We start from the raw sequence: 53,091 nt of genomic DNA, 5'->3' as shown, positions 1-53,091 counted from the left end.
GAGTAGCAGAAGCAGCAGCTAGAACTTGCTATGACTCATTTGAAAATAGTGAAAATGAAGCTATTCAATATATTGAAAAAAATATGCCAGATAATTCAGTATGTCAAATAAAGATGATCTCTTCTTTTATATGAAGTTTTTTAATGGTTATGGTGAGAGCTTAATCGACTATGATAACCATGTCAAAAAAGTAGGAATAGGCTTTAGCATATCAAGATAGAGGCTTATTAGTAAGCTTTTTATAGTAAAATAATACTTAGCATAAGTGAGGATTGGTGTATGGAAAGTGTTTATGGCATAAAATATTCAAAACCTGAAGTTGTCTTAATACAAGAGACGGGGATAGGAGTAGCAGAAGCAGCAGCTAGAACTTGCTATGACTCATTTGAAAATAGTGAAAATGAAGCTATTCAATATATTGAAAAAAATATGCCAGATAATTCAGTATGTCAAAAAATAAATGCTATTGAGGAGTCAAATCTTTTAGATGATTTGGCTTGGACCTATTTTCATCACTCTATTTTAGAACATGCAAATTTGAGCTTTTTAGTAAGAGGAACAAGTAGAGGCGTACTTCAAGAGCATGCACGCCACCGTATGCAAGCTATTAGTGTAAGAAGTACACGCTATACTATGAGTTCTGTGATAAATGCTTTTGTAGCTTCACAGAGTGCAAATGATAGAGATTTTTTTATAAACAAAGTTTTGAGTTTTGATATGCTCGTTACATGTGATGAGGAGTATAACAAAATTGAGATTGGCGCGATGTATGATAAGCTCCTTTATCAGTCAAAAATAGTAGAAGATTTTAATGAAATTGCAGTGGCTAAAAGCTCACTTGGTGCTCTAGAAGAGTTTAGAGGTAATCCTAGGATGCTCTTTGATGCGCTGGAGAGTGGAAAAAAGAAGCGTAATGTAGGCGATGCTTTTAAGCATATAATTAGTGATAATGTAAAGGTTGATATGGTTGTTACCTTTAATCTTAGAAGTTTAAAAAACTACTTTACATTAAGAGACAGCGGTGCTGCTTATTTTCAGATAAGATGGCTAGCACAAGAGATGATGAAAAAAACACCATCAAAATATTTAGATTTAATCATTAAAAAAAGGTAATTACATGTGGAAATATATTGCGATAAGCTCATTGTTATTTAGTGGATGCTCATATTTTGAGGTTAACTTTGCTATGTGTGAAAATGTAGGTCCAAATAGTGACCCAAGCATGATAGAGAAGTGTAGAAACTACAACGAAGAAGAGGCACAAAAAGCCTTTGATGGAACAAAACATAAATCTACAACCGTACCAGAAGATGCGATTGAGTTTAAAAAATATTAGGAGAAGTTATGAGTGTTGAAGAAGAGTTAAAGAGTAGAAGTGAATCTAAGTGTGAACTTTGTCAAAGTAGTGAGAATCTTAGTGTGTTTGAAGTCGCACCATCAGATGGTAGCGCAGAGCAGTCAGTGTATATCTGCGCTACATGCAAAGAGCAGATAGAAAATCCAGATAAAATAGATGAGGTACACTTTAACTGTCTAAATGATAGTATGTGGAGCGAAGTACCAGCTGTTGTAGTTATGTCATATAGATTGTTAAAGCTTCTTGGAAGAGAAGATTTAGTCGATTCAATCTATATGGAAGATGATGTAAGAGCTTGGGCAGATGCAGGGATAAAAAGTTCAAATAGCGTAGTTGTAAAGGACTCCAATGGAACTATTTTAAACGCAGGTGACAGCGTTGTAATCATAAAAGATTTAGAGGTTAAAGGTGCTGGCTTTACTGCAAAAAGAGGCACAACTGTTAGAAATATCTCAATACCACAAGATGTAGAAGGACATATTGAGGGCAGAGTAAATGGAACAAAAATTTATTTAAAAACAGAGTTCCTAAAAAAAGCGTAGCTTAACAAAGAAGGTATATGAACCCATTAAAATTAATAGCAATAAATATATCTATACCTCTTTTTATATCTCTAACTCTTGGGTCACTCATTTTTTATGAGAAGAAGATACCAGAAGTTATATTTAGCATAATCCCGTATCTGTTTTATGCTATAACAGTAGCTATTTTATGGATTTCATGGCATTTTAACAGAAACAGATTTATATTTATAATTCTCCCTCTTCTTTTGATATATATAGCCTTTGAGCATCTAGGAGCTAAAAGAGCAACTGATCTTTTTCTTTACGTCTCAATGCTCTACCCGCTACATATTCTTCTCTTTTTGTCACTTAAAGAGCGAGGCCTTTTCTCAATCTGGGGAGTGCTAAAAATAGCCTTTTTTATAGTTGAGATAGCAGTTGTTCTATATTTTGTCTTTTATCCAAATAGTGATATTATTACACTTTTAAAGACAAAACTCTTTACAACTTCTTTTTATCCAATCGAAGATATAGCACTAGCTATCGCTATTTTTGTTATAACTGTGATAGCAATATTATTGATATTTAACAGATCTATTCTTTACAATAGCTCGTTTTTGATTATAGTTTTAACATTTTATACGGGCTTTTATTTTATAAAAACTCCACATGCAAAAGAGTTGTTACTTTTATCAATAAGTATAATTATATTTATTTTACTCATCAGAGAGTCTTATCGCTTGGCTTTTTATGATGAGCTAACATCACTTCCAGGAAGAAGAGCTTTGATGGAAGATATGGCAAAGCTAGGTATGAAATACTCTTTTGCAATGATAGACATAGACCATTTTAAAAAATTTAATGATACTTATGGGCATGATACTGGTGATGAAGTTTTAAAAATGGTTGCTGCAAAATTGGCAGAGGTTGGTGGTGGCGGAAAAGCTTATCGGTATGGAGGAGAGGAGTTTGTTTTGCTCTTTCCTTCGCGAGAGTTAGATGAGTCATATACAAGTACAGATACCTTAAGAGAGGTAATTGCTAAGACACCTTTTGTAGTTAGAAATAAACAAAACTCAAAAAAGATATATATAAATATCTCTTGTGGAGTTGTGCAAAAAAACTCTCAAGACAAAGACCCATTTGCGGTTATGAAAAGAGCTGATAATGCTCTATATAAGGCGAAAAAAGCTGGAAGAAACCAAGTGATAAAAGCATAAAGGAGGATTGATAATGCAAGCATATGATAGATTTTACACAATAGATAAAGATTTTAGAAATCCTTACGCAAGAGATAGAGACAGAATTATTCACTCTGGAAGTTTTAGAAAACTTGAGTATAAAACACAAGTCTTTTTAAATCAAGAGGGAGACTTTTTTCGTACACGCCTTACCCACTCAATAGAAGTTTCACAAATTGCCCGCTCAATTACCTCTCACCTAGGATTAAATGAATCATTAGCTGAGGCGATAGCACTTGCACATGACTTAGGACACACCCCTTTTGGCCATATAGGTGGAGATACGCTTGATGAGTGTCTGAAGAGTGATGGTTTTAAAAATGGGTTTGAGCATAACTTTCAAAGTTTTAGGGTTGTATCATCACTAGAGAAGCGTTATAAAGGGTTTGATGGGCTCAATCTTACTTTTGCAACGTTAGAGGGGATACTAAAACACTCATACCCTTATAAAAAGAGTTTCTTACCCTCTTTTATTGATGAGAAATTCAATCTTGAAACACATCCAAGTATTGAGGCTATGGTGGTTGATAGAGCTGATGAGATTGCGTATATAACTCACGATATCGATGATGGTGTAAACTCAGGTCTGATACGCTTTGATGATCTAAGAGAGAGTCTATTAATCAAAGAGATTTTACAAAAGGTTAAAGATGAGGGGATTAGTGAAGATGAAGATGAGATGTTTAGGTATCGTTTTGTCTCACACCTAATCAATCATCTTGTATACTCCCTCATAGATTTCTCAAAAGATAAAATTGATAATAGTAAAATATATAGTGCCTCACTCCCGAGTAAGAGTGAATTACCAATAGGTTTTGAGCCAAAACTTGAGACTGAGATAAAAAAACTAAAAAAACTTCTCTTTAGTAAGCTATATCAACATAAAGATATTATGATAAAAATGTATGCGGGCAAACAGGCTATAAAAGGGCTCTATGTAGGCTTAAACGAAGAGCCTAAGATGATGCCTAAATTTTACCTAGAGCAGTTGCAAAGTAGGAATAAGCATAGAGTAATAGCTGATTATATAGCTTCTATGAGCGATAGACATGCTTTATCATTTTACAATGATATGTATGGGAGATTGTAGTTAAGAATATGAAAGAGAAATATTTTGTACTGATTTTTATTATAGCTACCTCTATTGTTGCGTCTGTTTTTATCTATACGCTCAAAACAATAGAGAAAAAAGAGCCTCAAACAAAAAGCAGAAGCTATAATAAAATAAATGGTGCAAAAAATATTTATAAAACTGATGAAAATGGGACTGAGGCAGGTTTATTAAATCTATCTCAAGAAGATATAAACAGTTCAATTGTTGATATAAATGAAACTCTTTTGTCAAATGTTGATGTAAATGTCATGAAAGAAAGTGCCGCCTCAAGCGAGGATTACGCCCTTGTTGTAGAGGAAGATGCAGCGCAAACTACGGTATTTAATAAAAATTTTACTTTGGATGAAATAGAAAAAAGAAAAAATAAAGATAAGAATGTTGAGGATTCTTCTTCTGGTGATGATGTTTCTGCACAGCTTGAAGAGATAATTAGCGATAGAGATAGGCTGCTTAACAATGAAAACATCCCAGAGTGGATAAAAGAGGGCATCAGAGGGCTAAATGTTTTAAAGTATGAGTATAACTTGGATATTGGTATATCTTATAGAGGGGTTGCTCAGTATGAGAGCGTTAGTGATACTTTTGGAAGTGGTGGTAATCTTGATATTTTTGGAATATATAAATCAACTCCAAATTCGAGTTTTGGCTTTAACCTCAGAAGTAGAAACAATTATGGTGGATACTCAAGTAAAGAGTATAGCGATAAGATAGGCTCTCTTTATCCCGTTTCGCCATCTCATGAGAACTTATCTCCATATGTTACGGAGTTTTGGTATCAATATATCTTTGATGATTTAAGAGTTCGTTTTGGATTTTTAAATCGTAACTCTTTTATTGACAACTCATTTTATAAAAATCAAAATAGATATTTTTTAAGCCATACTTTCTCACACTCTCCATACAATTCACTCCCTGAAAATGGGCCAGGAGTAGTTTTAAAGTATAAAAAACCAAGTTATTATACCCTTGCTTATTTTGCAGATGCTGACGTAAAAAAAGGGGAATCTTTAGGAAATATAATAGATAGAGATTTCAAGCTCTACTCTGCACTGGAGTTTGGTTTAACACCAGAAGATGGTCTATACTATATCACCTTATGGGACAAGGACTCTAAAGATAATAAAAAAGAGAAAAACCAAGGCGCTATCTTCTCTTTTAACCACATACTTGAAAATGAGTATAAAGTATTTGCAAAGTATGCAGTCTCTACTGATGCGCTAGAAGAAGAGCATATCTCACTAGGTATTGGGCGAAAAGATTTATATAAGACAAATGATTTGCTCTCAGTTGCAGTTGGCTATGCAAAGCCAAATGAAGACTATAGAGCTCAAAGCACAACAGAGATATTTTATAGATATGAAATATATTATGGGGTACAGTTTACAACTAGTATGCAGTTTATTTATCATCCATCAAAATCAGATGAAACTTGGGCAGTTTTGCCTGGAGTAAGAGTTAGAGTAGCTTTTTAAGAGAGTTTATTTTGTATGTAGAGGAAAAAACACAGCCCGAAGGCTTATGTTCTATAGGCGTGATTCGTAACGTCTCATCATATAAAGACGTTTCAGCATTTTTTTACGAGAAGCAATTAAGAATTTCTTACGCTTATCAGTTTTCGTTTCATGGAAACGGCGAGCACGAGCTTCAGTAACGATTAAGTTACGATCAGTCTGCTTTTTAAAACGACGATAAGATGCATCAAAATTGTCATCACTACGTAGTACAATACCTGGCATATCACATCACCCACTTTCTTTAAAATTTGAACCGCAATTGTATCATAAATAACTTCGCATAAAATTATTTAATAAAATTTATAGGGATTTGTATATAAATTGATATAAATCAATAATAGGTTTCTTTAAATCGGATAAAATTACTCTGATTTAAAATTCTAGAGCGTAATGCGTTCTTACCAAAGGAAATGAAATGAAAAAATTCATTTTAGCAATCACAATAATGTTAGGTGCCCTCCAAGCTGATAGTATTGTACATTACGATGTACAAGAAACAAATACACCGATTAGTAAACCTAATCACCCGACTACAGATATTTATTAATATCTAGATTTTTTTTCTCCTTCTAAAATAGGTCCTAAAATGACCTATTTTAGTAAATGTCACCAGACTTCAAAAACCTCCCTTTAACTAACATTTTTGTATAATTCATACATGATTACACAAGACTCCATAGAAGCCCTAAAAGCACGCCTTGATATTGTTGATGTTGTAGGTTCTTATGTAGAGTTAAAAAAAGCTGGTGCAAATTATAAAGTTCCATGCCCTTTTCATGATGAGAAAAGCGCCTCTTTTGTGGTTAGCCCCGCAAAACAGATATATCACTGTTTTGGATGTGGTGCTGGCGGCGATAGCATAAAGTTTGTTATGGAGTATGAAAAACTAAACTACCCAGAAGCACTTGAAAAACTTGCTTCAACGTATAACTTCTCTCTATCTTACAGCGATAGCAAAAGCCCTAAAGTTCGTTCAGGGATTATGGAGAAGATAGACGCGTGGTATCGCTATCTTTTTACAAAAAATCCTCAAGTTATCTCTTATATAAAAGAGCGTGGCATCTATGAAAATAGTATAGAGAAGTTTGGCATAGGATACGCACCAGACTCAAATGCAACTATCTCATATATAAAATCACAGTTATTTAACATGAATGAAGCCATAGAGATGGGAATTGTAGGAAGCGAGAACTCAAGAACGTTTGCAAGGTTTATAGAACGCATTACCTTTCCTATCCACTCTGCAAATGGAACCATTGTTGGTTTTGGTGGCAGAACTATAACGGGGCACCAAGCAAAATATGTAAACTCTCCAGAGACCCCATACTTTAATAAATCTCGTCTTTTATATGCTTATCATCATGCTAAACAAAGTATCCATAAAACAAAAGAGGTAATTATAACAGAGGGCTATCTCGATGTTATAATGCTTCATCAAGCAGGGTTTACCAATGCTGTTGCAACACTTGGAACAGCTCTAACGCCAGAGCATTTGCCTCTTTTACGTAAGGGTGAGCCAAAAATTATAATGGCTTATGATGGAGATAAAGCAGGGCGAGCAGCTGCTCTTAAAGCCTCAAAGCTACTTAGTGCAGGTGGATTTAATGGTGGAGTTGTAATCTTTTTGGATGGTATGGATCCAGCGGATATGGTAAAAAATGGTGCTGTTGAAGAGCTGTCAACTATGTTTAGAGAACCACAACCTTTTATAGAGTTTGTGTTAGATGAGATTTTATCGCTCTATAACCTAAGTGATCCAAAAGCAAGAGAGCTCTGTATGCAAGATGCAATAGCTTATCTTAAAACTCTCTCACCAATGCTTCAAGAGGAGTATAAATCATACTTGGCCTCAAGATTTGGAGTGAGCCCTTCTCTTATCAAGATAACAAATCAGATAAACACTAACCAAAATACTCATTTCATAGATAAAAATCGTCATAAAGATATGTGGGAGTTAAGCCTTATAAAAACAGTTTTAGAGTCTCCTGAGTTTATAGATCAGATTTTAGATGTGCTAGATCCATCACTTTTAAAGTTTCACTCATTAGAATTTTCTTTGGCATTAAGTGGAGAGTTTTCTCATCCAGAGCTTATGGCCATAGCTGTTGATGAACAGATAAAAGCGCTCAAAGATGAAGAGGCACTAAAGGCTGAGTTAATTTCATTTTTGATGAAACATTATGAGAGAGAGTACAAGAAAGTAAATGTTCGCTCAGATATTTCGTTTGAGCAAAAAGCTTTTTATATTCGTAAGTTTAAAGGAAAGATTGCACTCTTAAAAAGAGGCGAACTTGTAACTTTTAAGAGCTAGGCTCATCTTTTGGTTTACGCTCTTTTATAGTTATCTTTCTTCCTACATTTTTTGGCGCTTCAATATTTTCTCTAGGCTTTCCGTCATATTTATGATTTCTCTCACCACTTTTACCAGAGAATTTAGCTTTACCGCTATCATCTTTGCCTAAAAATTTATTTGGTTTTTTACCTGATTTATCATACTTTTTTTCACCATCATATTTTGGCTTATCCCACTTAGGTTTGTCAAATGGCTTACGCTCAGAACTCTCACCATCACTTTTTGGTTTATCCCATTTAGGTTTATCGAATGGTTTGCGCTCGGAGTTTTCACCATCTCTCTTAGGCTTATCATATTTTGGTTTGTCGTATTTGGGCTTATCAAACTTTGGTTTATCAAATGCTTTACGCTCAGAGCCTTCAGCATCTCTTTTTGGCTTATCCCATTTAGGTTTATCAAACCTTGGCTTGTCAAATGATTTTTTATATTCTGTTTGTGTTTTCTCATAAGAAGGCTTATCAGAAGCATCGGGGTCAAATTTATAGACGCTTTTCTCTTTTTGAAGAGATTTTTGAGCAATTTTCATCTTTTCTTGAGGTTCATATTCATAACCAACAATGATATCTTGTCTAATAACTCTTTTAAGAATCGTCTCAATTGGGTAGAGGTTTTGTTGCTCACTTATGTCAAGGAGTATAATAGCGCCCTCTTTTGCTCTTGATAATCTTGACATGTAAATATCAGCTGATGGTAAATCATAACTAATTAAAAGGTCACACATCAGATCTGGCTGATTTACTAACTCATCATCATTAACAACAGTAGCGTTTTTTGCCTCTGTTATCTCTTTAGTAAGCTCAATATCTTGTGAAGAAGCAACTAGAATATTTAACATACTGTTTTGCTCTAGTAGGAGTGTAAGAAGAGAGAGTTTTTTATCATTAGGACAAGGATGAATACGGTGTTTATTGTGTTTTATGATGATTTTAGCACTTGACATAAGGTGTCCTAAGAGGGTATCTTGAATATTTATCCGGCATTATATCTGAACATTAGCACAAATTATGCTATTCTATGGTTATATTAAGCTTTAAAGCTTAACAAATCTTCCACAAAAACAATTAAAAATCAGGAAAATAATGTCATTTACAACACTAGGTTTATCTGCTCCTATATTAAAAGCTATAAAAGAACAAGGCTATACAGAGCCAACACCAATCCAAAAACAAGCCATCCCAGTTATCCTTAGTAAAAAAGACATTTTAGCAGGTGCACAAACAGGAACAGGCAAGACAGCAGGTTTTACACTTCCACTTCTTGAGCTTCTAAGCAGAGATAAATCATCAACTAAAAAGAGAGTACGAGCACTTATTTTAACACCAACAAGAGAGTTAGCAGCGCAAGTTGGAGAGAGTGTTGGTCTTTATGGAAAATACCTCCCTTTTACTTCAACAATTATCTATGGCGGAGTGAGTATAAACCCACAATTAGCAGCTCTTCGCAGAGGTGTTGATATAGTTATAGCAACACCGGGAAGATTGCTTGACCATCTCTCTCAAAAAAGCATAGATTTAAAAGAAGTTGAGTTTTTAATACTTGATGAAGCTGATAGAATGCTTGATATGGGTTTTATAAATGATATAAAGAAAGTCTTAGCAGTTCTTCCTAAAAACAAACAAACTCTACTCTTCTCTGCGACTTATTCGGATGAGATTAAAAAGCTCTCCAATGCTTTGTTAAACTCACCAACTCTCATAGAAGTTGAGCGTCCAAACAGAACTGCGCAAAGCATAAAACAGGTAGTTTATCCAGTAGATAAAGAGCGTAAACGTGAGCTTTTAGTGCATCTTATAAAAGAGGGTCAATGGCAACAAGTTCTTGTCTTTACAAGAACAAAGCATGGAGCAAACAAGTTAAGTGCACAGCTTGAAAAAGATGGCATAAGCTCAAGTGCTATTCATGGAAATAAAAGTCAAAACGCTAGAATGAAGGCCTTACAAGAGTTTAAAGATGGCGATATAAGAGTGCTTGTTGCAACAGATATTGCAGCAAGAGGAATAGATATAGACCAACTCCCACATGTTATAAATTATGAGCTTCCAAATATAGCAGAAGATTATGTTCATAGAATTGGAAGAACAGGGCGCGCTGGAAGCACAGGTGACGCTATATCACTTGTTTGTATAGATGAGCATGAGTACCTCGCAGGAATAGAGAAGCTTATAAAGAGTGATATCCAAAAGGTTTGGTTAAAAGATTTTAAACCAGACCCTACTATTAAAGCCGAGCCTATAAATCAAGGTGGGCAAAGAGGCTCTCATAAGAAAAGAAGATAAGTAGTGTATAATTTTATAATTTAAATTATCAATTTTACAAGGAGAGTAATGAAAGCAATCGCACTATTTAGCGGCGGACTAGACTCAACTTTGGCGTTAAAACTAATAATCGATCAAGGTATTGAGGTTTTAGCGGTGAATATTAACACAGGTTTTGGAAGCACTAAAGACAGGTTAGAACATATGCAAAATATGTGCGCTCAAGTTGGAGCAGAGTTAAAAATAATAGATATCGAGAGTGAATATCTGCAAGATGTTCTTTTTGATCCAAAACATGGTTATGGCAAAAACTTCAACCCATGTATTGATTGTCATGCAAAGATGTTCGCAGTTGCAAAAAGAGTCATGGAGAGTGAGGGAGCATCATTTCTTATAAGTGGTGAGGTTTTAGGACAACGCCCAATGAGCCAAAACAAAGATGCTATGCAGACAGTTTTAAATGAGAGCAATTGTGATGGACTACTTCTTCGTCCACTCTCAGCTAAAGCTCTAGCTCCTACACTTGCAGAGATAAATGGCTGGGTTGATAGAGAGAAGTTAGAAGGTATCGTAGGAAGAAGTCGTGACAGACAGCTCGAGCTCGTAGCAGAGATAGGTTTAGAAGATTTTGAAAGCCCTGGTGGAGGATGTCTTTTAACGGATGAGAATTTTGCAAAAAAAATGCTTGATTTTATAAAATATGATAAGTTTGAAGTAAAAGATATTCCAGTTATGAAATTTGGTCGTCATCTAAGACTCCCAGATGGTGCAAAGCTTGTTGTTGGAAGAAACAAAGATGAAAATTTACACTTGCAAAATATAGATAGCCAAAAATACAATCATGTAAAAACAGTAGCGCTACCAGGCCCTCATTCACTACTTAGTAAAAATGCGACTAAAGCAGATAGAGAGTTAGCAGCAAAGATAATTCTTACATACTGTAAAACAAAAGAGGATACTGAGTACACTATTTTGTATGACAATGCAGATGAGATTCAAGCAGCTCCATTTGATTCAAGGGATGAGCTAAAACCATATACGGTTATGTAGTTTTTAAAGAGTTTTAATTGCTAGAAGGGTTCTTATTTTTAGCTTTTTTGTAAAACTCTATCGCATCTGAGATTTTTTGCTCTTTATAAACCTTTTTATCACACACCAATCTACAAGTTACTTTTACATTTTTAGAAGCTTGTAGATTTTGCTCGCCTTTTTTTGTCTCATACGCAGATAGATCCATATCTCTCATATCTAGAGTTTCAAATGGGCTCTTAGCAAATAACAGTAGCGGTAAAAGTAGTAGTAAATGTTTCATGGTTAAAATTATAACTTAATAGTGGAATACAATGTGCTACTGATTCTAAAATCTTTATATTAAAGACAAAGGAGAGTCAGTGGTTTTACTAGATATGAAAAACACTAATGGATCATCTTCACCTTCGCCGCTAAATTTAGCTGCTCCAAAAGAGAAGCCTACTATCTCATTTTCAGAACTCCTTCGAGGAGCTAGTGATGCAAAAGATAAAAAAGTTGTCCAAAATGGCTCACTTGTTTTAGCGCTCTCTAACGAAGAGAAGAGTATCAAAACGCCAAAGGCAACGTCATCAAAGGTAACTACACTTACCTCTCTTATGCAGACACAAGAAGTAAAAGTTGAAAAAAAAGAAAAAGAGCCTTTAGAGTTAAATCCAAAGTTGGTAGCTACACTAAGTAGTGCCGAGATAAAAACTCTTATAAGTGATGCAAAAAGCTATCTTAAATCAAAAATTCAAGAGAGTGATGGTTATAAAAAAGCTGAGATTAAAGAGCTTCCTACTACGCTAAAGGGATTAGCTGAGATGGCTAAGAAGTTTGATATAGATGTAAGTAAGATAACTCTTCAAGAAGTTAAAGAACACTCTCTAGGCAAAGTTGATACATTAAAACAGGATAATGTTTTAAAAGCAGAGCCCCCAAAAGAACCAAAAACAGAGGTTACAAAAGAGGCCCTAAAAACTCCAAAAGATTTGCCACCAGAGAACAAAGAGATAAAAACAGAGAGTCCAAAAGAGGTTATACAAGATAAAAAGCCTCAACTACAAGAGATGACCAAGCAACAAACTGTGCAAAATACGCCTTTAAAAACTGAGCATACAGAGATGCGAGCTGATGAGAAGCAGAGTGAAGTTCTAAAAGAGATAAAAGCAACACCTCTTTTTAAAGCTCAAAGTGTAACTGAGCATGCAACAACAGAGCAGATTGTTCAGGCAAAAGTAAATAGCACATCTTTAAAAGCAGAGCAAAAAACACCAAAAGAGAAAGCAGATGAGACATTAAAACTTCTGCTTCATGGTGAGAGATCATCACGAGACTCATCATCTCTAACGGCTGATTTTTCAGTAAATAGTGCCAAAGTGGTTGCTCCAAGCTTAACTCAAGAGAATACAAAATCACTTGAGAAGCTTCTTCAAGGGGAGTCTTTTGTATCAGAAGCACCTTCTCAAAGCAAAGTGGACTCTTTAGGTGTAAGTAAAGCAGATAGCTTTGAAGTTAAGATAAATGAAGCAAAACAGATGATTAAGTATCTCTCAAATGATATAAAAAATGCAATTGATGAGTATAAATCTCCATTTACAAGGGTAAAAGTTCAGTTAAATCCACAACATTTGGGGGAAGTTGATTTAACCGTAGTTCAAAGAGGTAAAAATTTACATGTGAGTATCAGCTCAAACAATACGGCTATAAATACACTCTCAATGAATATAAACGAGCTAAAGACGCAGTTAAACAATAGTGGAATAAATAGTGCTACATTTAACTTCAATAGTAGTTCACAAAATGGTGATAATTCATCTGGGGCATTTCAGCAACAGAGACAAAATGAGCAAAAGGCTCAGACAGAGTACAACCATTTTGAAAATGAAGAGGCACATGAAGAGATAATTAGCTCTTTAGAGATTATCGTTCCACGGTACATATAATTGTTACACACTAAAACGAACTCGTCCGTTTTAGAGGCAGGGACTAAAGTCCCTACAACCCCCTTGTCATGGAGTATGCCATTGGTTAGCATACCTAAAAGCTACGAAAAACATAGTTTTTCGAGAAAAGAAAGATACTTACGTCTTTTTTATAAAAGTACGTAAAATCACTATATAAATAAAAAAGGAAGTGTTATGGCAATCACATCAACAGGATTAAATGCAGCAACAAATGCAGAGTATGCAGCGGCAAACACATCAACAGACAAATCAGTTTTAGGTAAAGATGACTTTATGAAGTTGCTACTAGTAGAGCTTCAGTATCAAGATCCAACTGAGCCTATGGATACCGAGAAGATTTTAACTCAAACTTCACAGCTTGCAACTCTAGAAGCATCTGAAAATACTAATAAGGCATTGTCTGATTTAGCAGCTTCTATGGGCTCTTCTCAGCAGTTTAGTACAATTTCTGCAATAGGTAAAACAGCAGATTTGGGCAGTAATGCTATTGTGCTTGATAAGGGAACAAATTCTACATTTGAGATGTACTTCCCAGATGACGTAGAGCAAGGGAGTGTTCAAATCCTTGATGTAAATGGAAATACTATAAAAACAATAGATGTTGGAACAAACCCTAGAGGTGTATATGAATTCACATGGGATGGAACAAATGCAGGTGGCCAAGGCGTAGAGAGTGGATACTACTATGTAACAGCCTCTTATACAAACCCAGATGGAGCACAGCTAAATACGAGAATGGGTGCTTATCCTATAGAGTCTGTTAAATTTGATAAAGGTGAGACTTACTTTAAACTTGGTTCTAATTATGTTCCACTAGCTAACGTTAAAGAAGTTTACTAAAGGATTCTCTTATGATGATTCAAGCTTTTTATACAGGGATTAGCGGAGTTAAAGCACATCAGACTGCTATTGATGTGGTTGCCGATAATTTAGCAAACACAAGCACTCTAGGCTTTCGTGGCTATAGTAGTGAATTTTCATCTCTTTTTGAAAAATCAGTTGTAGGCCCTTCTGATAGAAATGCGGGAGTTGGTTTAGGTACAAGTGTAAATGCCATAACGATGGATAATAATAGTGGTGTTATTCAGCTTAGTGAGAGAAATACAGATCTAGCTATCATGGGAGATGGTTGGTTTGGTATTCAAGGTGAAGGTGCTCCTATATATACCCGCGATGGAAGCTTTACATTTGATAGAGAGAGAGACTTAGTAACTGCTGATGGATATTATGTTCTAGGAACAATGGGTAAAAATATTAACAATGGTGTCTTAACTCAGCAGCTAAGTGAAGTAGGGCTAGGAAATGTAGCAACGCAGGAAAAACTTCGTTTTCCAAACGAGCTAACTTATCCAGTTTCACCCACAACTGAAGCTAAATTTTTTGGAAATTTAGGTCTTGATGATACAACAAGGGTTATAAGTTCTAAAGCAATTGACGCACAAAGCAATACAAACAATATAAGATTAGAGTTTAACAAAGTCGTTCCACAAGTCTCTCCTGGTACACAGTGGAATGTTGTAGCGACAGCTCAAAGTGCAGGAGTTCAAACGTTTTATAATGAACAGACTGGGGAAACTACTTATCTTCCGGATGAAATTTATGATACACAAAGTGGCGTAGTCTCTTTTGATGATAGCGGTGTTATCGTATCAAATACACTCTCAACTATAAACAATAATGGCACACCCGTAAATATAAATTTAGGCACTGGCTATGAGGGCCTTATATCAATGAACAACCCTTTTAGTGGTTCAAGTACTTCTGATGGAGTTAAATCAGGTGAGCTTTATGGGTATGAGATAAATAAAAATGGACAGATTATTGCAACTTTTTCTAATGGTATGCAAAGTTCAATAGGTTCTGTTGCTGTTTATCATTTTCAAAATGATAAAGGGCTAGAGAGAATAAACGGCTCAAGATTTAGTGAATCAACAAACAGTGGCAGACCTATATTTTTTCAAGATGCAAATGGAAATAATATATTGGGTACAGATTTGAGTAACTTTAAATTAGAGGGCTCAAACGTACGTATGGAAGTTGCGCTTACCGAGATTATTATTATGCAAAGATCATATGATGCAAATTCAAAGTGTATAACAACAGCAGATCAGATGTTACAAAAAGCCCTTAATATGAGCGCTAAATAGAGTTGGAACACTAAATGCTAATTAATCATACAAGTAAAAAATAACTTAGCCTCTCTACATAAGAGAAGCAATAGTGCCAAAAATGGCTGATATATCGGAGCGAAAGTCGCTCTTAGTGTTTAAAAAACTTAATATATAAGGGGTTTAAAATGTTAAAATCACTTTTTGCTGGAGTTTCAGGACTTCAGTCGCACCAAGTTGCAATGGACGTAGAATCAAACAATATTGCAAACGTAAATACAGTTGGATATAAATATTCTCGTGCAAACTTTTCAGATCTTTTAGCACAAACTAGAGCAATTGCGACAGCACCTCAAGGAGAACTTGGTGGTAAAAACCCAGTTCAAGTTGGTCTTGGTACAACTGTTAGCTCAATGACACGTATCTTCTCACAAGGTTCAGTACAAAACTCAGATAAAAATACAGACGTTGCTATTCAAGGTGATGGCTTTTTTATTATCTCTCCAGATGGCGGAAATACATACAAGTATACTCGTGCGGGAGACTTTAAGTTTGATGCTGGTGGAAACTTTGTTGATAACAACGGATTTATTGTTCAAGGATGGCTCAGAGATAGAGAGACCGGTTTTGTTGATGCAACAGCGCCCATTACAAACATAAATATCCCTCCAGGGCTTACAACACCGGCATCTCCTACACAAAATGTAGTTATTAAAGCGAACCTAAACTCAGGTCCATTGGTAAAGACATATTCACCAGCTTATGAGGTAAAGAGTTATCCAGCAGGAGCAACATTACCAACCCTTAGAGCGGTAGATGGTAACGGTAATGCTATAGACTCTGGAAATATGGGTGTACTCTTTAATGACTCCGGAGAAGCATTTAACTTGCAAAAAAATCAAGGTATTTGGGCATCATTTACTCCTACAACAACAACGGCTGCAGGAGTGGTTGAAGACTCTACAACTATAACATACAGTAGACCTCCAGTAGCGGGTGATACTATAAGTGTAACTATTAATGGTACTTCATATTCTGCAGCTTTTAATACAGATGCAGCAACAACTTATGCTGATTTGGGAACAGCGGTAGCTGCTGTTGCAACAATTACTGCAGCTGGTGATACTCTTACGTTCAATCCAGCCACAGCGACGCCTATCGCGGTAACAAACCTTTCAAACGATAATGGAAGTGCAACTACAGCAGTAACTACAACATATACGGCTAATGAACTTAGTTTAACACTAGAACTTGATAATGGAACTACAAAGACAATATCGACAAGTGGTGGTACTGGAGCAGAGACTCAGGCGGAAAATGCGGCACGTTACGTTTCAGCAATTAATGCTCAATCATCAGTAACTGGTGTAGTTGCAACATACAATACAACTACTCATCTAATATCTCTTTCAAATAGCAATACAGATATGAACGCTTCTCATAATATTAGAATTACGGCAGTAGGAAACGCAAATAGTGGTTTCGCTACTACGGACTCTAGAACTACTGCATATAGATATCAGTATGATCCAACGGGTAAGTCAGTGGTATCTGGTATTGATAAGAAATTTACAACTATTGCAGATTTACGTGAAGCTCTGGAAAATCAAGCTCGTGCTGTAGGCGATGGGGATTTAGATGGTACTCCAAATGAGAATAATATTGAGATAAGAATAAACGCTCAAGGTAAGTTTGAGATGACAAACCCAGGTGGCTCTCAAGATGGCGATTATGATATTAATCTAGCTATTACTGGAATGAATGCTAGTAGTATAGCTGGTGGCGGAATAACTGAAAATACAAAGTTCACTAGAAACATGGAAGCTCTAAATGCTACACTACCAGCAGGAAGTGCTGGAAAAGCATTTTCACAAAGCTTTAACGCAGCAACACACTCTACAAGTATAGATGTTTTTGACTCACTTGGATCAAAGCATACACTAAGAACAGAGTTTAGAAAGGTTGCTGTTGATGCTTCAACCGGAAGTTCATGGAATATGAAGATTAGTGTTCCTGAGCCTGCTACCATCGACTCAGTAATGCCTTATAATGAAAAAACAGGTTTTGTACGTTTTAATAGTGATGGTTCACTTGCAACTTACAATCCACCAAACGTATCTTTTACAGCAAACAACGGCTCTGCTTCAAATCAGCAAGTCGCTATAAAGCTTGGAACTTCAAATAGTTTTGATGGAATGACGAGTTTTGACTCTCCTTCATCAACATCAGGAATCTCTCAAGATGGATTTACTGGTGGAGATTTAGTTGGTATCAGAATCGATCAAAGTGGAACGTTAATTGGCTCATTTAGTAATGGTAGAAGTTTTGGTCTTGCACAAATTGCAATGGCAAAGTTTACAAATAACGAGGGATTAACAACTGAGGGTGGAAACGTTTATGTACAAACTGCAAACTCAGGAGACCCAATCATTGGAACAGCTGCAACAGCTGGACGTGGATTTATGCAATCAGCTGCGCTAGAAGCTTCTAACGTTGACTTGTCTTTAGCATTAACACAGTTAATTATTATACAAAGAGGTTATCAGGCAAATGGTAAAACAATTACTACATCTGATCAACTTCTCCAAACGCTAATCGGATTAAAACAATAAGTTTAACTCTGTTTTAAAGTAACTCCTTCGCCCCTAGAAGGAGTTATCATGCGTTTTTGCCTCACTTAAAAAAATACCCATACATTGATTAAGGACAAAGAGTTGAATATTATAATTTTAGATGCACTTACCTTTGGAGATAGTGATTTAAGTGCTTTTTCATCTCTTGGAAATGTTCAGATATTTCAAACAACTTCACCTCTTCAAACCAGCGAGCGTATAAAAGATAGCGATGTTATAGTTACTAACAAAGTTGTTATAACATCTGAACATATGCAAAACACTCCATCTTTAAAGCTCATTTGTGTTGCCGCAACTGGTATGAATAACATTGATTTGCAGAGTGCAAAAAAAAGAGACATCGAGGTACGAAATGTATCTGGATACTCTAGTGATTCTGTTATACAGCACACCTTTTCTATGCTCTTTTATCTAATAGGGCACTCAAAGTATTATGACAACTATGTAAAAGATGGCTTATATGCAAAGAGTGAAATTTTCACAGATGTATCACGTCCATTTTTTGAGATAAAAGGTAAGAAATGGGGCATTATAGGGCTTGGTGAGATAGGCAGAGGTGTTGCAAATATCGCAAAAACTTTTGGTGCAGAGATTTGCTACTACTCAACAAGTGGAAATAATACAAATCAAGAGTACCCATCTCTTGCTCTTGATGAACTTTTAGTGAGTTGTGATATCATCTCCATACATGCACCGCTAAATGAAAATACACTCAATCTTTTAGATTATAAAGAGTTGCAGAAGTGCAGAGATGGTGCGGTTGTATTAAATCTTGGTCGTGGCGGGATTATCAACGAAGAAGCGGTTGCGCGCATTGTTGATGAGAGAGATATGCTCTTTGCTTTGGATGTTTTAAGCCGTGAGCCAATAGAGAAAAGCAACCCACTACTGCATGTTAAAAACAGAGATAATCTATACATAACACCACATATCGCTTGGACTAGCATAGAGGCACGAAAAGCCCTTATAGAGGGCGTTATAGATAATATAAAACTATTTTTAAAGCAAAAAGCATAGCAGAGATAGCACTGTTTTTATCCGCTTTTTTAGCGGCTACAATCCTTCCATTTAGCTCAGAGATAAGCTTTGTTGCGGCATTAGAGAGTGGCATGAGTGTAATAAACGCTATGTTTTTTGCGTCAAGTGGAAACATCCTTGCCATCATCCTAAACTACTCTTTGGGTTATCTTCTTTATGAGAAGACAAAAACAAAACTTTTTAACTCAAAAATCGGCAGAGCTTCATACGATTATGGACACCGTTATGGATATGCTGCACTTCTTCTTTCATGGCTACCTATAATTGGCGATCCACTAACGTTAGTCGCTGGTGTTTTAAGACTCAATTTTATATATTTTATCCTTATAAGTGCCACGCTTAGGGTGCTTAGATACTACTTTTTAACTCTTATGCTATAATTTAATAAATTAAAACAAGAGGAGAGGTTGTTATGAGATATATGCTTATTCTCCTCTTGTGCATCTCCCTTTATGCTTCACAAAAACCATTAGAAAAAGTCTCTTTACAGCTTCAATGGTTTGATCAGTTTCAGTTTGCAGGTTACCTTATGGCGCAAGAAAAAGGCTTTTATAAAGAAGCTGGCCTTGATGTTGAGGTAAAAAAGTATAGTGCTGAGGTAGATGCTGTTGAAGATGTACTAAGTCAAAGGACTACTTACGCAATTGGGCGCTCAAGTCTAATTTGGTACCGCTCAAAACGTAAGAAGATAACGCTTGTTAGTGCGATTTTCCAATCCTCTCCTATGATTTTAATAGCGTTAAAATCTTCAAATATAAATAACATAAAAGAGTTTGCAAATAAAAAAATCATGATAACTCCGAATGCTCTTGAGAGCGTACCAATATATGCCATGATAAAATCTGCTCAAGTTGATGAACAGAGTATTGAGTTTGTTCAACACACATTAAATCTTAATGAACTGATTGATAAAAAGATAGATTTGTATACTGGGTATAGCTCAAATGAGCCTTTTTTACTTAAAGAAAAAAAAATAGATTTTGAGGTTTTTTCTCCATCAAACAGTGGCTTTGATTTTTATAGTGATATTCTCTTTACATCAGAAGAAGAAGCATCCCAAAACCCAGAGCGAGTAAAGAGTTTTAGAGATGCGTCTGTTCGTGGATGGGAGTACGCATTTAACAATATTGATGAAGCTGTTTCTATTATGTATGAGAAGTATAATCCTCTAAAAAAATCAAAAGACGCTCTAAAATTTGAAGCACAAGAACTCAAAAAATTAGCCTATAAGAATGGACTTGCTCTTGGAACAATTGACAAAGAGAATATAAGAAGAGCTTTAGATATATATAGATTAATGGGTGTGGTTGACTCAGAGGTAGATATGGATAGACTAATCTTTAACTCAGAGAATAAGTTTTACACACAAAAAGAAGAAGAGTTTTTAAAAGAGAAAAAAGAACTCAAAATCTGTGCTCTCTCAAAACTTCTACCATTTAGTGATATAAGAGAGAGTTCATTTGTAGGAATCTGTTCAGATGTTTTAGATTTAACTAAAGAGCATATAAAAATTCCATACAAAGAGATATACGCTTCTTCTTGGGAAGAGAATTTAGCAAATCTTAAAAATAAGAGATGTGATATTTTACCAATGGCTACACAGAGACTTAAAAAAGAGAATCTCTTAGTTGCTGATCCCTACTATAAAGAGCAACCAGCTGTAGTTACTAAAAAGTCGCAAAACTATATAGTTGATATAAAAAATATCTCTGATAAAAAATTTGTAGCAATAAGAGCAAACCCATTTATCATAGAACTTAAAATCAAGTATCCAATGCTTAATATCTCCTATGTTAATTCGCTTCAAGAAGGGTTTGAGAGCGTTGAGAGTGGTGAATATTATGGATATATAGATACTTTAGTTGCAACTGCGTATGCTTTTAAAAATATATCTAACGGTAATTTGAAAATTGCTGGATTGTTTGATGACAAAATAGGTGTCGGATTTGGATTTAGGCAAGAGGATAAAGAGCTATATGAAATTTTTAAAAAGGTATCAAAAGAGATAAAACCTTCTGATGTAGATAAAATTATAAGTAAGTGGATATCAGTCAACTACATCAAAAGTATAAATTTTGAGTATATAAAAGAGATACTTTTTTTACTTTTTTCTCTTACTATATTCTTTTTTTATAGACAGCATCTCTTAAAGAAAAAAAACAAAGAGCTTGAAGCCTTAAAGGATGAGTTACAACAAAGAGTTGAAGAGGCAGTAGTTGATATACAAAAAAAGGATACCTACATGCTTCACAAATCAAGACAAGCACAGATGGGCGAGATGATAAGTATGGTAGCGCATCAGTGGAAGCAGCCTCTTAGCTCTATCTCAGCACTTCAAATATCGGTTTTGATGGCGTTAGAGCTTGAAGAGTATGACCTCACAGATCAGAGGCAAAGAGAGAGTTTTTTATTCTATTTGCACGAGAGATTAAAGAAGATAGGTGAGCAGACACAAGCACTTAGTATGATTATCTCTGATTTTAGTGATTTTTATAAGCCAAACAAGCTTCAACAAAAGGTGCCATTAAATTCTCTTGTATTAAAAGCGTATAAGTTTTTGGAAGATAATTTAAAATCTGAAGAGATAGATTTATACTTAGAGCTTAATTCCAAAAAGAGTGTTATGGTATATAAAAATGAGTTTATTCAACTCCTCTTAAATATCATAAACAACGCAAGAGATCAGCTCAAACAAACAAACAAACAAGATGCACAGATTTGTATAAAGAGTTATGATACAGATGATATCTGCGTTATAGAGATAAGTGATAACGGAGGCGGAGTTGATGAGAATATAAAAGATAACATCTTTGACCCATACTTCTCAACAAAGTTTGACAAAAATGGTACAGGGCTTGGTCTTCACATGTCTAGAAGTATTATAGAACAGCATTATGGAGGCAAAATTTATCTGCAAAATATAGAAAATGGTGCAAAATTTATTATAGAGTTAGCAATAGATAAGGAAATAGATGAAAAATAGAGTAATAGTTATAGGCTCTGGTGGAGCAGGTCTTGTTGCTGCACTTAGTGCGCATGAGAGTGGTGCAAAAGTAACAATAATAACAAAAGAGTATCCAACAAGAAGTCAAACATGTATGGCTCAAGGTGGCATAAATGCAGCACTCTCAAATGTAGATGAAGATAGCGCTGAGTTACATATTCAAAATACACTAAAATCAGCACGTTCTTTGGCTAATGAAGATGCGGTTAGATTTTTATGTAATAGTGCCAAAGGTGCAATAGAGTGGTTAGATAGTATAGGAGTTCCTTTTAGTAGAACAAAAGATGGCAAGATAGCCCAAAGAAAATTAGGTGGCGCATCTGCTACGAGGGCTTGTTATGCACAAGACTATACAGGTCTGAAGATACTCCATACACTTTATGACAGATGCACAGCTTTAGGGATAGAGTTTTTAAACGAGAGATATCTTTTAGAATTTATAACAGATGAGAGTTCTAACAAAAAAAGTATTTGTGGTGTTAGTGTTTTAAACAAAAGAAGTGGTGAGGTTGAGCTGATACAAAGTAACAGTGTTATAGTTGCCACGGGTGGTTATAGCAGAGTTTTTCATAACTACTCTACAAACTCTATCTCCTCAAGCGGGGATGGGATTGCAGCAGCACTTCGTGCTGGAGCAGTGGCGAGTGATTTGGAGTTTATACAGTTTCATCCAACATCTCTAAGGGGCTCTTCTATATTGATATCTGAGAGTGCAAGAGGTGCTGGAGGATATCTTCTTAACTCTAAGGGTGAGAGGTTTATAAATGAGTTAGCCCCTCGCGATGAGGTCTCACGCGCAATACATGATGAGATACTAAAGGGAGAGAGTATCTTTTTAGATATCCGTCATTTAGGCTCTGAGTTTATTGAAAAAGAGTTGCCACAAGAGGCAAAACTTGCAAAACTTTATGAGAACATTGATCCCTCTCTCGAGCTTATTCCTATAAAGCCAGCAGCACACTATACGATGGGTGGTTTAGATGTAGATGAGAAAACATCTACCAATATCCAAGGACTTTTTGCAGTTGGAGAGTGTGCAAATCATAGAGTTCATGGAGCAAACAGACTTGGCGGAAATTCACTCCTTGAGCTTGTTGTATTTGGCCGAGTTGCTGGAGAGAGTGCTGCAAAGTTTGCTTGTGAGCAAGATTTGGATATAGATATAAAAAGATATAAAAATCTACATGAAGAGAATTTAGAGCAGATAAAATCTTATACAAATGAGATAAATTTTTATGAGAAATACTCAGAGTTAGGTGAGATGTTCTATAAAGATGTGGGAATTAAAAGAGATAAAAAAACTCTGCTCTGTACACTTGAGAATGTTAAAGAGATGAAGAAAGCTCTTAAAAATATGGGAGTGAGCGATAAAGGAAATATATATAACTCAAATCTTATAGAGTTTTTGGAGTTTAAAAATATGCTCTTTTTAAGTGAGCTTATTCTTCTTTGCGCCATCCAAAGAGATGAGAGCAGAGGTGCACACTTTAGAGTTGATACACAAGAGAGCAAGACGGCATTTGATGCACATACCATAATAGATAAAGATGGAGTAATCAGCTATGAAAATTAGTATAAAAAGAGAAGACTCACATGAGATTTATGATGTGCCTTTGCAAGATGTGACACTCTTAGAGATTTTAAATGAGATAAAGAACAAAATTGATGCAACCTTAGCATATAGCAGCGGATGCAGAAGCAGTGTTTGTGGAAGTTGTGCTGTGCGGGTAAACGGCAAAGAAGTTTTAGCATGTTCATATAAAGCAGAAGATGGCGATGTAGTAGAGCCGCTTTTAAATGTCCCTATCGAGCGAGATTTAGTTGTAAACATGGACAAAGCGTACGGATTTAACTCAAAAGCAAAAGCGTATCAGAGCACAATAGTGCAAAACATCAAACTAAGTGATGAAGATGAGAAGAGAAATGCGCTTCAAAGCGATTGTATATTATGTAGTGCATGTTATAGTGCATGTCCAGTGTATGCTGTAAATAAGGAGTTTTTAGGGCCTTTTTCACTAACAAGAGTGTGGCGTTATGTGAGTGATAAAAGAGAAGAAAACCCAAAAGATAAGATTGATAACATCCAAATGGATGGAGTTTGGGATTGTACCTTGTGTAACGCATGCACGCTTGTTTGCCCACAAGGAATCTCTAGTAAAGCAGATATAGAAAAATTAAGAGCCAGAAGTGTTATGTTTGGTTATAGTGACCCATCGTTTGGGAGCTTTGATGGCGGGTTTGGCTTTGATGGGAGCCCAAGTTTTTGATTAGTTTTACATATTTTTAAGTTATCTTAGATTGTGTTTGTTATATAATCAAAAACCGTTAGTTTTAAATAAATATGGAGTGACAAAAATGGCAAAAGAGTACTCATTTGATATAAGTGCAAAGATAGATATGCAAAGTTTTAAAAACGCTATAAATCTTGTAGATAAAGAAGTAGCAAACCGTTATGACTTTAAAGGTACAACTTATGAAGTTGACTATAAAGAAAAAGACAAACTATTGGTGCTAATCGCATCAAGTGATAACAAACTTGACGCTCTAAAAGATATTGTTATAACAAAACTCTTAAGACAAGACCTCTCATCAAAAGTGCTAGATGAGCAAAAAACTGAAAACTCAAGTGGGAATAACAGAAAGGTAACTTTTAAAATTGTTGATTATATTGACTCAAAAGAGGCAAAGAAAATAACAGCAGAGATCAAAAATCTAAAACTAAAAGTTACCGCTCAAATAGAGGGAGATTCCATAAGAGTAAAGGGCGCTAAGCTTGATGACTTGCAAAAAGTTATAGCAACTATCAGAGGTATGGAGTGGGAAGCACCTTTAGTTTTTGAAAATATGAGATAGGGGATAAAAGATGTCAAAGTTAACTATTTCTGATGCAGCGCAGTTTTTAGGTGTATCTAAAGAGGCGATTCATAACCGCATAAGAAGAGGAACACTTCAGAGTGTGGTTGAAAATGATGTAAAGCTCGTGGTAATTAATGAAGAGGAAAGTACTAACAATACAGCGAAAAAATCTTCTAATCAAAAACACTCAATCCATGGTAATGATAAATATTATAAATTTTTAGAAGAGCAAAATACAAAGCTTCAATGCAGAGTTGATACGCTAGAGGGTGAGACAAGAAGCCTAAGAGATCAAAAAGAGCAGATGCTCATCGATGAGAGAATCAAGATAGAAAATATCTATAAAGAAAAAGATGAACAGTTAAAAAATATCATAAACGCAATATCTTCAAAACTAATGCTCTCTACCTCGCAAGAGACGATAGAAGGTGAGATAGATGAAGCGCAAGAGATACAAGAAACGCAAGATGCAGAGTTTGCTAAGAGTAGATTGGTTTCTCTAAACAAATATCTAAAGAGCCAAGATTTTTCAAAGAAGAAAATTTCCAAAATAAAGATAAAGTTTAAACTAAAAGCCAAAGAAGACTCAAGAGTAGTAACTATCGGTAAGAAATACTATATAGATTTACAAAAATACGATTATAGTGATTTCTCTATTTAAGCCACTTAGAGATAAAATTCGCACTCCAAAGAAGGACAGTTGGGAGAGTTGGTTTAATCCAGTCGCCTGGAACGCGGCCGTAGGGAAACTTACCGAGGGTTCGAATCCCTCACTGTCCACCATATATCAAACAAAAATCACTAAAACAAATCGTTTTTAATCAAGCAAAGCCGATATATATATGTACATAAGATATAATACATAAAAAAGTGATATTTAATGGAAACTGAGTTAATTGTAAAGTTTATTATAGGGCTTGTAGCACTTTTATCACTTTTAGTTTTTCTGCTTTTTTTAGAGCCAAATAAAGATAAAAAAAAGCCTGATGACGCCCCTAAAGTCAGTAAAGATACGAACAAAGTTGATAAGGAAGATACAAGCTTAGATGCCTTAGTCTCTATTATAAAAAATAAGAGATCTGACGCTTCAAGACTCTCTTATGCACTTGATATGATTTTAAAATACCATGGGATGGTTCATAGAAAAATGGGCTTAAGAGCACATAGAGATTTTGAGACTTATGAAGAAGTTCTCTTTATACTATGCAGACACCCTAATGCTAATAAAGATTTGATAATAAACTTTGATAGAGAGTTGGCGCGTTTAAATCCTGATTATAAACAAGAGATAAATGACGCTGTAACAAAAGGTTTAAATTCAAGAGGCATCTAAATCTAGCTCCTCAGTTACTTTTCCTTGAATAACATAGATACCTCTACTCTGTAGCTTCTCTAAAGTCTGAATATCCATAACTCCAACGGCAATCAGCGACATACCTACAGTGTCTGTTATAAGTCTTAGAGCAGAGAGTGATTGATCACTTTGAGTTAAAAAGTAGCTACTCTCTCCTTTTATATAAATAGGTCTTAAATCTTGGAGATACTGATAGTCATCGCTCTCTCCAATAAACTCAAATATGCCTATGTTAATACCAAATTTTCGAAATAGAGCTACATACTCTCTGATTAGCTTTGAGTCTTGGCGTATAAGTTTATCTGGAAGCTCTATAATTATTTTAAAGTTAAGCGTAGCAGCGTTTGCGCGTAGAAGATCACTTAATTCATTATATGTATCATTTGCCTCAAGATATTCATATGGAAGTCTTAGGGAGTAAGTTGAGGTGCTAAGAAGCATAGATGAGTGTCTAAGTAGCATAGAGAGTACTTTTTTATAGATATTTACACTAAGTCCAGTTTGTATAGCTGGAGCCATAAATTGAGCATAAGAGTAAGATGTGTTTTTATCTAGCGTTAGTTGAATGCTAAGAACATGATGGAATAGTTTTTTAGCTTTTGTATCAATAACGCTCCAAGATACAAAAGTAAATCTATCTTTTTTTATAGCTTTGTTTATAAGTAGTTTCCACGCCTCTTTTCCCATAACCTCTATAGCGCAATCGGCTTTTTCTATATGTATATGTTGTAGGTTGAATTTTGCTTGTGCTAGAGCGTTATCAGAACGCGCAAATAGTTCAGATACCGTATCTGTATTTTTGTATTCATAAACCCCAATTGAGATAACTGTTTGCGTTATATCGAGCTCAGCGCCTTCAATCGCAACATTGCAAGCTTGTCTTATGTTTTTTGCTAACTCTATAGCATTTTCGTTTGAGTAGTTTGGTAAAAAAAGTGCAAACTCAGTCCCATTTAGTCTTGCAATAATTGCGTCTTTTACATCTTTTGTTTGAGTGCTAAAAATATTGGCAATAGTTACAAAGAGTCTATTTACCCTCATTCTGCCTATTTTTTCATTAGCTTCAATAACGCCATTAAGAGCTACAATCATATTTACGCCGCCCTTGTAGGAAGAGTCTATCTTAAGGTATGAAGGTAGTTTATCTGTTAGGTACTTTCTATTTTTTAACTGGGTACTTTTATCGATATACTCTAACTCTTTTTGCGCTCTTAGCTCATCGTTTCCTTTATCAAACATAGCCTTTACTTTTGTAACCATTGTATTCATTCCAAGGACAACATCTCTAAACTCTTTTGTATAAGGGATGTTTTTTTGGACAATAAATTCATGCCTCGTAATAGCAGCTGCTTGTTTTTGTACTACTTTTAATGGTTTTAATATAGCAAGAAGCAGAAGGTGCAACGCACCAAGAGCAATTACTGCAATAAAAGCAAATGAGATAAGCAGGTTTATGAAAATTGCATAGAGCTGTTTATATGCGTATGTTGCATCACCTTGTACTTTTAAGATTCCGACTTGTTTCCAGCCAGCAGAGACGTTTGCATATGCAAGAGGTGCTTGAAGATTTACAAAAGAGATAAACCATTTTGGGATATTACTTAGGTTACTCTCAATTTTTCTATCATAAAGTATTTTATCATCAACGTCAATAAGTGCTATATGATTGTAGTTTCCGCCGTCAAAATTTGCATTTATCATAGTTGACATCATAGTTGTATCGCCATTGGCACTTCCAAGATAGAGGCTTAGTGAAGTTGCGGTGTTTTTTGCATCATCATAGAGCCTCTCTTGAACTCCTTTGTTTGCACTTTTAAAATTAAGGGCTAGTACTGTTGTTAGAATGATAAGTAAAAATAGCGACAATATTAGGGCTATCTGCTTAAAGAGCGTCATATTTTCTTCCTTTGCATGTTGAGCATTAGCTTATCCTATTTTTTATGAGAGTTTTCACTATTTTTTCCAACTTTATAAAGTGTATCACCGTTAAAGTTATAAATAGGTGTTAAGTCGTCTCGTTTTGAAGCTGGAGATATTTTATGGTTGTCGTTGTCTAGGATAAGCGGCTCGCTTTTTGGAGTTTCAAAGTATGTCAAAACCATATGAGGTTCTTCAAATTTTGTAGAACGTACATATGTAAAGAAGAGTTTTTTGTGGTCTACGTTTAAATATTTTAGGGCAAAATATTTACTTATTACATAATCTTTGCTATCACTCAGGTTATTACACAAAAACTCCCATGGTGTAGCCAAATAATCACCTTTAGATGAAATTTGTATATCTGAAGAATACTCTACTTCATTAAAAAAGTCATTTACGCCCTCTAGCTTTTGTAAATCACTTTTACCCCTTAGCATATCAAGTCTCTCTTGAAGAAGAGAGGCTCTCTTTTTTGCAAATGTATTGTGCTTCTGCTCTATCGCAGGGAGCAACTCTTTATCCGTAAAAGGTTCAAAAGATAATAGATTGCTTGCAATAAATAGTGATAATAGTATAAATTTTTTTAATCTAAGCATATAAGATTATATCAAAAAAATTTGAATTTTATTGCTGTCTTTTGTTAAAGCCAGAGGTTCCTTTTTTGGCACTATTTGATGTAATTGAGGCATATTTTTTTAAATAATGTGGAACGACTCTTCCCTCAAGTCTCATCATATCTTCTATCATAACATTTGCAACAGATTCCTCAGAGAGATTTTTTATCTCACATAAGTATCTAAAGAGCAATTCACCTAATCTTTGAAGTGAGATTTGCCAAGTTGAGTCAGTTTGTTCATACATCCAAAGACCAAAATCATAAAAACTCTCAAACACACTATCATCTTGCCAGATTAACTTTACGCTTTGTTTGAAGTTACCGCTGTTATAGGTCAAATCCCAAAATCTTGAAAATCTCTTCATGATTCCAATTTGCTCAAAGGAGAGCTTTGAAGTCTGCAGTACATCATAAGGAGGGATATCACTATATATCATCCCATGCTCTATATCGTGGCGATTTATGTAAGTTCCTGAGAGTTTTTTGAGGATTCCTATCTGTATCTCACAGCTACTTAGCGATACTAACTCATCTAGGTTTTTCCCAAAACTCTCCAAAGTCTCCCCAGGCAAGCCAACAATCAAATCAAGATGAATATGCGCATGCGTCTCATTTTCTAAAAAGAGTATATTTTCTTTGATTTTTTCTAGATTTAGAACTCTTGAGATATTTTTTGCAATCTCTGGGTTTAGCGTTTGTATCCCTATCTCAAGCTGCAGAGCGCCATCTTTAAAAGAGGCTATTTTACTCTTTAGTGATTGTGGGAAGTGATCAGGTACAACTTCAAAGTGTGCAAAATATGGCTCATTTTGATCTTTGTTTAAAAAGAAATCTAGCAGAGTAGAGGCTGTTTTTATATTGAGATTAAAAGTTCTATCTATAAACTTAAAATTTCTAGCTCCTCTTTGCCATAAAAGTTCAAACTCTTCGAGGAGCGTTTGTATATCAAAGGCTCTTACCTTCTCATCCATTGAAGAGAGACAAAACTCGCACTCAAATGGACATCCGCGCGAAGCCTCTACATAAATATAACGGTTTTTTATATCATCATCACTATAGTATCTATAAGGAAGAGCTATGTTTTTAAGTGAGGGCATAGTCATCTTTATGATTTTCTCTTTTGGCTCACTTGAGTAGAGGATGTTTTTACATAGTTCATAAAAGGCTACATCGCCTTCACCTTGAATGATAAAATCAGCAAGATCAAGATTTACTCGAAAGGGCTCATGTGAAACCTCTGGCCCACCTAAGATAATCTTAGTTGCAGGAGAGACTTTTTTAATGATGTGAATTAGCTCATAAACCTCTTTAACGTTCCATATATATACGCCTATGCCAATGATTTGAGGATTATGTGAGAGGAGTTTTTGAGCGACGCTCTGCATTGCATCATTGATTGTAAATTCTTGGATAAGTGCATCATCTCTAAGCTCTGCTAAGTTTGCAAAGAGATATCTAAGAGCTATAGAAGTGTGAGTAAATCTTGAGTTTAAAGTTGTTAGGATAATTTTTTTCATGGGGTAAGTTTAGCATAATTATCCAAGCCAAAAAGGGGGAATGGCTGGATAATTAAAATAATTTATAGGTTATATATCTCTATTATGAAAGGGGTTGAACATAATTGAGATGGGTAATGATATTAATTATTAGTTAACATTGAGTAAATAGTTAGAAAATTTGACTAATTTGTGCCACTTTTCATCTGAGGTAGCGCTAACATAACTACATATCGAGTATATGTTATTATCTTTTTTTGTTTTATTGATAACATAGTACAATTGCGCATGTCATTATTATTAGCAATCTTTTATTTCTTTTACTTCTCAATTATTGGTGTCTATATTATTTTCTTGCCAAAAGTACTCTCTATGGCAGGATATAGTGCAAGTGATATAGGTATAATCTTTGCAGCAGCTCCTCTTGTGCGCTTTATAGTTCCTTTTGCTTTTATAAAAGGGCTTAAGATAAATATAGTGAGCTTTAATATCGCACTTTTAATAATGGTTCTTAGTGCCTTGTCATTTTATTTCTCACTTGAAAGCTTCTACAAACTACTTCTCTCAAACATAGCTTTGGGTGTAGGCCTTAGTGTTGTCCTTCCATATGTAGAGGTAATATCGCTTCAATACTTACAAAAAGAGAGATATGGAAAGATAAGACTCTTTGGCTCTGTAGGGTTTATTTTAGTAGCTCTTGTTTTGGTAAAGTTTTTAGAAGATAGTAGTATGGCTCTTTTATATCTTTTAGTTTTAACTTTTATAACAGCACTCTTTGGACATATAATAGCAAGAAAAGCATCTACTGTTTTGGAAAAACAGATAGAGCATATAAACGATATAAGTCTTTTAAAAGATTGGAAGTTATGGCTTGGACTTACTCTTATGCAGGTTAGTTTTGGCTCTTTTTATAACTTTTTTACTATCTATACAACAGATCATGGTGTAACTCTTGATATAACAATCTATCTTTGGACTTTTGGTGTTATTGTCGAGATTTTTATGCTCTATTTCCAAGGGGCACTTTTACGTAAAAACTTACTTTTGATACTTCAACTAACTACTTTTATAACAGCTATTCGTTGGTTTTTACTCTTTGCATTTCCTAACAATGTAGGTATGTTATTTTTCTCTCAATCTATGCATGCGCTTAGCTTCGCACTCTTTCATTCAGCGGCAATTAGTTATCTTTTCTATTTTTATAAACATAAAGCTTTAGCACAACAGTTTTTCTCAGGGATTACTTATGGTTTTGGAGCGTTTTTAGGCGCGCTTATGGCGGGGTATATTTATGAGTTATACCCAAGTTACCTCTTCTTAAGTGCGACATTCATCGCACTTATGGCAACTTGGTTTTTATATCTTTGGGGAGTTAGTCAAAGAGGCCTTAGTAGTCAGCAATCAGGTTAAAAGTAAACATTTTATCTGTTGAAGTTTTTCCAGTAAGTGCTGGTTGATTTGTATAGTCGATATGGTACGCGATACCAGCTGAAAATATTTCAGAGAGTCTTGTAGTAAATGCTGTTTTTGAGTAAGCAAAGTAGTTTCCAAGGTCAGAAAATTCTGATCTATAACTAAGCGTTTGGTGAAACTTTAAGTTCTCTAGCACCTGCATATTGTATACGCCTTTTAGTCTGTAACCATAGTATTCTCTATCTTGCTCACCAAAAACTTTATCTTTTGCATATAAGAGATTTCCATCTACTGTAAAATCATTAAAGTCAGTCTTGATAGCCACATATTTAGCACCAGGTCCTGTATAGAACTGGTAGTCAAAACCAGAAAATTTATCATCTTTATATCCAACTAAGTAGTCAAGAGAGAGCACTTCAGATAACTTATAATCATAAACAAGTTCGCCCAAAAATCTGTTTTTGTTCTCTTTACCATTTTCTGTTCCATACTGCATAAGCATTGAGAGTTCAAGAGAGTGTAAATCCCAACTGTTAGTTAGCTTTACATCAGCATTAAAAGCTTCTGTGTCTGTGTTTCCAGAGTTTGATACATATCCAACTTCAGCACGAGCCTTAAACACATAATCCTCTTTTGGAAGTGTTGCTTGAAGCTCTTTTAGATTTGCCTTTAACTTGGCAATCCTAGCTTGCGTATCTTTTATCTCATCTTTTATATCTTCTGTATTTTGAGCCATTAGACACGAGGTAACTAAAGAGAGGGCTATCATAGTTTTGTACATTTTTTTAATCCTTTTTTGTGTGAATATCAATTTGTGGAAATGGAATAGATATCCCTTTTTCATCAAACGTAGTTTTTATTTTTTCTAACATATCAAAGTTTACATTCCAGAAGTCGTCATTATTGACCCATACTCTAAATGTAAAATTTACGCTACTTTGGGCTAGTTCACTAACTGCAACTAACGGTTCTGGATCTTTTAGAACTCTCTCGTCCTCTTTTATGATTTGTTGTAGGGTCTCTTTTACAAACTTCAAATCATCATCATATCCAACACCGATACTTAGAGTTACGCGGCGTGTTGGCTTGTTAGAGTAGTTTGTTATAGTAGAGTTTATAACAGATGAGTTAGGAATCATAACAGTTTTGTTATCAGGTGTTGCCAATACAGTTGAGAATAGGTTTATCCCCTCAACCTTACCAAAAGAGCCACCAGCATCTATAGTATCTCCAACCCTAAAAGGTCTAAATAGTATGATTAAAACAGCAGCGCCAATGTTTGAGAGAGAGTCTTTAAGCGCTAAACCAACGGCTAAAGAAGCAGCACCAAAGATTGCTAAAAATGATGTTGTATTTATACCAAGAGTGCTAAGTGCTGTTAGTATAACAACTATAAAAAGAGCAAAATAAATAACTTTTGATAAAAACTCAATTAGAGTTATATCAACCTTCGCAGTTATCATAATCTTTTTAAGAACTGATGTTATCTTTTTAGCAATAACTTTACCAATAAAAAATATGGCAATAGCCGCAATAATTTTTAAACCGTATTCACTTACATAACTAATGAGTAAGTCATTATATTTTGATATATCCATCTTTTATGCCCTTGTAAAATTTTTTCGGAAGTATATCAGAAATAGTGTCACTCTGCTTTGTTTTGAGACTGTTTTATGAGTTGTATCTCTTGTATGATGAGATTGTATGTGTCTAGATATGGTGAGTCTATATTGTGAATAAGCTCTTTGTATTTTAGATAGGTTGGCCAAACTTTTTTTGAAGCTTCTACTTTGCCTTTTTTAAAAAGTTCAAAACTTACAGACGCGTTTATAAAACCTTTTAGAAGTTTTATCTCATCGGAGTCTTCAAATCGTCTCTTAAACCATAATAGTTCCATGTCTTCATGTGCATCATAAAAATTATCACTACGGAGATTTTCTATGAAACACTCAAGCTGTTTTATGTGCTCACTCATCAAGAACCATCATATTTACTCGCCAGTAACCTCTGCCACCATGCAGTGAGATGCAGTGGTGTTTTGGGAACTTTTCTTTATACTCTTTTAGCCTATTTAGTGTCGCTTTACCCGTGTCGCAGTAAAACACAAAGACACTTCCCTCTGGCTCGCTTTGTAACTCATACGGGTTGTAGAGTACCGTATCTGCTTTTTCTATGGGAGAGAGAATCGTGTCAATTAAAAGAACTTTTACACCTTTGGCTTCAAGCTCTTTTTTGTTTTGCAAAAATTCTTTTTGTGTCCATTCATTTGGAAAATTCATATCAGTTATTTAACGCCTTTTTTGATGTTACTAAAACGATAAGTGCGGTTAGAAATGCTCCTAAAAAGACAATAGCATAACCAGTTGGCAAATCGTAGAAGTATGATAGGATAATTGCGCTTATACTAAAAACCCATCCAAAGATGAAACTCCCAAGTAAAGGCCTTTTAAAGTTTAAAGAAAGTGCTACAAAAGGAGGAGCAATAAGAAGAACAAAGACTACAAAAACTCCTGCAAGTGAGACAGATGAAGTAACTGTTATAGCTAGGAGTGAGAAAAAGAGAAGCTCTTTAAAAAATCCACTAAGTTTTGGGTATATAAAGTAGAGCGCCATTGCTATAAAAGCATATATAACCCCACTCTTTAATACTTCCATCGGCGGAGTAAAGAGTATATCACTAGCAAGAAGTGATTTAAAATGCTCCATCCCCTCAGCAGAGTGAGATAAAACCATCATAATCCCACTAGCTCCCAAAACATATAAAATCCCGATGAATGCTTCAAGGTGAAGTTTTCTAGTTGTTGCGTAAGCTATAAGAGAGGCACTAAGTAGGGCAAAGCCAAGGGTTAGTATATAAAAATGTTCTTCATGAAAATATCCAAGACTAATAGATGAGCCAAGAGCCGCAAACTGCGCTATTGCTAAATCTGTAAAGATAATGCCTCTCTTTAATATCTCCATACCAAAATATGAGTGAAGCATAACAAGTATGACTACAAGAGCGATGGGAACTAGTAAAATATCTATCATTTTATGGCACTTGTTAGATAATCAAATAGAGCGCTTAAGTTATCGATACTATCTAGCGCTTCTATATCATGAGGCATAAGAATCACTTTTATGCCACTTTTTTGGCTTATAAAATCTGCTGTTTTTGTGGAGTGATAAACATCATGTAAGATGCAGCAAGGCTGCTCTTTTTTAATAAGCTCAATAATTTCTATCGTATGTTTTGAAGATGGGGGAATTCCCGCTAGTGGCTCAATCGTGCCTATGTTTGTTAGCCCATAAGCTTTGTTAAAGTAGGCTAGATTATCATGAAACTGTATCACTTTAAGACCATTTTTACTCTGCATCTTCTGTTTCCAAATAACAATTTTCTCACTCCACATATCAAAAAACTCTTTGTAGTTTTTCTCATATACCTCTTTATGTTCAGTGTCAATTGAGATAAGAAACTCTTTTATAACGTTTGCAAGAAGAAGGATATTTTGTGGATCTAGATGAAAGTGTGGATTTCCATCTGGGTGAATATCGCCATCTTTTCTATCTACTAAAGAGGGCTTATTTATAAGCTCTACATGGTGTGATAGATTTAAAAAAGTTGGCGAAGAAGGTGAAGTTTTTGGATTTGCTGCTCTGTTTATTAGAGGTGGAAGCCAGCCGATTTCAAGCTGGGCTCCATTCATGATAAGTGCATCTGCATTTCTAACTTTTGTTATCAAAGAAGGACGTGGAATGATAAAGTGTGGATCCCAATTTCCCTTTGCTAACACAGTAGTCGTTATATGCTCGCCACCGATACTCTTTGTTAGAGCACCAATATAAGGATAACTAACCACAATATTTAAGTGCGCTAAGAGTGTTAGCGGCAATAGTGTTAGGAGTGTTAGTAACTTTTTCATCTTAGAATGAGTGTGCTGCGTGCGCACCGATTGAGATGTTTGCCTGTAAAATTATCGTGTCTATTTTCTTTCTCTCTCCATCTTCATCAAACATTGCATTATTACGGCTGTATTGAAGTCTAAATCTCGCAAATTCACTTGTGTGGTACTCTACCATTGCTGTGTATTTGTCTAGTCCATCTGGTTGCTCTATTGTTACACCATTTTCAATAACATCATTTTGAAGTATTGTGTCATATCTCACACCCATTCTCCAGTTTTTATCATGTGTATAGATAAGTTGTGAGTATAACCCGCTCTGTTTTTTAAGCATTGTTGGAGATATAAATACGCCCAAACTATTATTAGCGTACTCTATACCATCTAGCTCTCTTGCAAGAAACTCACTCTGCCATTTGATAGAACTATAAGAATCAAGTGCATGTAAGATAACCAAGTCAGCGCCATATAGTTTTGCATCACCACTAAATACAGTTGGTTCTTCATCAACGCTGTGATCTATCATAGAGTCACCTTGTGCATAAGAGATTCCTCCTAGTATTGTAGTGTCTCCAATATCATGTGATGCTTTTATATATCCAACATAAAGGCCAGCGCCATCACTCGCTTCGGCAGTTTGTGGAATAGCTAGTGGGTTTATTACAGTCAAATCAACGCTCTGATTTCCAAACATCTGCTCATTTTCACCTTGCAAAATCTCAAAACCAGCCATTAAGTAAAATGGTGTTGGAGCAGTCCATTGGATTTGAGCTCCCGTTTCATTGATACCGTGCATGCCTAAAAACGACTCATAAACAAGTGGCATATCTGCAAAATCCCAAGTATGGTGATGTTGCTCATTTAGATATCCAAAGTTTGAGTTAAACTTTCCACCCTTTACTTTTGTACCATAACCTAGAGCATTTGAAGTAAAAAACAGCTCCTCTATCTCAACACCATTCTCTGAGAAGTGAAATATGCCATCCATTGTAAAAAATGGATCAACTGAGCTTGAGAGAACTAGTTCTGCATAGTTGAGATTAAATCCATTATCTACATTATAAGTTGCATGGTTGTCATCTCCATGAGAGTGAGAGCCAAGCAGACCATGAACTACACCGGGAACTGCAAGGTGTTTAACATCAGCATCTTTTACATTTCTATCAACATAAGAAGCATCCATAATAAGTGATATATCTGGGATAAACTTTGACTGATCAAAAGTTCTTTTTTCCGCAGGAAGCACATCTAAACCATAAACTAAAGCCGTGCATAGTGCACTTGATAATAATATTTTTTTCATAATTTTCTCTTGTTATTATTTTTATACAACAAAACGAACCCGTCCGTTTTGCTGGAGGGACTAAAGTCCCTTCTATCCCCCTAAAGCTTCAAAAAAATAGATTTTTTGAGATATATGAGATTTGCCATATTGTTATTAAACAAAACAACACATCCTTTTTTGAAAGATATGAGGTTTTTTATTTTATTTTATTTTATTTGGTTTAGGATAGTTTTGGAGGGGCTCTGTTTTGGTTTGATTTTGCTTGAGTGTGAATATAAGAGATTGGGGCTGTATGAGCAATGGCTTCAAAATGAAAAAGTTCAACATTCTCTGCAGAGATAACTGCATCATCTGACACTAAGTTATGATTTACTGAACATATCAGACAGGTTGCACCATCGTTATGCTGTATGTGCTCTACTTCATGAATAGCAGCAAAGCTAGTAACAATTGCAAAGAGTATTGAGAGCAATATATTTAATTTCATAGCCGCAATTCTATCATAAGTTACTAACTAAAAAATGAAAAACGTCTTTAAAAGAGTGCTAGAAGCAACATAATCCTCTGTATTTATTGAAATATTTATCTTCTTAAGTGCTATAAAATATTTCAAGTTGTAAGATACTCATCTACTTTTTTGTCAAATAAATCTTACAAAAAACTATATTTTATTCATGGGGAATTTATATGAAAAATCAAATCAAAATTGCAATTGCAGGCTATGGAAATTTAGGCAGAGGGGTTGAGCACTCTATCTTAAAAAACCCAGATATGAAACTTGTCGGGGTTTTCTCAAGAAGAGACCCAAAAAGTTTAAAAACTCTTTGTGGGGATACAAAAGTTTTCTCAATTGATAATATTTTAGATTTTAAAGACGAGATTGACGTTTTAATCCTTTGCGGCGGTTCAAAAGATGACCTGCCTATACAAGGTCCAGAGTTCTCAAAAAACTTCAATATCGTAGATAGTTTTGATACACACGCAAAGATTCCAGAGTATTTTTCAAGTGTAGATAAACCCTCACGTGAAAACAACAAAGTAGCTATGATAGCTATAGGATGGGATCCGGGGATGTTTTCTATAAATAGAGTTTATTCAGAAGCACTTCTGCCAGATGGAGATACTTATACATTTTGGGGTAAAGGTCTTAGCCAAGGGCACTCTGACGCTATTAGAAGAGTTGAGGGTGTGAAAAATGGTGTCCAATATACTCTTCCATCTTCTGATGCAATAGAGATGGTGAGAAGTGGTGCTAGACCGACGCTCTCTACAAAACAAAAGCATACAAGAGAGTGTTTTGTTGTTTTAAAAGATGGAGTTGATGCTACGCGTGTAGAAAATGAGATAAAAAATATGCCAAACTACTTTGAGCCTTATGATACAACTATACATTTTATAAGTGAAGAAGAGCTACAAAGGAACCATAACAAAATGCCACATGGTGGATTTGTAATCAGAAGTGGAAGTTCAAGCAAAGAGAATAATCAGGTAATTGAGTATGCAATAAAACTTGATAGCAACCCAGAGTTTACAGCAAGTGTGTTAGTTGCTTATGCAAGAGCTACTTATAGATTAAGTAAAAGTGGAGATTTTGGAGCAAAAACTGCCTTTGATGTGGCTCCAGGACTTTTATCTATCAAATCAGCTGAGGCGCTTAGAGAAGAACTTTTATAGATTTTACTAAGCTAGAGAAAAAGAGGCGCTTTTTTTGGCGCTTCTTTTTGCTAAGCCTTTAGATTCCTTTTCTCAGAGTTACTTACAACACCATACATTTTAAAGATAGAGTCAGGATTTAGCGATATCGAATCGATGTTGTTTTGAACTAAGAACTCTGTTATCTCAGGGTAGTCTGATGGTGCTTGACCGCAGATTCCTATGTATTTTCCTTTATGCTTACACGCTTCTATCGCCATTTGCAACATTCGCTTTACAGCTTCATCTCTCTCATCAAATATTTGAGATATTTTTGCACTCTCACGATCAACGCCAAGAGTTAGCTGTGTCAAATCGTTTGAACCGATAGAGTAACCATCAAAAATCTCTAAAAACTTATCTGCTAAGATAACATTGGATGGTATTTCACACATAGCGTAGATCTCAAGTCCATTTTTTCCTTGAGTTAGCCCTTGTTTATTCATAATCTCGATTACTTTTTTTCCCTCATCAGGAGTTCTTACAAAAGGGAGCATTATTTTTATATTATCAAGTCCCATATCATCACGTACTCTCTTTAGTGCTGCACACTCCCACTCAAAGGCCTCTTTATAGCTCTCATCATAGTAACGACTAGCTCCTCTAAAGCCAAGCATAGGGTTTTCTTCAAGCGCTTCGTACTCCGCTCCACCGAGCATATTACGGTACTCATTACTCTTAAAATCACTTGTTCGTATAATCACAGGCCTTGGATAAAAAGCCGCTGCAATCATACTCACACCCTCGCTGATTTTTTCTAAGAAGAACTCTTTTGCATCACTGTAAGGAGTCATGAAAGAGATGATTTTATCTTGTTCTTTTACCTTTTTACCTTTTTTCATATCGACTAATGCCATTGGATGAGCTTTGATTGAGTTGCTCATAATAAACTCCATTCTAGCCAGTCCCACACCATCGTTTGGCATTTTTGCAACTTTAAACGCTTCTGCAGGATTTCCTATGTTTACAAAGAGTTTTGTTTTAGTAGGTTTGAACTCATCCATATCAATGCTTTTGATTGTGTACTCTAACTCTCCATCATAAACAAATCCCTCATCACCCTGCGCACAACTAACAGTTACACCTTGTCCATCTTTTAAAACTGTTGTGGCATTTGAGCACCCAACAACTGCCGCAACGCCTATCTCTCTTGCAACAATGGCCGCATGGCAAGTCCTGCTTCCACGGTTTGTTATAACTGCTGAAGCTTTTTTCATAATAGGCTCCCAGTCAGGATTTGTTGTGTCTGCAACTAAAATATCGCCACTTTTAAAGCGCGAAAATTCAGAGGTATCGTTGATGATAGTTACTTTTCCACTTCCAATCTTCTCACCTACAGCTCGCCCTGAAGTTAAAACCTTCAAATTTTTGTTGCTCACAAGGGAGTACTTCTCACTCTTCGTACTACCACTTTCTCTACTTTTTACAGTCTCTGGTCTTGCTTGAACAATGTAGAGTTTGCCATCACGGCCATCTTTAGCCCACTCTATATCCATTGCTCTTTTGTAATGCTCTTCAATGATTAGAGCTTGTCGTGCTAGTTCTATGGCTTCTTTGTCATTTATTGAAAAGCTATTTTGCTCACTCTGTGAGGTTGCTACGTTTAGCGTGCGTGATTTTTCATCATAGAGCATCTTCTCTTTTTTACTTCCTAAAGAGCGTTTTAAAATAGTGTTTATCCCGCGCTTTAGAGTTGGTTTAAATATAAAAAACTCATCAGCATTTACTCTCCCGCTAACTACATTCTCTCCAAGCCCCCAGATAGAGTTTATCAGGATTAGATTCTCAGAGCCGCTCTCTGTATCTATTGTAAATATTATTCCACTTGATGATGTATCACTTCTTACCATCTTTTGTACACCAACTGAGAGAGCAACTTTGAAGTGATCAAAACCTCTACTTGTTCGGTAGCTTATGGCTCTATCTGTAAAGAGTGAAGCAAAACACTTTAGAGTGCTACTGAGTAACTCCTCATAAGAGGCTACATTTAAAAAGGTCTCTTGCTGACCTGCAAAAGAGGCATCTGGTAAATCTTCTGCTGTTCCTGATGAGCGAACTGCTACATCAATATTTTGTGAATTGTATTCGTTTGAGAGTCTTTTATATGCCTCTTCAAGCTCTTTTACAAGGGCTTTTGGAAGAGTTGATGAGAGGATTAGGTTTCTTACTTTTAAACCTCTTTGTTGAAGATTGGTTGTATCTGTAATATCTAAGCCATTGAGGATATTTTTAATCTCATCTTTTATGCCATTTTCTTCTAAAAGAAGCCAGTAAGCATCACTTGTCGTAGCAAATCCATTAGAAATTGTGACACCCTTTGGCGTGAGCTTTTGGTACATCTCTCCAAGTGAAGCATTCTTTCCGCCAACTATTGCAATATCACCTATATTTAACTCATTAAAAAATCGTATATATTTCATGGAGGTCCTTTTCTTCGGATAATATCTCATATGGTAACATAAATTTTAATTGCTATTGTGTTAGACTATGTTAAATTTTTTTAGAGATATATATCTGATTTGGAGTCATTTAATGAGACGATTACTGCTTTTGTGTGCGTTATTATTATCGTTGTTTTTATCTGGGTGTTCTAGTAAAGAAGAGGGGCCAAAGCCTATTGAAAAATCATACTTTTACTTTAGTGGAAAAGCTAAGGATGTAAAAATTAGTATAGATAATGGTGTTAAATTTGGGGTAATTGCTTCAAAAAAGAGTGTCTACTCTATTGACGCAGGGGAGCATGTGATGGAGATATATAGAAACAATCAGATGATACTAAAATATGAGTTTGTTTTTGAGAAAGATAAAGTAAAAGAGATAGTGCTTCAATAAAAACCTTTTTATCAAGATGAAAGATAGCTAAAAGAAAAAAAGTACCTTTTAATAACATATCTTATAAAGAACATATCCATATAATGATAGAAATTTTATTAAAGGTATAACATGAAAAAAGTACTGCTTTCTTTATCTATTGCAATTGGCGCATTCGCGATGGAGCCAATTGTAAGTGTTGATTGGTTAAGTAAAAATCTAGACAATAAAAATCTGCGTATAGTTGAGGTCTCCTCAGAGGAGAGCTACGTTCTTTCTCATATCCCAAATGCAACTCACACAACAATAGCTAAGTGGCGTGGCGACAATGGTACTTACGCACTTCTAAAAGAGTTAGATGTTATAGAAAAAGAGATACGCTCTCACAACATAGATAAAAATACACAAGTAGTTATCTATGCAGATATCCTCTCTCCTATAGACTTTTTAAAAACAAGTTATATTTTTTGGGCACTTCATTATGTTGGTGTAGAAAAGGTAGCGCTTCTTGATGGTGGAAAACAGGCTTGGAGTAAAGCAAAAGGTACACTAACACAAAAAGAGACAACTCTTAAAGAGAGTGATTTTAAAGCAGTAGCAAATCCAAAACTCATAGCTTCAAAAGATTATGTGTTAAAAAATCTTGGAAAAATTCCAATGGTTGATGCAAGACCAGGGGATAACTATCTAGGAATTACCCCGACAAATGGTGTAAAAAGAGATGGACATATCAAGGGTGCGATGAGTTATTCGTGGAACTACTCTGTAAATCAAGATTATATGTTAAAAGATAAAAGCAAACTTGATGCGCTCTTTAGCGATGGATATAATCTTGATAAAAACAAAGAGGTACTAGTTTATTGTACTGGTGGTCTTGAAGCGTCTTACAACTACTTTGTATTAGCTGGCGTTTTAGGATACAAGAACATACGACTTTATGATGCTTCTATGAAAGAGTGGGGAAATACTGATACTACTCCTATGACAAAGTATAAGTATGAAAACTTTAAAAAGTAAAATCCACTTTTTCTCTTAAAAAGCCTCAAGCGCCCTTCTTCTTTTTCTGATATAATAATTTATCAGGGCGCGGCTATTAGCCGCACTTATTAGAGGGGCGTTTTTTTCATGAAGGTACAATCACTATATATCTCAGCACTACACAAAAACGTAGGCTCTCTTTTTATAACCATGGGAATCATGGAAATACTAAAGACAAAGATAGACAAAGTTGCCTTCTTCCGCCCCATCATCTTTGATAAAAATATAAAAGATAAAGATATAGAGTTTATCTCACAAAAATATAAACTAGATATGAGTTATGAAGAGTGTTATGGATTTGACCTTGGTGAGGTTGAATCTATTATCGCCTCAAAGGGTCTAGATGAGCTTATAACCCAGCTCTTTGAGAAGTTTAAAAAACTCCAAGAGCGTTATGAGTTTATACTTTGTGAGGGTATCGCTCGCTCTTTATTTACATCAAATTCAAATCAAAACATAAATGCACTTCTTGCCCAAAACTTTGGCTCATCCATCATAAGCATCTTTAGCGCAAAAGAGCGCTCATCTCAAGAGATATATGAAGATATCTCCATAGAAAAACAAAACCTTCTAGCTTTAGATATCCCTTGTTTTAGTATGTTTGTTAGTAGAGTTGATGAGAAAAATTTCCCAGAGTTAGAAAATAAGCTCAAAGAGTACTCGCCAAATATCTCCTTCTTAAAAGAGCTCCCAGAGCTTGATGTACTTACTTTAGAGGATATCACGGAGACTCTTGAGGCTAAAAAAATAGTTTTTTCGCAAAATGACAATGTAAGGGCAGTGCGCGGTTTTGTAGTAGCTTCTTTAGGAGTTGATGAGTTTTTGCAGGAGATAAAAGAGGATGCTTTGGTTATAGTTGATGCAAAGAGATCAGATATTATCCTAGCCCTTATTGCCTCATTTTACTCAAAAGAGTATCCAAAAATAAGTGCGGTACTTTTTGTGGGTGATTCAGAGCTTAGCCAAAGCCTCAAAAAGATTATTTTAGGGCTTCATGAGTATAAGATTCCATTTTTAAGTATAGAGGACGATGCATTTGAGAGCGTAAAAAAATTGCTTCAAGTATATCCACGTCTTAGGGTAAACAGTGAGCGCAAGATTGCCCTAGCTCTTGGACTCTTTAGTGCAAGTATAGATATGGCTGCTTTTGAGCAGAAGATAAAAGTACAAAAGAGTGATGTAATGACACCCATAATGTTTCAATACAAACTCTTTGAGATGGCGCGTAAAAAGAAGAAAAATATAGTTCTACCAGAGAGTAGCGATGAGAGGATTTTAAGAGCTGCTGAGATAGTTCTTCGCCGCGATGTAGCCGATATTACCCTCTTGGGTAAAGCAGATGAGATACGCGAACACTCTTTAAAGCTCGGCCTTGATATTAGTAAAGCAACAATAATAGAGCATGAAAAGTCAGAACTTCTAGAGGAGTTTTGCCACTCTTTTTATGAGATGAGAAAACATAAAGGCATAACACTTGAAGCTTCAAGAGATACCATGATTCACTCAACGTACTTTGCAACGATGATGGTGCATTTAGGATATGCTGATGGTATGGTAAGTGGAGCACTCCACTCAAGCGCAGATACTATAAGACCTTCCCTTCAAATCATAAAAACAACACCAGATGTTGAGTTAGTATCAAGCATCTTTTTTATGTGCCTTAAAACTAAAGTTCTGATTTATGGCGATTGCGCCCTTAATCAAAATCCAAACGCAAAAGAACTGGCTCAAATAGCGATATCGAGTGCGGATACAGCTTGGCTTTTTGATATTGTGCCAAAGGTAGCGATGCTTTCTTACTCAACTGGAGAGAGTGGAAGTGGCGTGGATGTCGATAAGGTAAGAGAAGCGACGATGATAGTGAAATCTCTAAGAAGCGATCTTGAAGTAGATGGTCCCTTGCAGTATGACGCAGCAGTAGATAAAAGTGTAGCTTCCATAAAACTTCCAAACTCAAAAGTAGCGGGAGAGGCGAGTGTCTTTATATTTCCAGACTTAAATACAGGAAACAATACCTACAAAGCAGTGCAGCGCTCAAGCGGAGCTTTGGCAATTGGGCCGATTTTACAAGGGCTTAAAAAACCTATAAACGATTTGAGTCGTGGATGCACCGTTGATGATGTGCTAAATACTATCTTGATAACCGCAATACAGGCAAATATATGAAGATAGCAGTTATTAACTCTGGAAGTTCATCTATAAAATTCAAACTCTACCTTATGCCACAAAGTGAAGTTTTAGCGCATATACATATAGAGAAAATCTCTGAGGGGTCATCAAAAACCACTTTTAAGTACAAAGATAAGACAAAAGTGTTTAACGATAAAATAGACACTCATGATAAAGGCTTAAGTTTTATAGATGACATTTTAAAAGAGTACAAAATCATAGAAGATTTCTCATCATTTGACGCTATTGCACATAGAGTTGTTCACGGCGGTGACTTTTTTAAGAGTGCTACTCTAATTGATGAAAACTTGATTTACAAAATAAAGAAGCTGATTCCACTCTCTGTACTTCATAACAAAGCAAACGTGGAAGGTATTTTGATAAGCCTCCAAAAAGCTCCAAATGTTCCTCAAATCGCAGTTTTTGATACCTCTTTTCATGCAAGCCTACCAAAAGAAGCATATCTCTACGCTCTACCTTATGAGCTTTATAAAGAGCACAATATTAGAAGATTTGGCTTTCATGGGATATCTCACTCTTATGTTATGAAAAAAGTAGCCCATTTGATGCGAAAAAGTCCACATGAGCTAAATATCATAACACTTCATCTAGGAAACGGCTCAAGTGCATGCGCCATACAAAACGGTAAAAGTATAGATACCTCTATGGGATTTACGCCACTTGAAGGGCTTATCATGGGCAGCAGAAGCGGAGATATAGACCCTCAAATAGTTATCTATCTTCAAAAAGAGTTGGGTTATAGCGCCGATGAGGTAGAAGAGATTTTAAACAAACGCTCTGGGCTTATAGGGATTTGCGGCGAGATTGATTTAAGAGAGATAATGCAAAGAGATGATGAACTCTCCCATATAGCTATAGAGATGATGGTAAGAAGAGTAAAGAAGTATATAGGCTCATATATGGCACTTCTTGGAAGAGTTGATGCTATAGCTTTTTGCGCTGGAATAGGTGAAAACTCTCCTACCATAAGGGCTAAGATAGTTAAAAATCTTGAACTTTTTGGGATAGAGTTAGATGATAGGGCAAATGAAGAGAACCTAATAAAAATCTCAAAACAAACAAGTAAAATAGAGCTTTTTGTTATAAAAACAGACGAAGAGTTAGAGATGGCGCTAGAAGCTAACGCTCTACTAAGAGAGGATTAGTCTTTTATAAATTCAGAGCCTCTTTGTGTTAGTACAAGTGTTAGTCCATCATCTTGAACGTCTACAAAGCCGTTGTTTATAAGTTCATCCATAGCTTTTTTTAGTGCATCGTTTTGCTTGGCATCTAACTTTGCTATAACGTTGCTAACAACATCTTCTTTGCTCATAATCTGACCTACGCTATTGCGCTTTTTAAACCACTGAAAAAACATCTCTTTGACCTCATTTTTTGGAGCGCTATCTAAAGGTTTATCTTTTGGAAATTTTTTAATTGTTCTGCTGGGATTAGTTCTGCTCTGGTTTGTTTTACTCTTATTAGTTCTAGTTTGATTTTTTTCTGATGGTTTCATTTTTTTACTTTGTTATTAATTTTATGTTGTGCGTATTTTACCAAAAGTTCTTAGAGTTTATACGCTCTAAAGTGACTATAAACTTTTTGTTAATAGTCACTCATAGCTTTTAAAATTTTTTTGCTACAAATTTATGATACAAGATTGGCAAAAGAACTAGAGTTAAAAAGGTTGATGATATTAAACCATTTATGATAACTATAGCTAAAGGTTTTTGTATCTCAGAGCCTGGTCCTGTTGCAAATAGCATCGGGATAAGGGCTAGAGCTGCTATTGAAGCCGTCATTAAAACAGGTCTGAGTCTTCTAAGTGAGCCTTGAATCACAAGCTCTTTTGAGTCTTGTATAGTTCCTTTGAGCTTGTTAAAGTACTCTAACATCACGACTCCATTTAAAACAGCAATCCCCATCAGTGCAATAAAACCAACGCTAGCAGGCACACTCATGTACTCCCCAGTATAGTAAAGTCCAAAAACTCCACCAATAAGGGCAAAAGGTATATTTAACAAGACTAATAAAGCTTGCAATGATGATTTAAATGTCACAAAAAGCAAGATAAAAACAAGAGCAATACTCAGAGGAATTACTATAGATAGACGCTTTGATGCTCTTTGTTGGTTTTGATACTCTCCTGCGTAGTCTATATAATATCCTTGAGGAAGTTCTAACTTTGAGTCTATTTCAGAGCTAATCTCGTTAACAAAACTAACTAAGTCTCGCCCTACTACATTGGTTTGCACAAGACTTTTTCTCAAAGAGTTCTCATGATTAATCTGCACTGGACCTTGCGTCATTTTAAACTCTAAGAGTTCATTTATCTCTATGCTCTCTCCACTAGGGAGCACATACTGCAAGTTCATGTTTTTGCTCATAGTTGTTTGAAGAGTTTTATCACCCTTTATCATCAAAGGAATTCGTCTTAACTCTTCTTGGATTATCCCTACTTCTATCCCATCAACACTAGCCTTTAGATAGTTAGATAGTTCATCTTTACTTACACCATGCCTTGCCATTGCTTCATTTTTAAATTCAATCTCGAGGTAAGCAACTCCCTCGTTTGCTTTTTTGTAAACATCACTACTCCCTCTAATGGACTCTACAATTTTTACTACTTGTTTTGCTATCTCTTCGAGCTTTGTACTGTCTCCGCCATAGATATTTACAACTATATCCCCTCTTGAGCCACTGAGCATCTCTGAGACCCGCATAGCTATGGGTTGAGTAAAGCTATACTCAATGCCTACAAACTCATCTAAAACTCTTCTAAACTCATCAAGAAGCCACTCATTAGATGGAACTCTCCACTCATCCTTTGGCTTTAAAACCAAAAAGGTATCTGTATCGTTTAATCCCATAGGATCAAGTCCTATCTCATCACTACCACCACGAGCCACAATAGAGAGGATTTCTGGAACTTCTCGCATAAGTGCTTGTTGTATTTTTAAGTCAATATCACGGCTTGCATTAAGCGAAATAGATGGGTTTTTCTCTATACCGATGATTACATTTCCCTCATCAAGGGTTGGCATAAACGTCTTTCCAACACCCATGTAAGCGATAACTGCAACTATCCATAAAGCTCCAACTGCTACAAAGATGCTTTTTTGATTAGATAGTGAGTATCTTAGTATCTTCTCATATCTTTTTTGTAAAAATGTCATCAAAGCTACCGGTTTATGTGGAGTCTTTTTTAGTACATAAAAACTAACAACAGGGATAAAACTAAGCGCTAAGATAAGAGATGACGTAAGCGCGAAAACTATACTAAGAGCCACGGGAACAAATAATTTTCCTTCTAAACCTTCTAGCGTTAAGAGTGGTAAAAAAACTATGATGATGATTAGTATTCCTGTAAAGACTGGTGTTGCTACCTCTTTTGCAGAGCTCATAACTAAACTTAGTTTTGATTCATCTTTATACTTCTCATCTTCTAAATGTTCGGCTATATTCTCAACCATAACAACCCCAGCATCAACTAGCATACCAATAGCAATAGCAAGCCCGCCAAGGCTCATAAGATTTGCGCTGATACCAAAGTAGCTCATAGCTATAAAGGTCATCATTGCGGCAAACGGTAAGATTATCGCTACACTAAAAGCTGATGCAAAGCTTCCCAAAAATAGGTACAAAACTATCAATATAAGCGCCATGGCTTCTAAAAGTGCTTTTGTAACTGTATGTATGGCTTTTGCGACTAAATCTGAGCGGTCATAAAAGATATTTAGAGTTGTACCTTCTGGTAAATCTTTTTCAATATTAGCAAGTTCAGCTTTTACCCTTTTTAAAACTCCAGAAGTATCAACCCCTTTTCTTGATAGTATCAACCCCTGAACAGCCTCTTCTTTGCCATCTTTTGTTACAAAACCGCCTCTTGTAAGCGAGCCTATAGTTACCTCGGCGATATCACTAACTCTTACATCTCTTGAGTCTTCGTTTTTAATGATAAGCGTTGAGATGTCATCAAGATTTTTGAGTCTTCCCTCTGTTCTGATAAAAAGGCTTTGCTCCCCAACAGAGAGTCTTCCTACTCCATCGTTTTTATTGTTTTTTCTAACAGCGTCCTCTAGCATCTCCATTGTAATCTTGTGAAGTTTCATCTTTGCAAAGTCAGGAGTTATTTCATAAGTCTTGACATAACCACCCAAAGCGTTGGTATCTGCAACCCCATCGATAGAGCGAATTCTTTTATTTATTACCCAGTCAAGCAGCGTTCTTTTTTGCATCAAATCAAGAGTGTCAGACTCGATAGTAAACATCAAAACTTCACCAAGTGGCGTCGTTATTGGGGCTAGCCCTCCGGTGAGATTTTCTGGGAGTATATCTTTTACTTCACTAAGCCTTTGCGCTACTTGTTGTCTTGCCCAGTAGATATCAACACCCTCTTCAAAGTCAATAGTTATATCGCAAAGTCCATACTTTGCAATAGAGCGGACTATTCTCTGGTCTGGTATGCTTTGTAAGTTTTGCTCTACTGGGATCATCACACGAGATTCCATCTCTGAGGGCGTCATCCCTGAGGCCTTTAGTATGATTTTTACTTGAGTTGGAGCGACATCAGGATATGCATCTACTGGTAGTTTGAGCATTGATGATGCACCAAAAAATAGAACTGCCACAGCCACAAGGAGAACTAAGAGCCTTTGAGAGAGTGCAAAGTTTATTAGTCTCTCACTCATCTGCATGCTCCAAAGCACTAAGAAGCGTAGAAGTTGAACTAGAAGCTAAGGAATCATTCTCATTTAGTGGTGCTTGAATGATATAACTCTGAGTGTTTTCTTTTAGTATCACAACATCCAAAGGCTCATATCCGTTTGAGACTTTTTTAAAGACGATAGTCTTGTTTTGTTCGTAAAGCAAAGCACTTTTTTCAATCTCAAAAGCGTTCTCTACACTCTTTTTTATCTTTGCAAAATAGACTCTATTTATCATGACATCTTTTGCATCTTCTATAATGGCTCTAAGCGCAACTGACTGCGTTTGTTCATTTGCTATGTTTGATATAGCAACGATTTTAGCGCTAGAGTTCTCAAAGTAGCATCTATCTCCTAAAGCTATTTTATTTGCTATATCAATAGGCACATTTAGCTCCAAATACCTCTTTGCATCAGCATAGATTTTCATCATAGTTCTGTTTGATTCTACTTTTTCTCCGATATTTATGGCTATCGCATCTACTAAACCGTCTCTTGGTGCTAAAATATTTATAGACTCTACAAGCTTATGAGTCTCTCTTACACTTCTTAGTAATGAGCCATCAAAACCACTCATTAGAAGCTCACCCTCGCTTAGCTTTACTTTTAGCGCAGAGTTTAGTTTCTCTTTTTGTGAAGCTAGTAAATTTTTTTGAGAAATGATGCCCTCAAGATATAGTTTTTCATCTCTTTGGTAGTTTTTAAGTGAGTTTTCACTCTCAATCAGAGCGTTTATATAATCCTTTTGAAGATTTAAAAGAGCGCTACTTTTTACGGATAGAAGCTTTTGTGATTTTTTTACATGCGTTAGCTTTGTAACAAATATATCTACAACAACAGAGTCAACTGCGAGCCCAACAGATATGATATCTTTTGCATCTAGTGTAACTTTTGCGTTATATGCTCCAAACTCTATGTTTGTGGCTTTTTTAACTTTTGTAGTTTTTATGCCCAAATCGTCTTGCTGTTTTTGACTCATCTCTATAGTTGCAAAAAGACTCATATAAACAAGTGTTAATAGTGATAATATTTTCATAAATTTCCTTTTATATCCGCTTTTTTATAAAATTCAAAAAGCTCATTGTAGTAATCTTTCTTAATCTCTTGAAACTCGAGAGATATTTTTGAGTATGATCTTGTAGCATCAAGATATTCTAAAACACTACTATGACCCTCCATAAGAGATTTTTTAGCCAAATCTTTTAGCTCTAAACTCATTGGTAAAACATTTTCTTCTAGTAAAACAAACTCTTCATAAAGAGTCTTTAGTTTTAGGGCAGACGTCTTTAAAGAGTTTTGTATCTCTAGTGTTAGATACTCTTTTTTAGCTATAAGTGATACATCTTTATGGAGATACTCAGCCCTTTGTATCTCTGTTTTTGAGCTTAAGAAGTCAAGTGGAACGCTAATCCCAAATGTATAGCGAGTTGTATCTAACTCTTTTTCATAAAGCAGTTCATAGCCGATAGTGCTAAAGGTTGAGTTATATACATTGTAAAAAGACTTAGCTGAGTTTTGTTCATAAGTTATCTCTTTTATAAGAGAGTGCTCATCAACGCTCTTTAGCTCTATCCCTTTTGTGATTTTTGCCAAATCATTACACTCTAACTCTTCTATATCAAGATTATCAATCATCTCTTGAAGATTTGAGAGCTCAGTTATATAGGCTCTTTTGTAAGTTGTTACACTACGCTGAGTCTTTGCTAAGTCTAGCTTATTAAAAAGTAGCTCTTTTTTTGAAATCTCTCCAAGCTCATAAGCTTTTTGTAGTTTAAAAAAGCTCTCATTTTGTTCATCATAGAGCCTTTGTAAAGAGTTGCTTATCTCTTTTGATATACAAGCTTGATGGTATTTTTTAGCTACTTCTAGAGTCAAAATATCAAGAGCATAAGATGCGCCTTGCTCTATTGCTCTGCTCTTTGCTTGTACTGCCACCACTTTACTACTGCTTGCAAAAGGATGAGCTATCTCTTGGGATATACCAACCGAGTACTCTTCTCCTTTATCGTTACTTTCATCAGCATTAGATATGCTAAGGCCTAAATATGGGGCATTATAAGAGCCAAGATATTCTGCTTGAGCGATATCAGATTTAGTCTGCTCTTTCATTGAAGTTACTCTTTTGCTCGCCTCTAATGCTTGCGTTATCTCATTTAGATTTTTTGCATATAGATTTATAGAGACAAAAAAGAGTAAAAATAGTTTTATTTTCATAGTTTTACCTTTTTTAAAATTTTAAGTTTATAAAAAAAAGTTTATAAGAGCGGTGGTCTTTGTGGAACAGGATTTGTATTTGAGCTTAGATTAAGTATGCTGCTAGAAGGTTGAGTGCTTAAGACTTTTGTCTCTATTAAAAGGTTTTGTTGAAGGTTGAAATTGAAGATATTATCGATGGCATCATGAATCTTGGTTTGCACTTCTGCCTTGTCACAAACTTTACTGCTAAGTTCGCACTTTGTATCTAAATGGAGATCTTGCACAATATAATCATGCACCATAAAAAAAACAAAAGTAAAAAGTAGTAAAGTTAAGGCTTTATTTTTAATCATCTTCATAATGGAGAAATTTTACATAAAACTTCATTATAAGAGCGTTAAGATATAAAGTAAAACGCTAACGCAAGCTAAAAACAGGGTAAATTACAGAATTTAAAGACGAATATTAAAATTATAAGATTAAGTATGAGTTGTTTGAAAATTTATTGGAGTATTTTAAATTAAAGGAGTTATAAAAAAATAGGTGGTGGACCCTCAGAGATTCGAACTCTATTTAAAAGAATTCCTTAAGTTTCTTAAAGTTGTCTATTGTCTCTTAAAGTCCCATATTTTAGGGATTTAAACCTTGTTTTTATTATATCAAGTTCGCTATACTTTTATATAGATTTTTAAATTTTGGGTAGCAATAGGGTAACAATTTGGCAAGAATAAAAAGTAAAAAATATTCAGGCGTCTATCTTAATAAACTAACAGATGGAGATATAACATACTCCATCAATTACAAAGACGCAGAAAATAAAAAAACTTGGTTCACGGTAGGTAAAAAATCAAACGGTATTACCGAGACATATGCTTACAACAAAAGAAATGAGTTTATAAATAAAATAAAACTCGGAGAAGAACCGCCAGCTGTTCTTAAGAGAAAGAAAAAAGATATAGTTTCGCTTGATAGCATTGCATTAGAGCATTATAAATCAAAAGAGAACCATAACCGTAACAATAAACTATCTAAAAGAAAGTATGAAATGCATATATCTCCATTATTGGGCAAAAAAGATATAAAAAGCATTACATCAGAAGAGATACAAAAATTACAGACTCTTAAATTAAAAGAGTTTGCTCCAAAAACTGTTAACACTATTTTGGGAGAAATGAGTGCCATTTTTAACTATGCAATCGAAAAAAATATCGCTACTCAAAATCCATTGAAAAAAATAAAATCATTAAAAGTTGATAATATAAGAGAAAGATATCTAAGTAAAGAAGAGATTTTTACTTTGCTAGATCATACTAAGCTAGATGAGCAGCTACACATATTTACACTACTTGCTTTGACTACAGGAGCTAGAGTTGGAGCAATTTGCAAGATTACACCAAGAGATATAAATTTTGTAACAAAGACCATAAGTGTGTTGGATGAGAAAAACAATGAAAAATATATAGCATTTTTAGGTAGCCAAGAGCTTGAAGAACTTTTAAAAATAAGAGTGAAAAATATAAAACTTGATACTCCTGTTTTGAAAGAAAATGAAGCAAA

At 35.3% G+C, this 53,091-nt stretch carries 49 protein-coding genes and 1 tRNA gene; 30 read left to right on the top strand and 20 right to left on the bottom strand.

Translation table 11 applies throughout. The features are described 5' to 3' along the window. The first annotated feature begins 100 nt into the window (after positions 1-100). From PHI38_RS10275 to PHI38_RS01715, 7 genes are read left to right on the top strand one after another with little or no spacing between them, the layout of a single operon-like run. Positions 101-220 carry a phospholipase A gene (locus PHI38_RS10275; RefSeq protein WP_367182597.1) on the top strand — a complete coding sequence of 40 codons (120 nt, stop codon included), beginning with the start codon at positions 101-103 and terminating at the stop codon, positions 218-220. 59 nt (positions 221-279) lie between these two features. Further along, positions 280-1,113 carry an FAD-dependent thymidylate synthase gene (locus PHI38_RS01740; RefSeq protein WP_299851927.1) on the top strand — a complete coding sequence of 278 codons (834 nt, stop codon included), beginning with the start codon at positions 280-282 and terminating at the stop codon, positions 1,111-1,113. Positions 1,114-1,117: 4 nt separating this feature from the next. Then, entirely contained in the window at positions 1,118-1,336 is a 219-nt protein-coding gene (locus PHI38_RS01735; RefSeq protein ID WP_299851924.1) for a hypothetical protein, read from the top strand. An 8-nt stretch (positions 1,337-1,344) separates the two neighbouring features. Continuing rightward, positions 1,345-1,899 (top strand): alkylphosphonate utilization protein, encoded by a 555-nt coding sequence (locus tag PHI38_RS01730; protein ID WP_299851922.1) that lies wholly within the window; start codon positions 1,345-1,347, stop codon positions 1,897-1,899. 17 nt (positions 1,900-1,916) lie between these two features. Continuing rightward, on the top strand, positions 1,917-3,080 hold the full coding sequence (locus tag PHI38_RS01725) for a diguanylate cyclase (protein ID WP_299851919.1): 1,164 nt from the start codon (positions 1,917-1,919) through the stop codon (positions 3,078-3,080). A 13-nt stretch (positions 3,081-3,093) separates the two neighbouring features. Further along, a complete protein-coding gene (locus PHI38_RS01720; RefSeq protein WP_299851916.1) occupies positions 3,094-4,191 on the top strand; it encodes a deoxyguanosinetriphosphate triphosphohydrolase in 1,098 nt (365 codons plus the stop codon). A gap of 8 nt (positions 4,192-4,199) precedes the next feature. Then, entirely contained in the window at positions 4,200-5,687 is a 1,488-nt protein-coding gene (locus PHI38_RS01715; protein WP_299851913.1) for a porin, read from the top strand. A gap of 51 nt (positions 5,688-5,738) precedes the next feature. Here the strand turns inward: PHI38_RS01715 and rpsU are convergent, their stop codons facing one another. Beyond that, entirely contained in the window at positions 5,739-5,951 is a 213-nt protein-coding gene (gene rpsU / locus PHI38_RS01710) for a 30S ribosomal protein S21 (RefSeq protein ID WP_294890544.1), read from the bottom strand. Between the two features lie 436 nt (positions 5,952-6,387). Here rpsU and dnaG point away from each other — a divergent pair, with 436 nt between their 5' ends. Next, positions 6,388-8,040 carry a DNA primase gene (dnaG, locus tag PHI38_RS01705; protein WP_299851910.1) on the top strand — a complete coding sequence of 551 codons (1,653 nt, stop codon included), beginning with the start codon at positions 6,388-6,390 and terminating at the stop codon, positions 8,038-8,040. Here dnaG and PHI38_RS01700 read toward each other — a convergent pair. Then, the gene (locus PHI38_RS01700) at positions 8,030-9,022 is read right to left on the bottom strand and encodes a hypothetical protein (RefSeq protein WP_299851907.1); all 993 of its coding nucleotides are present in this window, start codon (positions 9,020-9,022) and stop codon (positions 8,030-8,032) included. The two genes, dnaG and PHI38_RS01700, sit on opposite strands and share 11 nt — an antisense overlap. Before the next feature lie 139 nt (positions 9,023-9,161). On the opposite strand from PHI38_RS01700, the gene PHI38_RS01695 reads away from it, so the two are divergent. Together PHI38_RS01695 and PHI38_RS01690 are read left to right on the top strand one after the other, a co-directional pair. Then, positions 9,162-10,358 carry a DEAD/DEAH box helicase gene (locus PHI38_RS01695; RefSeq protein WP_299851904.1) on the top strand — a complete coding sequence of 399 codons (1,197 nt, stop codon included), beginning with the start codon at positions 9,162-9,164 and terminating at the stop codon, positions 10,356-10,358. A gap of 48 nt (positions 10,359-10,406) precedes the next feature. Further along, the gene (locus PHI38_RS01690; protein ID WP_299851901.1) at positions 10,407-11,387 is read left to right on the top strand and encodes an argininosuccinate synthase domain-containing protein; all 981 of its coding nucleotides are present in this window, start codon (positions 10,407-10,409) and stop codon (positions 11,385-11,387) included. A gap of 13 nt (positions 11,388-11,400) precedes the next feature. Here the strand turns inward: PHI38_RS01690 and PHI38_RS01685 are convergent, their stop codons facing one another. Beyond that, positions 11,401-11,649, bottom strand: a complete 249-nt coding sequence (locus PHI38_RS01685; RefSeq protein ID WP_299851898.1) for a hypothetical protein — start codon at positions 11,647-11,649, stop codon at positions 11,401-11,403. Positions 11,650-11,728: 79 nt separating this feature from the next. Between PHI38_RS01685 and PHI38_RS01680 the strand changes: the two genes are divergently transcribed. From PHI38_RS01680 to PHI38_RS01620, 13 genes are all read left to right on the top strand, one after another. Next, on the top strand, positions 11,729-13,294 hold the full coding sequence (locus PHI38_RS01680; RefSeq protein ID WP_299851895.1) for a flagellar hook-length control protein FliK: 1,566 nt from the start codon (positions 11,729-11,731) through the stop codon (positions 13,292-13,294). A 195-nt stretch (positions 13,295-13,489) separates the two neighbouring features. After that, on the top strand, positions 13,490-14,155 hold the full coding sequence (locus PHI38_RS01675; RefSeq protein ID WP_299851892.1) for a FlgD immunoglobulin-like domain containing protein: 666 nt from the start codon (positions 13,490-13,492) through the stop codon (positions 14,153-14,155). An 11-nt stretch (positions 14,156-14,166) separates the two neighbouring features. Beyond that, on the top strand, positions 14,167-15,462 hold the full coding sequence (locus PHI38_RS01670; protein ID WP_299851890.1) for a flagellar hook protein FlgE: 1,296 nt from the start codon (positions 14,167-14,169) through the stop codon (positions 15,460-15,462). A 149-nt stretch (positions 15,463-15,611) separates the two neighbouring features. Then, entirely contained in the window at positions 15,612-18,035 is a 2,424-nt protein-coding gene (gene flgE, locus PHI38_RS01665; RefSeq protein WP_299851887.1) for a flagellar hook protein FlgE, read from the top strand. A 102-nt stretch (positions 18,036-18,137) separates the two neighbouring features. Further along, complete coding sequence (locus PHI38_RS01660; protein WP_299851884.1) at positions 18,138-19,073, top strand: D-2-hydroxyacid dehydrogenase; 936 nt, start codon at positions 18,138-18,140, stop codon at positions 19,071-19,073. Between the two features lie 92 nt (positions 19,074-19,165). Continuing rightward, the gene (locus PHI38_RS01655; RefSeq protein WP_299851881.1) at positions 19,166-19,474 is read left to right on the top strand and encodes a DedA family protein; all 309 of its coding nucleotides are present in this window, start codon (positions 19,166-19,168) and stop codon (positions 19,472-19,474) included. A gap of 32 nt (positions 19,475-19,506) precedes the next feature. Then, complete coding sequence (locus PHI38_RS01650) at positions 19,507-22,077, top strand: ABC transporter substrate-binding protein (RefSeq protein ID WP_299851878.1); 2,571 nt, start codon at positions 19,507-19,509, stop codon at positions 22,075-22,077. Further along, complete coding sequence (locus PHI38_RS01645) at positions 22,067-23,671, top strand: FAD-dependent oxidoreductase (RefSeq protein ID WP_299851875.1); 1,605 nt, start codon at positions 22,067-22,069, stop codon at positions 23,669-23,671. Before PHI38_RS01650 ends, PHI38_RS01645 begins: the two co-directional genes overlap by 11 nt. Then, positions 23,661-24,365: a 2Fe-2S iron-sulfur cluster-binding protein gene (locus PHI38_RS01640; protein WP_299851872.1), complete on the top strand. Its 705-nt coding sequence runs from the start codon at positions 23,661-23,663 to the stop codon at positions 24,363-24,365. The genes PHI38_RS01645 and PHI38_RS01640 overlap by 11 nt, the downstream gene beginning before the upstream one ends. 88 nt (positions 24,366-24,453) lie before the next feature. Then, positions 24,454-24,951, top strand: coding sequence for a YajQ family cyclic di-GMP-binding protein (locus PHI38_RS01635; RefSeq protein ID WP_299851869.1), 498 nt, complete (start codon positions 24,454-24,456; stop codon positions 24,949-24,951). A gap of 10 nt (positions 24,952-24,961) precedes the next feature. Continuing rightward, positions 24,962-25,615 (top strand): DNA-binding protein, encoded by a 654-nt coding sequence (locus tag PHI38_RS01630; protein ID WP_299851866.1) that lies wholly within the window; start codon positions 24,962-24,964, stop codon positions 25,613-25,615. A gap of 33 nt (positions 25,616-25,648) precedes the next feature. Continuing rightward, positions 25,649-25,737, top strand: a tRNA-Ser gene (locus PHI38_RS01625). A 97-nt stretch (positions 25,738-25,834) separates the two neighbouring features. Then, positions 25,835-26,287 (top strand): hypothetical protein, encoded by a 453-nt coding sequence (locus PHI38_RS01620; RefSeq protein ID WP_299851863.1) that lies wholly within the window; start codon positions 25,835-25,837, stop codon positions 26,285-26,287. On the opposite strand, the gene PHI38_RS01615 is transcribed toward PHI38_RS01620, so the two are convergent. From PHI38_RS01615 to PHI38_RS01605, 3 genes are read right to left on the bottom strand one after another with little or no spacing between them, the layout of a single operon-like run. Then, positions 26,273-28,204, bottom strand: coding sequence for a LapD/MoxY N-terminal periplasmic domain-containing protein (locus PHI38_RS01615; RefSeq protein ID WP_299851860.1), 1,932 nt, complete (start codon positions 28,202-28,204; stop codon positions 26,273-26,275). The two genes, PHI38_RS01620 and PHI38_RS01615, sit on opposite strands and share 15 nt — an antisense overlap. A gap of 35 nt (positions 28,205-28,239) precedes the next feature. After that, positions 28,240-28,824: a transglutaminase-like cysteine peptidase gene (locus tag PHI38_RS01610; protein ID WP_299851857.1), complete on the bottom strand. Its 585-nt coding sequence runs from the start codon at positions 28,822-28,824 to the stop codon at positions 28,240-28,242. 28 nt (positions 28,825-28,852) lie between these two features. Continuing rightward, on the bottom strand, positions 28,853-30,361 hold the full coding sequence (locus PHI38_RS01605; RefSeq protein WP_299851854.1) for a B12-binding domain-containing radical SAM protein: 1,509 nt from the start codon (positions 30,359-30,361) through the stop codon (positions 28,853-28,855). Positions 30,362-30,628: 267 nt separating this feature from the next. Between PHI38_RS01605 and PHI38_RS01600 the strand changes: the two genes are divergently transcribed. Further along, a complete protein-coding gene (locus PHI38_RS01600; protein WP_299851851.1) occupies positions 30,629-31,750 on the top strand; it encodes an MFS transporter in 1,122 nt (373 codons plus the stop codon). Here PHI38_RS01600 and PHI38_RS01595 read toward each other — a convergent pair. From PHI38_RS01595 to PHI38_RS01560, 8 genes are all read right to left on the bottom strand, one after another. Then, entirely contained in the window at positions 31,728-32,534 is an 807-nt protein-coding gene (locus tag PHI38_RS01595) for a DUF481 domain-containing protein (RefSeq protein ID WP_299851848.1), read from the bottom strand. The genes PHI38_RS01600 and PHI38_RS01595 overlap by 23 nt on opposite strands. A 4-nt stretch (positions 32,535-32,538) precedes the next feature. Continuing rightward, positions 32,539-33,351, bottom strand: coding sequence for a mechanosensitive ion channel domain-containing protein (locus tag PHI38_RS01590; RefSeq protein ID WP_299851845.1), 813 nt, complete (start codon positions 33,349-33,351; stop codon positions 32,539-32,541). 47 nt (positions 33,352-33,398) lie between these two features. After that, on the bottom strand, positions 33,399-33,728 hold the full coding sequence (locus PHI38_RS01585) for a DUF309 domain-containing protein (RefSeq protein WP_299851842.1): 330 nt from the start codon (positions 33,726-33,728) through the stop codon (positions 33,399-33,401). Further along, positions 33,721-34,032 (bottom strand): hypothetical protein, encoded by a 312-nt coding sequence (locus PHI38_RS01580; protein ID WP_299851839.1) that lies wholly within the window; start codon positions 34,030-34,032, stop codon positions 33,721-33,723. The genes PHI38_RS01585 and PHI38_RS01580 overlap by 8 nt, the downstream gene beginning before the upstream one ends. Position 34,033: 1 nt before the next feature. After that, positions 34,034-34,783: a metal ABC transporter permease gene (locus PHI38_RS01575; RefSeq protein WP_299851836.1), complete on the bottom strand. Its 750-nt coding sequence runs from the start codon at positions 34,781-34,783 to the stop codon at positions 34,034-34,036. After that, on the bottom strand, positions 34,780-35,658 hold the full coding sequence (locus tag PHI38_RS01570; protein ID WP_299851833.1) for a metal ABC transporter substrate-binding protein: 879 nt from the start codon (positions 35,656-35,658) through the stop codon (positions 34,780-34,782). The genes PHI38_RS01575 and PHI38_RS01570 overlap by 4 nt, the downstream gene beginning before the upstream one ends. Position 35,659: 1 nt before the next feature. Beyond that, entirely contained in the window at positions 35,660-36,940 is a 1,281-nt protein-coding gene (locus PHI38_RS01565) for a hypothetical protein (protein ID WP_299851831.1), read from the bottom strand. Positions 36,941-37,142: 202 nt separating this feature from the next. After that, complete coding sequence (locus tag PHI38_RS01560) at positions 37,143-37,409, bottom strand: hypothetical protein (RefSeq protein WP_299851828.1); 267 nt, start codon at positions 37,407-37,409, stop codon at positions 37,143-37,145. A 200-nt stretch (positions 37,410-37,609) separates the two neighbouring features. On the opposite strand from PHI38_RS01560, the gene PHI38_RS01555 reads away from it, so the two are divergent. Beyond that, positions 37,610-38,596, top strand: coding sequence for a diaminopimelate dehydrogenase (locus PHI38_RS01555; RefSeq protein ID WP_299851825.1), 987 nt, complete (start codon positions 37,610-37,612; stop codon positions 38,594-38,596). Positions 38,597-38,646: 50 nt separating this feature from the next. Here the strand turns inward: PHI38_RS01555 and ppsA are convergent, their stop codons facing one another. Beyond that, positions 38,647-41,034 carry a phosphoenolpyruvate synthase gene (gene ppsA, locus PHI38_RS01550; RefSeq protein WP_299851822.1) on the bottom strand — a complete coding sequence of 796 codons (2,388 nt, stop codon included), beginning with the start codon at positions 41,032-41,034 and terminating at the stop codon, positions 38,647-38,649. Positions 41,035-41,146: 112 nt separating this feature from the next. On the opposite strand from ppsA, the gene PHI38_RS01545 reads away from it, so the two are divergent. From PHI38_RS01545 to PHI38_RS01530, 4 genes are all read left to right on the top strand, one after another. After that, positions 41,147-41,446, top strand: a complete 300-nt coding sequence (locus PHI38_RS01545; protein ID WP_299851820.1) for a hypothetical protein — start codon at positions 41,147-41,149, stop codon at positions 41,444-41,446. A gap of 111 nt (positions 41,447-41,557) precedes the next feature. Then, positions 41,558-42,442 (top strand): sulfurtransferase, encoded by an 885-nt coding sequence (locus PHI38_RS01540; RefSeq protein WP_299851817.1) that lies wholly within the window; start codon positions 41,558-41,560, stop codon positions 42,440-42,442. Positions 42,443-42,550: 108 nt separating this feature from the next. After that, positions 42,551-44,629, top strand: a complete 2,079-nt coding sequence (gene pta / locus PHI38_RS01535; RefSeq protein WP_299851814.1) for a phosphate acetyltransferase — start codon at positions 42,551-42,553, stop codon at positions 44,627-44,629. Continuing rightward, complete coding sequence (locus tag PHI38_RS01530) at positions 44,626-45,798, top strand: acetate/propionate family kinase (protein ID WP_299851811.1); 1,173 nt, start codon at positions 44,626-44,628, stop codon at positions 45,796-45,798. The genes pta and PHI38_RS01530 overlap by 4 nt, the downstream gene beginning before the upstream one ends. Here the strand turns inward: PHI38_RS01530 and PHI38_RS01525 are convergent. The 5 genes from PHI38_RS01525 to PHI38_RS01505 form a co-directional block, all read right to left on the bottom strand. After that, the gene (locus PHI38_RS01525; RefSeq protein WP_299851808.1) at positions 45,795-46,148 is read right to left on the bottom strand and encodes a hypothetical protein; all 354 of its coding nucleotides are present in this window, start codon (positions 46,146-46,148) and stop codon (positions 45,795-45,797) included. The genes PHI38_RS01530 and PHI38_RS01525 overlap by 4 nt on opposite strands. A 109-nt stretch (positions 46,149-46,257) precedes the next feature. Next, the gene (locus PHI38_RS01520; protein WP_299851805.1) at positions 46,258-49,323 is read right to left on the bottom strand and encodes a CusA/CzcA family heavy metal efflux RND transporter; all 3,066 of its coding nucleotides are present in this window, start codon (positions 49,321-49,323) and stop codon (positions 46,258-46,260) included. After that, positions 49,316-50,374: an efflux RND transporter periplasmic adaptor subunit gene (locus PHI38_RS01515; protein WP_299851803.1), complete on the bottom strand. Its 1,059-nt coding sequence runs from the start codon at positions 50,372-50,374 to the stop codon at positions 49,316-49,318. The genes PHI38_RS01520 and PHI38_RS01515 overlap by 8 nt, the downstream gene beginning before the upstream one ends. Beyond that, positions 50,371-51,552 carry a TolC family protein gene (locus tag PHI38_RS01510; protein WP_299851800.1) on the bottom strand — a complete coding sequence of 394 codons (1,182 nt, stop codon included), beginning with the start codon at positions 51,550-51,552 and terminating at the stop codon, positions 50,371-50,373. The genes PHI38_RS01515 and PHI38_RS01510 overlap by 4 nt, the downstream gene beginning before the upstream one ends. Before the next feature lie 41 nt (positions 51,553-51,593). Next, the gene (locus PHI38_RS01505) at positions 51,594-51,818 is read right to left on the bottom strand and encodes a hypothetical protein (protein ID WP_299851798.1); all 225 of its coding nucleotides are present in this window, start codon (positions 51,816-51,818) and stop codon (positions 51,594-51,596) included. Positions 51,819-52,252: 434 nt separating this feature from the next. Here PHI38_RS01505 and PHI38_RS01500 point away from each other — a divergent pair. After that, positions 52,253-53,091, top strand: an 839-nt coding sequence (locus PHI38_RS01500; protein ID WP_299851795.1) for a tyrosine-type recombinase/integrase, incomplete at its 3' end; no start/stop codon positions are given.

It is taken from the genome of Sulfurimonas sp., assembly GCF_028694895.1.
GTDB lineage: Bacteria > Campylobacterota > Campylobacteria > Campylobacterales > Sulfurimonadaceae > Sulfurimonas.
Note: the sequence above shows the minus strand (reverse complement) of the source record. Positions and strands in the feature narration are given on the sequence as shown.

What these genes read in the sequence shown, in the direction of transcription:
- PHI38_RS10275 (WP_367182597.1), top strand. Translation starts at nt 101, where the DNA reads ATGTCAAATAAAGATGATCTCTTCTTTTATATGAAGTTTTTTAATGGT.
- PHI38_RS01740 (WP_299851927.1), top strand. Translation starts at nt 280, where the DNA reads ATGGAAAGTGTTTATGGCATAAAATATTCAAAACCTGAAGTTGTCTTA.
- PHI38_RS01735 (WP_299851924.1), top strand. Translation starts at nt 1,118, where the DNA reads ATGTGGAAATATATTGCGATAAGCTCATTGTTATTTAGTGGATGCTCA.
- PHI38_RS01730 (WP_299851922.1), top strand. Translation starts at nt 1,345, where the DNA reads ATGAGTGTTGAAGAAGAGTTAAAGAGTAGAAGTGAATCTAAGTGTGAA.
- PHI38_RS01725 (WP_299851919.1), top strand. Translation starts at nt 1,917, where the DNA reads ATGAACCCATTAAAATTAATAGCAATAAATATATCTATACCTCTTTTT.
- PHI38_RS01720 (WP_299851916.1), top strand. Translation starts at nt 3,094, where the DNA reads ATGCAAGCATATGATAGATTTTACACAATAGATAAAGATTTTAGAAAT.
- PHI38_RS01715 (WP_299851913.1), top strand. Translation starts at nt 4,200, where the DNA reads ATGAAAGAGAAATATTTTGTACTGATTTTTATTATAGCTACCTCTATT.
- rpsU (WP_294890544.1), bottom strand. Translation starts at nt 5,951, where the DNA reads ATGCCAGGTATTGTACTACGTAGTGATGACAATTTTGATGCATCTTAT.
- dnaG (WP_299851910.1), top strand. Translation starts at nt 6,388, where the DNA reads ATGATTACACAAGACTCCATAGAAGCCCTAAAAGCACGCCTTGATATT.
- PHI38_RS01700 (WP_299851907.1), bottom strand. Translation starts at nt 9,022, where the DNA reads ATGTCAAGTGCTAAAATCATCATAAAACACAATAAACACCGTATTCAT.
- PHI38_RS01695 (WP_299851904.1), top strand. Translation starts at nt 9,162, where the DNA reads ATGTCATTTACAACACTAGGTTTATCTGCTCCTATATTAAAAGCTATA.
- PHI38_RS01690 (WP_299851901.1), top strand. Translation starts at nt 10,407, where the DNA reads ATGAAAGCAATCGCACTATTTAGCGGCGGACTAGACTCAACTTTGGCG.
- PHI38_RS01685 (WP_299851898.1), bottom strand. Translation starts at nt 11,649, where the DNA reads ATGAAACATTTACTACTACTTTTACCGCTACTGTTATTTGCTAAGAGC.
- PHI38_RS01675 (WP_299851892.1), top strand. Translation starts at nt 13,490, where the DNA reads ATGGCAATCACATCAACAGGATTAAATGCAGCAACAAATGCAGAGTAT.
- PHI38_RS01670 (WP_299851890.1), top strand. Translation starts at nt 14,167, where the DNA reads ATGATGATTCAAGCTTTTTATACAGGGATTAGCGGAGTTAAAGCACAT.
- flgE (WP_299851887.1), top strand. Translation starts at nt 15,612, where the DNA reads ATGTTAAAATCACTTTTTGCTGGAGTTTCAGGACTTCAGTCGCACCAA.
- PHI38_RS01655 (WP_299851881.1), top strand. Translation starts at nt 19,166, where the DNA reads ATGAGTGTAATAAACGCTATGTTTTTTGCGTCAAGTGGAAACATCCTT.
- PHI38_RS01650 (WP_299851878.1), top strand. Translation starts at nt 19,507, where the DNA reads ATGAGATATATGCTTATTCTCCTCTTGTGCATCTCCCTTTATGCTTCA.
- PHI38_RS01645 (WP_299851875.1), top strand. Translation starts at nt 22,067, where the DNA reads ATGAAAAATAGAGTAATAGTTATAGGCTCTGGTGGAGCAGGTCTTGTT.
- PHI38_RS01640 (WP_299851872.1), top strand. Translation starts at nt 23,661, where the DNA reads ATGAAAATTAGTATAAAAAGAGAAGACTCACATGAGATTTATGATGTG.
- PHI38_RS01635 (WP_299851869.1), top strand. Translation starts at nt 24,454, where the DNA reads ATGGCAAAAGAGTACTCATTTGATATAAGTGCAAAGATAGATATGCAA.
- PHI38_RS01630 (WP_299851866.1), top strand. Translation starts at nt 24,962, where the DNA reads ATGTCAAAGTTAACTATTTCTGATGCAGCGCAGTTTTTAGGTGTATCT.
- PHI38_RS01620 (WP_299851863.1), top strand. Translation starts at nt 25,835, where the DNA reads ATGGAAACTGAGTTAATTGTAAAGTTTATTATAGGGCTTGTAGCACTT.
- PHI38_RS01615 (WP_299851860.1), bottom strand. Translation starts at nt 28,204, where the DNA reads ATGACGCTCTTTAAGCAGATAGCCCTAATATTGTCGCTATTTTTACTT.
- PHI38_RS01610 (WP_299851857.1), bottom strand. Translation starts at nt 28,824, where the DNA reads ATGCTTAGATTAAAAAAATTTATACTATTATCACTATTTATTGCAAGC.
- PHI38_RS01605 (WP_299851854.1), bottom strand. Translation starts at nt 30,361, where the DNA reads ATGAAAAAAATTATCCTAACAACTTTAAACTCAAGATTTACTCACACT.
- PHI38_RS01600 (WP_299851851.1), top strand. Translation starts at nt 30,629, where the DNA reads ATGTCATTATTATTAGCAATCTTTTATTTCTTTTACTTCTCAATTATT.
- PHI38_RS01595 (WP_299851848.1), bottom strand. Translation starts at nt 32,534, where the DNA reads ATGTACAAAACTATGATAGCCCTCTCTTTAGTTACCTCGTGTCTAATG.
- PHI38_RS01590 (WP_299851845.1), bottom strand. Translation starts at nt 33,351, where the DNA reads ATGGATATATCAAAATATAATGACTTACTCATTAGTTATGTAAGTGAA.
- PHI38_RS01585 (WP_299851842.1), bottom strand. Translation starts at nt 33,728, where the DNA reads ATGAGTGAGCACATAAAACAGCTTGAGTGTTTCATAGAAAATCTCCGT.
- PHI38_RS01580 (WP_299851839.1), bottom strand. Translation starts at nt 34,032, where the DNA reads ATGAATTTTCCAAATGAATGGACACAAAAAGAATTTTTGCAAAACAAA.
- PHI38_RS01575 (WP_299851836.1), bottom strand. Translation starts at nt 34,783, where the DNA reads ATGATAGATATTTTACTAGTTCCCATCGCTCTTGTAGTCATACTTGTT.
- PHI38_RS01570 (WP_299851833.1), bottom strand. Translation starts at nt 35,658, where the DNA reads ATGAAAAAGTTACTAACACTCCTAACACTATTGCCGCTAACACTCTTA.
- PHI38_RS01565 (WP_299851831.1), bottom strand. Translation starts at nt 36,940, where the DNA reads ATGAAAAAAATATTATTATCAAGTGCACTATGCACGGCTTTAGTTTAT.
- PHI38_RS01560 (WP_299851828.1), bottom strand. Translation starts at nt 37,409, where the DNA reads ATGAAATTAAATATATTGCTCTCAATACTCTTTGCAATTGTTACTAGC.
- PHI38_RS01555 (WP_299851825.1), top strand. Translation starts at nt 37,610, where the DNA reads ATGAAAAATCAAATCAAAATTGCAATTGCAGGCTATGGAAATTTAGGC.
- ppsA (WP_299851822.1), bottom strand. Translation starts at nt 41,034, where the DNA reads ATGAAATATATACGATTTTTTAATGAGTTAAATATAGGTGATATTGCA.
- PHI38_RS01545 (WP_299851820.1), top strand. Translation starts at nt 41,147, where the DNA reads ATGAGACGATTACTGCTTTTGTGTGCGTTATTATTATCGTTGTTTTTA.
- PHI38_RS01540 (WP_299851817.1), top strand. Translation starts at nt 41,558, where the DNA reads ATGAAAAAAGTACTGCTTTCTTTATCTATTGCAATTGGCGCATTCGCG.
- pta (WP_299851814.1), top strand. Translation starts at nt 42,551, where the DNA reads ATGAAGGTACAATCACTATATATCTCAGCACTACACAAAAACGTAGGC.
- PHI38_RS01530 (WP_299851811.1), top strand. Translation starts at nt 44,626, where the DNA reads ATGAAGATAGCAGTTATTAACTCTGGAAGTTCATCTATAAAATTCAAA.
- PHI38_RS01525 (WP_299851808.1), bottom strand. Translation starts at nt 46,148, where the DNA reads ATGAAACCATCAGAAAAAAATCAAACTAGAACTAATAAGAGTAAAACA.
- PHI38_RS01520 (WP_299851805.1), bottom strand. Translation starts at nt 49,323, where the DNA reads ATGAGTGAGAGACTAATAAACTTTGCACTCTCTCAAAGGCTCTTAGTT.
- PHI38_RS01515 (WP_299851803.1), bottom strand. Translation starts at nt 50,374, where the DNA reads ATGAAAATATTATCACTATTAACACTTGTTTATATGAGTCTTTTTGCA.
- PHI38_RS01510 (WP_299851800.1), bottom strand. Translation starts at nt 51,552, where the DNA reads ATGAAAATAAAACTATTTTTACTCTTTTTTGTCTCTATAAATCTATAT.